Raw genomic sequence first — 56,970 nt, forward strand, 5'->3', positions numbered from 1 at the left:
CGTATAAATGGCAGTCCTGCTTGTTTTGCCACCTGTATGGATTCATCAAATGAATATAAAAAAATCAGCACCCTTATGCGCAAGGGCGAAAATGAAATTAACCAATGGGCTGACCGTCATTCTGTTGAGCGCGCTACCGTTCAGGCGATACAATGGCTGACCCGAGCACCCGATCGCTTTAGCGCCGCCCAGTTCAGCCCTTTACTCGAACACGAAAAATCATCAACGCAGATTATTAATCTGCTGGTATGGAGCGGGCTGTGTGGCTGGATAAATCGCTTAAAAATCGCGTTGGGTGAGACATATTAACCTTGCCGCGTCAGACAGATTCGCGTAAAACTGTCAGCCGCTCTAATGGCCACCAAAATAGACAATTATGTTTCAGGACAACCCGCTGCTAGCGCAGCTTAAACAGCAACTGCATTCCCAGACGCCACGCGCTGAAGGGGTGGTAAAAGCCACAGAAAAAGGCTTTGGCTTCCTGGAAGTCGACGCGCAAAAAAGTTATTTCATTCCGCCGCCGCAGATGAAAAAAGTCATGCATGGCGACCGAATTATCGCGGTGATCCACAGTGAAAAAGAACGTGAATCCGCAGAGCCAGAAGAACTGGTTGAACCGTTCCTGACTCGTTTCGTGGGTAAGGTTCAGGGCAAAAATGACCGTCTGGCCATCGTTCCTGATCATCCACTCTTAAAAGACGCCATTCCTTGCCGCGCAGCCCGTGGCCTGAACCACGAGTTTAAAGAAGGCGACTGGGCGGTTGCCGAAATGCGCCGTCATCCGCTGAAAGGCGATCGTTCTTTCTATGCAGAACTGACACAATACATCACTTTTGGTGACGATCACTTTGTACCGTGGTGGGTTACCCTTGCACGCCATAATCTGGAAAAAGAAGCACCAGACGGCGTCGCTACCGAAATGCTCGATGAAGGTCTGGTTCGTGAAGATCTGACCGCGCTGGATTTTGTCACCATCGACAGTGCCAGCACAGAAGATATGGATGACGCCCTTTTCGCTAAGGCGTTGCCGGATGACAAACTTCAGCTGATTGTGGCGATTGCCGATCCAACCGCGTGGATTGCTGAAGGCAGCAAGCTGGACAAAGCCGCGAAAATTCGCGCATTCACCAACTATCTGCCTGGCTTCAACATCCCTATGCTGCCTCGCGAGCTTTCTGACGATCTCTGCTCACTGCGCGCCAATGAAGTCCGCCCGGTACTGGCATGCCGCATGACGCTCTCCGCTGATGGCACCATTGAAGATAATATCGAATTCTTTGCCGCCACCATCGAATCCAAAGCAAAGCTGGTGTATGACCAGGTTTCTGACTGGCTGGAAAATACCGGTGACTGGCAGCCTGAAAGTGAAGCAATTGCCGAACAAGTCCGTTTGCTAGCGCAAATTTGCCAACGCCGCGGCGAGTGGCGTCATAACCACGCACTGGTGTTTAAAGATCGCCCGGATTACCGCTTTATTCTCGGTGAAAAAGGTGAAGTGCTGGATATCGTCGCCGAGCCTCGTCGCATTGCCAACCGTATCGTCGAAGAAGCGATGATTGCCGCTAACATTTGTGCGGCCCGCGTACTGCGCGATAAGCTCGGTTTTGGCATCTATAACGTGCATATGGGCTTTGATCCGGCGAATGCCGACGCGCTGGCAGCGTTGCTGAAAACGCACGGTCTGCATGTCGATGCCGAAGAAGTGCTCACGCTGGACGGTTTCTGCAAACTGCGTCGTGAACTGGACGCGCAACCAACTGGTTTCCTCGACAGCCGCATTCGTCGCTTCCAGTCATTTGCTGAAATTAGCACTGAACCCGGTCCTCACTTTGGCCTCGGTCTGGAAGCATACGCCACCTGGACTTCGCCGATCCGTAAATATGGCGACATGATCAACCACCGTCTGCTGAAAGCGGTTATCAAAGGCGAAACTGCGACGCGCCCACAGGATGAAATCACTGTCCAAATGGCCGAGCGTCGCCGTCTCAACCGGATGGCAGAACGTGATGTTGGTGACTGGTTATACGCACGCTTCCTGAAAGACAAAGCCGGGACCGACACCCGTTTCGCAGCGGAAATTGTCGATATCAGCCGTGGCGGCATGCGTGTTCGTTTGGTTGATAACGGCGCTATCGCCTTTATTCCGGCACCTTTCTTACACGCTGTGCGCGATGAACTGGTTTGCAGCCAGGAAAACGGCACTGTACAAATTAAAGGTGAAACGGTTTACAAAGTGACTGACGTTATTGACGTCACTATTGCCGAAGTCCGCATGGAAACCCGCAGCATTATTGCGCGCCCGGTCGCGTAATCTCCTTTCACGGCCCATTCCTCATGGATGGGCCGTTTATTTCCCCGCTCTACCTTCGTTATATCCAGGCAGATTTTTTAACTGACTTTCGTTTGAAAACTGGCGTTTTTCCAAAACTGGATTACAAATAAATATATAAAAAAAACAATGCGTTTAGCCGCCGTTAATTTCATGTAAGTCATGTTGTTCCTTTTATTTAACCGCGGACTCCGCTGTTAACCGGAGGATATGCATCATGAAAACCGTTAGGGAGTCCACAACGTTGTACAACTTTCTCGGATCGCACAATCCATACTGGCGGTTGACGGAAAGCAGCGATGTTTTGCGCTTTTCTACCACCGAAACCACAGAACCTGATCGTACATTGCAGTTATCTGCCGAACAGGCTGCTCGCATCAGGGAAATGACGGTCATCACCTCCAGCCTGATGATGAGTCTGACCGTCGATGAAAGCGATCTTTCTGTGCATCTGGTAGGACGAAAAATCAATAAACGGGAATGGGCTGGCAACGCGTCTGCATGGCATGACACACCGGCGGTTGCTCGTGATTTATCACACGGGCTTTCCTTTGCTGAGCAGGTAGTTTCTGAAGCACATTCCGCAATAGTGATTCTCGACAGCCGGGGGAATATCCAACGCTTCAATCGGTTATGTGAAGATTACACAGGGTTGAAAGAACACGACGTCATTGGGCAAAGCGTGTTTAAACTGTTTATGAGCCGTCGTGAAGCTGCGGCATCCAGGCGCAATAACCGTGTATTTTTTCGAAGCGGCAATGCATATGAAGTCGAACTGTGGATACCAACATGTAAAGGCCAGCGGCTGTTTCTGTTTCGCAATAAATTTGTCCACAGCGGCAGTGGCAAAAACGAGATTTTTTTAATCTGTTCCGGCACCGACATTACCGAAGAGCGCCGCGCTCAGGAGCGACTGCGTATTCTGGCAAATACCGACAGTATCACCGGACTGCCGAATCGTAACGCAATGCAGGATTTAATCGATCACGCTATTAATCATGCAGATAACAATAAAGTTGGGGTTGTGTATCTTGATTTGGATAATTTCAAAAAGGTCAACGACGCCTATGGGCATTTGTTTGGTGACCAGTTATTACGCGACGTGTCATTGGCTATTTTAAGCTGTCTCGAACATGACCAGGTGTTGGCGCGTCCAGGTGGGGATGAGTTTCTGGTACTGGCATCCAACACCTCACAAAGCGCGCTGGAAGCAATGGCATCACGAATTTTGACCCGCTTACGGCTCCCCTTTCGCATTGGTTTAATTGAAGTTTATACCAGCTGTTCAGTAGGTATTGCACTCTCTCCCGAACATGGTTCAGACAGCACGGCTATTATTCGTCACGCCGACACAGCAATGTACACAGCGAAGGAAGGCGGACGAGGACAATTTTGCGTTTTTACCCCAGAAATGAATCAACGGGTATTTGAATATCTCTGGCTGGATACCAACTTGCGTAAAGCACTGGAAAACGATCAGTTGGTTATTCACTATCAACCGAAAATCACCTGGCGTGGCGAAGTGCGCAGTCTGGAAGCACTAGTACGTTGGCAGTCACCTGAACGTGGGTTGATTCCACCGTTGGACTTCATTTCCTACGCCGAAGAGTCAGGGCTAATTGTGCCTTTAGGCCGTTGGGTGATTCTCGATGTCGTACGCCAGGTGGCAAAGTGGCGGGATAAAGGCATAAACCTGCGAGTGGCGGTAAATATTTCTGCACGTCAGCTCGCCGATCAAACCATTTTCACCGCCCTGAAACAGGTTCTCCAGGAACTCAATTTTGAATACTGCCCTATAGATGTTGAACTGACAGAGAGTTGTCTGATTGAGAATGATGAACTGGCACTGTCTGTTATTCAACAATTTAGCCAACTAGGTGCGCAAGTGCATCTGGATGATTTTGGTACCGGCTACTCTTCACTTTCGCAACTGGCGCGCTTTCCGATCGATGCCATCAAACTTGACCAGGTTTTTGTTCGAGATATTCACAAACAACCTGTCTCGCAGTCACTGGTCCGGGCGATCGTCGCTGTGGCCCAGGCATTGAATCTTCAGGTGATCGCCGAAGGTGTAGAGAGTGCAAAGGAAGATGCTTTTTTAACCAAGAACGGGATCAATGAGCGGCAAGGATTTTTGTTTGCCAAACCGATGCCCGCCGTCGCCTTCGAACGCTGGTATAAACGCTATCTGAAGCGCGCATAAGTAGATGAATATATATACTTAGCGCTATATCCCGTCATTATATATCGTATTCCTGGATGATAATTAGCCGTTGCTGTTAAACACTTCTCTTTTAGCGGCAATTTTTGCATTATTCATTTTCCCCCTTTTGCTATAAGGATGTCCTTGATGTCTGAATTTGATGCCCAGCGCGTTGCCGAACGTATTGATATTGTGTTAGATATCCTTGTGGCAGGCGATTACCACTCTGCGATCCATAATCTCGAGATACTTAAAGCAGAACTCTTGCGCCAGGTTGCTGAATCTACGCCAGACATCCCGAAGGCACCGTGGGAGATTTAACAATCGTGCCTTCAGGTTTTCCTATTTGAGGATGCCCGGCGCGTCAGTATTTTTTTATTAAGTATTATAACGTTATAAGAATTACAGCGATGAATTCCCGACAACAAACTATTCTACAGATGGTCATTGACCAGGGTCAGGTTAGCGTAACCGATCTGGCAAAAGCCACTGGAGTTTCTGAAGTTACCATTCGCCAGGATCTCAACACACTCGAAAAACTGAGTTACCTCCGCCGTGCACATGGCTTTGCTGTTTCGCTTGATAGTGATGACGTCGAAACCCGTATGATGAGCAACTATACGCTGAAGCGTGAACTCGCCGAGTTTGCCGCGTCGCTGGTTCAACCGGGCGAAACCATCTTTATCGAAAATGGCAGCAGCAATGCCCTACTCGCCCGGACTCTGGGCGAGCAGAAGAAAAATGTCACTATCATCACGGTCAGCAGCTACATCGCGCATTTGCTGAAAGACGCGCCTTGTGAAGTTATTTTGCTCGGTGGCGTGTATCAGAAAAAAAGCGAAAGTATGGTTGGCCCTTTGACACGCCAGTGCATCCAACAGGTGCATTTCAGCAAAGCATTTATTGGTATTGATGGCTGGCAACCTGAAACTGGATTTACCGGTCGCGATATGATGCGTACCGATGTGGTCAATGCCGTGCTGGAAAAAGAGTGCGAAGCGATAGTCCTGACTGACAGCTCGAAATTTGGTGCTGTACATTCATACTCCATCGGTCCCGTTGAGCGATTCAATCGCGTGATTACCGATTCGAAAATACGCGCCAGCGATCTGATGCATCTTGAGCACAGTAAACTCACCATTCACGTCGTTGACATTTAACCATTTCCCTTCTCTACGGATGATTTGCAGTTTGGCAAATCATCCGCTCTAAGATGATTCCTGGTTGATAATTAAGACTATTTACCTGTTATTAACACTCTCAAGATATAAAATTATTATCAGCGATATAACAGGAAGTCATTATCACCTGCGTGATATAACCCTGCGCGCGAGCAGATTTCACGGAATAATTTCACCAGACTTATTCTTAGCTATTATAGTTATAGAGAGCTTACTTCCGTGAATCATAAATTCAGGAGAGAGTATTATGTTTGTAACGAGCAAAAAAATGACCGCGGCTGTTCTGGCAATTACTTTGGCAATGTCTCTGAGTGCCTGTTCTAACTGGTCTAAACGGGACCGCAACACCGCAATCGGCGCGGGTGCAGGGGCATTAGGCGGTGCAGTACTGACCGATGGCAGTACGTTGGGTACATTAGGTGGTGCAGCTGTCGGAGGTGTTATTGGTCACCAGGTCGGTAAATAATCGTAAATAAATGTCGATTATCGACTCGCAATTATAATACGCTTGATTCTGTTCAGTACGAAATAACTGAATAATACGCACAGTAAAATATTCGAAAGCCACGGATATATCCGTGGCTTTTTATGTTAACCGCCTGCGAGTTTTACCTTCATCCCTTTCGCTTCAAGTAGTGATTTTAATAAATCACGCTTATCGCCCTGGATTTCAATAACTCCATCTTTAACTGCTCCGCCGCAGCCGCATTTTTTCTTCAGTTCCGCTGCAAGTTTTGTCAGTTCGGCATCATCGAGATCGACACCGGTAATCAGGCAAACGCCCTTACCTTTACGTCCACTGGTCTGACGCTGAATACGCACCACACCGTCGCCTTTAGGGCGTACAGGGGCCGCTTTGGGCTCATCAATACGTCCGGTTTCCGTTGAGTAGACCAGACGGCTGTTGGAATCACTCATCATGCACTCCGCTGTAAATAGGCGTTGATCGCTTTCAGCGTCTGCGCTGGATCTACCGATTGCGTTACCGGGCGACCAATCACCATATAATCAACACCAGCCGACAACGCCTGTTCTGGCGTCATAATGCGGCGCTGGTCACCAGCTTCACTCCCCTGCGGACGAATGCCCGGCGTAACCAGTTTGAACTCCTGACCGAATACCTGTTTAAAGCGCACAGCTTCCTGAGCAGAACACACCACACCATCAAGGCCACATTTTTGCGTCAGTGCCGCCAGACGTTCTGCATAATCTGCAGGTGACAGTGTCATGCCAAGATCGACCAGGTCGCTGGCTTCCATGCTGGTCAACACTGTCACAGCAATCAAAAGCGGTGCATCTTTGCCAAACGGAACCAGTGCCTCACGCGCTGCGGTCATCATACGCGCCCCACCAGAGGCATGAACATTCACCATCCACACGCCTAAGTCAGCTGCAGCAGCGACAGCGTGCGCTGCAGTGTTGGGGATATCGTGGAATTTCAGGTCAAGAAAGATATCAAAACCACGCTGTTGAAGTTCGCGCACAAACTGTGGCCCAAACAATGTAAACATCTCTTTGCCGACCTTCAGACGACAATCGCGTGGGTCGATCTTGTCGACAAAGGCCAGCGCGTCATCACGATTATGATAATCAAGGGCAACAACCACAGGAGAATTCGTAACAGCGCGGGAAGAAGATGAAGCAGTTAACGTCATGACCAGACCTTCTTGATGATGGGCACCGGAAGTGGCGCGAAACAGGTAAACGGCGAGCATTCTACCCGTGGAAATAAAAAATTAACAGTTGCGATTTCTCCCCTGGCAGGCTTTTTCTGCGCCGTCGTTGCCGGAGCACAATGGAACATTAATAATTAGTATGTTGTAACTAAAGTCGGATTTTTTTTAAAAATTACAGGCCATCAAGACCGCGAATCGGTTTAATGGTTGACCAGGCCCGACAAGACGGACAATGCCAGTAGAGGGTGTATGCGGTAAAACCACATTTCTGGCAACGATAACGAGGCTTACTACGTACCTTCTCGCCAACCATGTCACGCAGCACCATCAGGCTCTCTTTGGCACGCCCTTCTTCCGCTTCATTTAAGTGGTAATCCATTAACTTATGGAACACACGCATGGTCGGATGACGCTGAAGCTGGCGCGTAATATAGACCTGTGCGGCCTCACTACCGTCGCGCGCTTCGATGATATCAGCAAGCATCAATTCAGCATCGGCACCGGTGTTCTCTTCCACCGCACGCTGCAGGAATTCTGCCCATTCGGCAGTTTTACCCAACTGCTGATAGCAGGTTTGCAACATTTCCAGCGTTTCGCTGACCAGTTCTCTGTCCTGGGATATCACGCGTTGCAGACTTTCGACGGCTTTGGCGTATTCTCCTTTCGCCATAAACACGCGTCCCATCATTATGGATACGCGGGCGCTGTTTTTATCTGCCGCCGCCCCTTTTTTTAGCAAGGTCATGGCACGATCGAGATCGTCGCTGGCCATATGCTGCAGGGCTAACTCACAGTAGAAATGGGCAATTTCGACGCGCTGTTTATCTTTACCCAGCTTCACCAGGCGTTCGGCAACATCAATTGCTTTCTGCCACTCACTGGTAGCCTGGTAGATTTGTAGCAACTGTTGCAGCGCGCCAATGCGGAAGTCAGTTTCATCGGTCAGCTGATTGAACATGTCTTCCGCGCGGTCATATAACCCGGCGGCCATGTAATCACGCCCCAGTTGTTGAATCGCCAACAGACGCTGTTCATAGGTCAGCGAGGCGCTTTCCATTAGGGTCTGATGGATGCGAATAGCGCGATCAACTTCGCCACGCGAACGGAACAGGTTTCCGAGCGTAAGGTGGGCTTCAACGGTGCCTGTATCCTCTTTAAGCATATCGAGAAACAGGTCTACCGCTTTATCCTGTTGATTACTAAGCAGGAAGTTAACCCCCGCTACGTAATCACGCGACAAGCGGTTGGCTTCATCTTGCTTGTTTTGTTGCGCACTTCTGCGGCCCATATACCAGCCATAGGCAGCGGCTACAGGCAAAAGCAGAAACAACAACTCCAGCATAGAAAGTTATTCCTTCGCCGCTGACGAGTGCGGCACTACAGCCACGTCAGTCGCGGGTGAAAGCTGGTTTTCCAGTCGCTTTATTTTACGTTCAGCGCGCGCCAGGGAAACACGAACTCGCAGCCAGAACAGGCCACAAATCAACCAACCGATAGCAAACCCCGCAGCAAACAATACCGCCAGCAATGTGGAAATACGGTACTCCCCTTGCGCTAACAGATAATTAAACGTCACCTGTTGATCGTTCTGCGCACCCAACGTGACCGAAATCACGAAGATCGCTAACACCAGTAAGAAAATGAGTAAATATTTCACATTACTTCCCGTTATGTGGTTAGAGCGAATAAATTATGGTCAACTTACCGCAATAGCCCTTTAAAGTACCATTTTCGCGCCGTCTGCGAAATGGCATCCACACGCATTGTTGATGATTTAAGGGCTAAATTCGGAAAATCAACCAGCGTTAACTTTCTTGTTCTCGTTGCGCTATTTCGCGATTTTCTTCCGCAGGTGGTGTTAATGGCCCACAAATTCGTTGCGCAAGCCACGTTGCCACCGCCACCAGCGCCCACGAAATCAACGTAGCTACTACCAGATCGCGTGGCCAATGCATCCCGAGCAGCAGGCGGCTTCCCATGACTCCCGTTGCCCAGACCAGCAAGATAGCAATGGTTAACGTTCGCCGACGCGGCCACAGCAAACCAACGGCCAGCAGTGCCCAACTGGCAGCAAACATCGTGTGACCGGAAGGAAAGGCAAACCCCGTCTCTTTCTGCCAGTGTGAACGCAAATATTGTGGGATATTTTTCTCTTCAGCCAACTGTTCTTTCACTAGATTTCCGCGTTCTGCTCGCTTTAAAGTGTAGAACTCATCAACCGGAATATGATGTGTTTTTTCCAGCCAGATAACAAAAGGTCGTGGTTCCTGGACTTTGTCTTTGATCCAGGATTTAACGCCTTGTCCCACAAGGATTGCGGCCGCCAGAATGGCAAATAATACAAAGGCAGCCTTAATGCGAAAACGCAGACACCAGAGAAACCAGCCGAATAAAATCAAATGTGTAATGACGCCCCAGGGCTGGGTGACAGTTTCAGTAACCCAAAAAGCCGCTTTTAGTAGCCAACTTTGTTCTCCAGGTTGCCAACGCCAGCCAGAAATCCATACGGCTACTGGCATGACAAGCAATAGTGCAGCTCCCACTGCGGTACGTCTGGCAATCGAACGCATGGCCTCTCCTTTTTAATAAGTCCCACAATCATAACTGAAAACGCCAGTTCCAGGAAAAATTGACAGATTTGTGCCATTCCGTGAACGATCGACGCGTCGTGATTAGGTGAACCCCTTCTCGTTATGGCAAAATAAGCCAATACAGAACCAGCATTATCTGGAGAATTTCATGCAGCTTAAACGTGTGGCAGAAGCCAAACTGCCAACCCCATGGGGCGATTTCCTGATGGTGGGATTTGAAGAACTGGCAACCGGACACGATCATGTCGCGCTAGTCTATGGCGATATTTCCGGGCATACCCCGGTACTTGCGCGCGTCCATTCCGAATGTCTGACCGGTGACGCCCTGTTCAGCTTGCGCTGCGATTGTGGCTTCCAGCTCGAAGCGGCATTGACGCAAATTGCCGAGGAAGGCCGTGGTATTTTGCTGTATCACCGTCAGGAAGGTCGTAACATTGGTCTGCTGAATAAAATCCGCGCTTACGCACTGCAGGATCAAGGTTACGATACCGTAGAGGCTAACCACCAGTTAGGCTTCGCCGCTGATGAGCGCGACTTCACTCTTTGCGCTGATATGTTCAAACTCCTTGGCGTCAATGAAGTCCGCTTGTTAACCAATAACCCGAAAAAAGTCGAAATTCTGACCGAAGCAGGGATTAATATTGTTGAACGCGTACCATTGATTGTAGGTCGTAACCCCAATAACGAACATTATCTCGATACCAAAGCCGAGAAAATGGGCCATTTGCTGAACAAATAACCCTCTTGCATTGTGTAATTCATTTGCTTGCCGGAAGCAAAATAACCGGCAAGCAAATAGTTGTTACTTCAACATATTACGAATGACATAATGCAAAATGCCGTCGTTCTGGTAGTAGGTCAACTCCGTCGCGGTGTCGATACGACAACGGCAGGGTACGACTTCCTGGCTACCATCCGCGCGCGTAAGCGTCACCGGAACCGTCGCGCCGGGTTGTAGGTTTTGCAGATCGCCAATATCAATCTTCTCTTCCCCGGTTAGCCCTAACGTTTTACGCGTTACGCCTTGCGGAAATTCCAGCGGCAGGATGCCCATGCCAATTAAATTCGAACGGTGAATTCGTTCAAACGATTCGGCAATCACCACACGAATACCAAGCAGACGCGGACCTTTTGCCGCCCAGTCACGACTGGAGCCTGATCCATACTCTTTCCCGGCAATCACCGCCAGCGGCGTTTGCTCCTGCTTATAGCGCATCGCAGCATCATAAATAGAGACTACGTCGCTGTCAGGTAAATGCCGCGTCATCCCCCCTTCAACGCCAGGCACCATTTCATTACGGATGCGAATATTGGCGAAGGTGCCGCGCATCATCACTTCATGGTTACCACGCCGCGAACCGTAGGAGTTAAAGTCTTTTCGCTCAACACCCCGACCTTGTAGATATCGACCCGCTGGGCTGTCGGGCTTAATACTGCCCGCCGGAGAGATATGGTCAGTGGTGACTGAATCCCCCAGCATTGCGAGGATCCGCGCACCGTGAATATCTTCCACTGGTGCTGGTGTTGCCTGCATTTCATCAAAGAAAGGCGATAAGCGAATATAGGTTGAGTCCTCCTGCCAACCGTAGGTATCGGATCGTGTGACGTTAATTCCCTTCCACTCTGCTGTGCCTTCAAAAACTTCTGCGTACTCTTTGCGGAACATTTCTGTGGAGACTTGTTCTACCGCACGGGCAATTTCTTGTGCCGATGGCCAGATATCTTTCAGATAAACCGGATCGCCTTTGCGATCATGGCCGATAGGCTCAGAAGCCAGGTTGATATTCATATTTCCCGCCAGCGCATAGGCAACCACCAGCGGCGGCGAGGCCAGCCAGTTAGTTTTAACCAGCGGATGGATACGGCCTTCAAAGTTACGGTTGCCGGACAGCACCGCACCGACGGTTAAATCGCCTTTTTTGATTGCCGTTTCGATAGGATCGGGCAGCGGCCCAGAGTTACCAATACAGGTGGTACAACCGTATCCCACAAGGTTAAACCCCAGTTCGTCGAGATACGGTGTCAGTTTCGCTTTTGCCAGATAATCAGAAACGACTTTCGAACCCGGTGCCAGCGACGCTTTGACCCATGGTTGCCGCTTGAGGCCCAGAGTTACGGCTTTTTTCGCCAGCAAGCCTGCGGCCATCATCACACTTGGGTTAGAGGTGTTGGTGCACGAGGTTATCGCAGCAATGACCACAGCGCCATCAGGTAACTGATACTGATGTCCGTTCATAACATAATCGACCGGCTGGCGATCTTTATGCGTGGCATTCACTTCCAGTTCGTTACTGGCGGCAAATGCTTTTGGTACATCGGGCAGTGCAACGCGATCCTGTGGGCGTTTAGGCCCTGCCAGGCTCGCTTCAACGTCATTCATATCCAGTTCTAACGTACTGGTAAAAATTGGTTCATCGCCCGGGTTACGCCACATGCCCTGCGCTTTGGCATATTTTTCGACCAACTCGACCTGATCTTCGCTGCGCCCGCTTAAACGCATGTAATCGAGGGTTACAGCATCGATTGGGAAGAAGCCACAGGTGGCACCATATTCTGGCGACATATTGGCAATGGTGGCGCGATCCGCCAACGGTAGTGAATCCAGACCATCACCATAAAATTCGACGAATTTCCTCACCACGCCATGTTTGCGCAGCATTTGGGTAACAGTGAGAACCAGGTCTGTGGCGGTAATACCTTCACGTAATTTTCCGGTAAGTTTGAAGCCCACTACATCCGGGATAAGCATGGAAACCGGCTGGCCTAACATTGCGGCTTCTGCTTCGATCCCACCAACGCCCCACCCCAGCACGCCAAGGCCGTTGATCATGGTGGTGTGCGAGTCAGTACCAACGAGTGTATCCGGATAAGCAATCCATTCACCGTCCTGCAATTCACTCCACACTGCTTTGCCGAGATATTCGAGGTTAACCTGATGGCAAATGCCTGTGCCTGGCGGCACGACGCTAAACCGACTGAACGCTTGCTTTCCCCATTTCAGGAACACATAACGTTCGTGGTTGCGCTCCATTTCCAGGCGTACGTTTTCTTCAAATGCCTCATCATCACCAAAACGATCGACGGTCACCGAGTGGTCAATGACCAGGTCGACCGGTGAGAGCGGGTTAACCTTTGCAGTATCGCCGCCGAGGCGTTTAACCGCTTCGCGCATTGCCGCCAGATCAACAACGGCAGGTACGCCGGTAAAGTCCTGCATCAGCACCCTTGCCGGGCGGTAGGCAATTTCACGGTCAGCATGGGCATTTTTCAGCCATCCTGCCAGCGCGTGGATATCCTCTTCGGTAACCGAGTTACCATCCTGCCAGCGCAGCAGGTTTTCGAGCAAAACTTTGAGTGACTTGGGTAGACGGGTGATATCGCCCAGTGATTTAGCAGCAAGCGGCAGGCTGTAGTAGTGGTAAGTTTTATCTTTGGCCTGCAACGTGTCCTTACTGGCTTCTCGTAGGGTTGACGACATAGCTCCTCCTTAATGACAGGGTTGCGAAGCCCTGATTCTCTTCAGGGTGAATATTAAAGATAACACAAACATCGCGTAACGATTTGATAACAACCCAAATTGATAAAAGAGGAGAAACCTTGTGGCAAAGCAAATGACAACCCCGCCGCAGCGGGGTCAAGGATCAGTGAGTAATGATCCAGAGGAGTTCGGCCCAGAAGAGCATCGACAGAGAAAACGCGCCCATCCAGGACCAATATTTCATATTTGTGTTGATCATAGGCTACACCCTTAACGGTTATTATTTTGTGTTGAGATAACTCAAGCTGTTATTGCTGCGGTGTATTAAAAGCCCTTTAATTCATTAAAAATGGGTAATAAGAATGATGATAATTATTGTTTCGGCTGATCATCTTCAGCAAACAGTTCTATAAAGGCTTGCTGCTGCGATGTTAGTTGCCAGTCGTCTGGAATAACGACGGAACATTCCCGTTTCGTTTCTGTTTCATTGTCACTATGCTGGCATAATGGTGACGACTCCAGTTGCTCCTGACCGACCATAGTTATCCCCACACTTTCCAAATCAGCAGTGCGACAACCACCCAGAAAAGTGCAGAACCAAGAAAAACCGCCAGCCAGGCTTTACGTTTTAATTCAGGATCGCGGCGGGGTTCCTGATTTCCAGAAGGCATTGCTAACCTCATATAATCGCCATCACTTATCAGCAAGACGTTGAACGATTGGTGTAATTAATCATACGATGAGACAAATCCTAAAGAAACTTTAGTCAAAAATCCAGCGAATTTACGAATCGTCTCCAGTGAATAATTCAATCTTTTGACCTGAAATAGATATTTGAAAACTGGAGTTTGCGAGGCGGGTAATTAGACACTACTTTACAGGTAATTTACCCTATAAATATGAGGGATAAAAATATTGTGCACGGTATAGAAATAAGTAACAAAAGAGAATATATTCCGGCACCTTCGCTACATAAAAGGTGCCGAAAATAACGCAAGAAATTATTTTTCCGGCAGTTTTATATCTTTAAACATGACCTCAATTTCTTCATTAGAGCGCAATGCGACAGCCGCATCAACGACATCACGCGTTAAATGCGGTGCAAAACGCTGAATGAAATCATACATATAACTGCGCAAGAAAGTACTACGGCGAAAACCAATTTTGGTTGTACTGTGGCTGAAGATATCGTGAGCATCAACACGCACAAGGTCGGGATCGGCGACCGGATCCACCGCCATGCTGGCAATGACCCCTACCCCCAGCCCTAACCGGACGTAAGTTTTAATGACGTCAGCATCCGTTGCCGTGAAAACGATACGCGGCGTTAACCCTGCGCGATTAAAGGCAGTATCCAGTTCTGAACGTCCGGTAAAGCCGAAGGTATATGTCACCAACGGATATTGCGCCAGTTCTTCAATGGTAATGGCTTTTTTGCCTGCCAGCGGGTGATCCGGAGTGACTACAATAGCCCGATTCCAGTGGTAGCACGGTAACATCACTAAATCTTCATACAGATGCAGCGCTTCTGTGGCGATAGCGAAATCAGCATTGCCTTTAGAGACGGCATCAGCAATTTGTGTCGGCGAGCCCTGGTGCATATGCAAAGAAACGCGAGGATAACGCTCAATAAAGCCTTTGATGACGTTTGGTAATGCGTAGCGTGCCTGGGTATGCGTGGTGGCGATATACAGTGAACCTTTATCCGGCCAGGTGTGCTCTCCGGCAACCGATTTTATGGCATCGACTTTCGACAGGACTTCGCGAGCGATACGAATTATTTCTTGCCCTGCTGGCGTTACCTGCGTCAGGTGCTTGCCGCTTCGGGAAAAAATTTGAATGCCTAGCTCGTCTTCCAGCATTCTGACTTGTTTACTGATCCCGGGTTGTGATGTGTAAAGTCCTTCCGCTGTTGATGAGACATTCAGGTTATGATTGACCACCTCAACAATATAGCGAAGTTGTTGTAATTTCATGTTAAACCATCCACTTAGACGCCATCAGAACATCGTTTTTTCGTCACACCTGGCGGGTGACTAATACGATTTAATAATAAAAAAGGTGCTAACTATAACCACTATATCATTTATAGCCTTAGTGTATAGGTGTGAAGAAAAAATAATATGCAATAAAAAAGGGCCGCTTTCGCGACCCTTTGTTTATAAAAACCTGACAGAATTAAAGGTTATTTTTTTCCTTCAACCCATTTGCCATCAACATAAAATGCTGACCAGCCAGTCGCCTTTCCGTCTTTTTCCGAAGAGACATATTGCTGTTTGGTTTTACGGCTAAAGCGAACCATGGTCTTATTACCTTCCGGATCCTGCTGTGGCGCATCGGCCAGATAACGCAGTTTTTCCGGCAGACGGTCGCGGAAGCGATAAAGCTCTTCCACCAGTGGCGCACGCGTTTCACGCGATTTCGGGAAAGTGTTGGCAGCCAGGAACACACCGGCAGCACCGTCACGCAGCACGAAATAAGCATCTGATTTTTCGCACGGCAGCTCAGGTAATGGCACCGGATCTTCTTTCGGTGGTGCCACTTCGCCGTTACGTAAAATCTTACGTGTGTTTTTACACTCTTCGTTGGTGCAGGCCATGTATTTACCGAAACGCCCCATTTTCAGGTGCATTTCAGAGCCACATTTTTCACACTCAACGATCGGGCCGTCATAACCTTTAATGCGGAATTCGCCCTCTTCGATCTCGTAACCGTCGCAGGTTGGGTTATTACCACAGACATGCAACTTACGTTTCGGATCGATGAGATAGCTGTCCATCGCCGTGCCGCATTTCGGGCAACGACGTTTTGCGCGCAGCGCGTTGGTTTCAGCATCTTCGCCTTCCAGCACGTTCAGCACTTCGTTTTCCGGCACCAGGTTAATGGTGGTTTTGCAACGCTCTTTCGGCGGCAGCGCATAGCCAGAACAGCCAAGGAATACCCCGGTGCTCGCTGTGCGAATCCCCATTTTGCGACCACAAGTCGGGCAGTCAATGCTGGTCAGAACCATCTGGTTCGGGCGCATACCACCCTCTTCCGGATCTTTTTCAGCTTTATCTAACTGCTGGGTGAAATCCGAGAAGAAGTGATCCAGTACAGCTTTCCACTCTGCTTCGTGATTTGCCACCTGGTCGAGGCTGTTTTCCATCTGCGCGGTAAAGTCGTAGTTCATTAACTCGCGGAAATTTTCTTCAAGGCGATCGGTGACGATTTCGCCCATTTTTTCCGCATAGAAACGACGATTTTCTACTCGCACGTAGCCACGATCCTGAATGGTCGAAATGATCGACGCATAGGTAGACGGACGACCGATACCGCGTTTTTCCAGCTCTTTAACCAGCGATGCTTCACTGAAACGGGCTGGCGGCTTGGTAAAGTGCTGGGCTGGTGTAAGTTCAACGAGCGTCAGAGCATCGCCTTTATTAACTGCTGGTAAGATGCGATCTTCATCGCCTTTACGCAACGCAGGCATCACTTTTGTCCAGCCATCAAAACGCAAAATACGACCGCGTGCTTTCAGGCGGAAATCGCCCGCACCAACGGTCAGCGTCGTGGAGTCATATTTCGCTGGGGTCATCTGGCAGGCAACGAACTGACGCCAGATTAACTGGTACAGTTTCTGCGCATCTGCTTCCATATCCTTCAGCGATTCCGCCATCACATTGACGTCAGAAGGACGAATCGCTTCGTGCGCTTCCTGTGAGTTTTCTTTGCTGGCGTACTGATTCGGACTTTCCGGCAGATATTTCTTACCAAAATTATCGCTGATATAACCGCGAACCATATTTACCGCGTCCTGACTCAGGTTAGTGGAGTCGGTACGCATGTAAGTGATATAGCCTGCTTCATACAAACGCTGCGCCATCATCATGGTTTTTTTCACGCCAAATCCAAGACGGGTGCTGGCAGCTTGTTGCAGCGTAGAGGTAATAAAAGGAGCGCCAGGTTTACTGGTTGTCGGTTTGTCTTCACGTTCCAGCACGCTGTAGCGCGCTTTTTCCAGCAGACTTACCGCAGCCTGAGTTTGTTCTTTGTTGACCGGACGGAACGGTTTGTCGTTCTGATGAGTCACCTGTAACGCCAACGCTTCACCAGATGGCGTGGTCGTGCTGGCATCGACTTCCCAGAACTCTTCCGGCACGAACGCTTTAATTTCACGCTCACGCTCGACCACCAGGCGAACCGCCACCGACTGCACACGACCGGCAGACAGGCCACGAGCGATCTTTTTCCATAGCAGCGGCGAAACCATATACCCCACCACGCGGTCCATAAAGCGACGCGCCTGCTGGGCATTAACACGATCAATATTCAGCTCACCCGGTTTGTTAAATGCCTGGCGGATCGCGTTTTTAGTAATTTCGTTAAACACCACTCGGCTATAGCGCGCATCATCACCCCCAATCACTTCCCGCAGGTGCCATGCAATGGCTTCCCCTTCGCGGTCAAGGTCGGTTGCGAGATAGATGTGGTCGGCTTTTTCAGCCAGTTGTTTCAGTTCAGAGACGACCTTCTCTTTACCAGGCAACACTTCATAGTGCGCCTCCCAATTGTGCCACGGGTCAACCCCCATACGGTTGACGAGAGCGCCACGTTCATCCTTTTTAGGCTTTTTAGCCGTCTTGGTGGAGGTAGAGTCGGCACTCTTTTTGGCAGCTGAGCCACTGGTCGGCAAATCGCGGATGTGACCGACGCTGGATTTCACCACGTAGTCACTACCCAGATACTTGTTGATCGTTTTGGCTTTTGCCGGGGACTCAACGATGACAAGAGCTTTACCCATATTCACCTTACCTAATTTGATTCTTCCAGGAATGCGTCGCACGTTGATAAACCTTCCACTGGCAACGAGTTACCGATATGGACTCGCTCTCTGCGGATATCAACCCCTTGTCGTGACTCTGTTCACGAAAATTCAGGTGACTGAGTTAACAGGTCTTGGCCTACAGGCGCTATAGCACGACGGAATTTTGGTCGAATGTCAAGCAAATCTATTGCCAGATTGACGAAAGCGTCACACTGTACCTGATAAAATCCGATACGCAACTTTATTAGCATGCAAAATCCAAAGTTGCCAGTAAGGCGCTCTTGCCACCAGCGTGGTATATTTGTCTGCAAGCCATGCCTGGCGTAGACTAATGTCCTTGTTTAAGGAGTAAATAATGAACAAAGAGACACAACCCATCGACCGCGAAACGCTGTTGAAAGAGGCCAACAAAATCATTCGTGAGCATGAGGATACGCTCGCAGGGATTGAAGCCACCGGCGTCACGCAGCGTAATGGCGTGCTGGTATTTACCGGCGACTACTTTTTAGATGAACAAGGATTGCCAACAGCCAAAAGCACCGCGGTGTTTAATATGTTCAAACACCTGGCCCATGTGCTTTCAGAAAAATATCATCTGGTTGATTAAAGCAAAACGCGAGGTCTTAGCCTCGCGTTTGTCTTTTACATCAATGGCTTTTGACCCCGCTGCCACCAGCGTAGCAACAATCGATCGGCGCTCTCTGCCGCGCTGCCGGTGAATCGGTCAATGAGTCGTTTACGCTGCATATAGCGTACATTGACCACTTCACGGCCTTCCATCAGGCTAAGAATAACTTCATCACTGGTGTTGATTTCATCAACCAGGCCTTTCTCTACCGCCTGTTGTCCGTACCAGTGTTCACCCGTTGCCACCTGTTCAATATCCAGAGAAGGACGCATACGCTTCACAAAATCTTTAAACAACTGATGCGTTTCGTTCAACTCTTCGCGGAATTTCTCCCGCCCTTCTTCGGTATTTTCACCCAGCAACGTCAGCGTGCGCTTATACTGCCCGGCAGTGTGCAGTTCGATATCAATATCTTTGCTTTTCAGGAAGCGGTTAAAGTTGGGCATTTGCGCCACCACGCCAATGGAACCCACAATAGCAAACGGTGCGGAAACAATTTTGTCCGCCACACAGGCCATCATGTAACCGCCGCTGGCAGCGACTTTGTCTACCGTAACAGTTAAAGGAATGTTTTTATCGCGCAGACGCTGCAGTTGCGAAGCCGCCAGCCCGTAACCATGCACCATGCCACCAGGGCTTTCCAGACGGAGCACAACCTGATCCTGCGGTTTGAATGCTGCGAGTACAGCCGTTATCTCTTCACGTAGCGAGTTCACTTCATGGGCGTCCATGCTGCCTTTAAAATCCAGCACCCAGACGCGGGGTTTACTGTCAGTTGCCACCTCGCCCAGTTTGGCTTTCGCTTTTGCTGCTTTCGCTTCTTGCTTATGCTTTTTCTTCTGCGCTTTGTGCCACTGTTTTTGCTGATGTGAGTCCATCAGCGCCGCGGCCAGTTCTTCTTTCATCTCCTTATACTGTTCGCTGAGATTGTTGACCCGTAACTCGCCACGCTGGCGTTTATTACGTTGAGCAACATTGACAATAATGGCGGCAATCGCCGCAATCGCTAGCACAACGGTAACGATTTTCGCCAAAAACAAACCATATTCAGACAACAATTCCACGAGTCCCCACCTTGGTTAAACAACGCTTTGGCTCACAGTTTACAACAGGCATGTTAAGCCGTCTCGCAGAGATGTTATTGCAGCGAAAGTATGACAAAGTATCCATTTTGCGGTGTTATCGCCCCAGGCTGATTGAAATGCCCTTCTGTTTCAGGCATAAAGCCCCAAAGTCATAAAGTACACTGGCAGCGCGACAGACAACGTCGTTGAGGAGTAGCCATGCATTACCAGCCAAAACAAGATTTACTCAATGATCGCATTATCCTGGTGACGGGAGCCAGCGATGGTATTGGTCGTGAAGCCGCGATGACGTATGCACGCTATGGTGCGACAGTGATTCTGTTGGGCCGTAATGAAGAAAAATTACGTCAGGTAGCCAGCCACATAAACGAAGAAACTGGGCGTCAGCCACAGTGGTTTATTCTCGATTTGCTGACCTGCACGTCCGAAAATTGCCAACAACTGGCACAGCGCATTGCCGTTAATTATCCGCGTCTGGATGGTGTTTTGCATAATGCCGGATTGCTCGGCGATGTTTGCCCAATGAGCGAACAAAATCCGCAGGTCTGGCAGGACGTCATGCAGGTCAACGTTAATGCCACCTTTATGCTCACCCAGGCACTGCTTCCTTTATTACTCAAATCGGACGCCGGTTCACTGGTCTTTACTTCATCAAGCGTTGGACGTCAGGGACGAGCCAACTGGGGTGCATATGCAGCGTCGAAATTTGCCACCGAAGGGATGATGCAGGTACTGGCCGATGAATATCAGCAGCGCCTGCGTGTCAACTGCATTAACCCAGGCGGTACGCGCACCGCAATGCGTGCCAGCGCCTTCCCGACCGAAGATCCACAGAAACTTAAAACACCCGCTGATATCATGCCGCTCTACCTCTGGCTGATGGGCGATGACAGCCGCCGTAAAACCGGCATGACCTTTGACGCCCAACCGGGCCGTAAACCAGGAATTTCCCAATGAGTGATGAACGCTACCAACAGCGTCAGCAGCGAGTGAAAGAAAAAGTAGATGCTCGTGTGGCCCAGGCCCAGGATGAACGCGGTATTATCATCGTCTTTACCGGCAATGGAAAAGGCAAAACCACCGCGGCATTTGGTACGGCAACACGCGCAGTTGGTCACGGAAAAAAAGTAGGCGTCGTGCAGTTTATTAAAGGCACCTGGCCTAATGGCGAACGCAATCTGCTGGAGCCACATGGCGTTGAGTTTCAGGTGATGGCAACGGGCTTTACCTGGGATACACAAAACCGCGAGTCTGATACCGCCGCCTGCCGCGAAGTCTGGCAACATGCAAAGCGGATGCTTGCTGATTCCTCACTGGATATGGTTTTGCTTGATGAACTGACGTATATGGTGGCGTATGACTATTTGCCACTGGAAGAAGTGGTGCAGGCGTTAAATGAACGTCCACATCAACAGACGGTGATTATCACGGGTCGTGGTTGTCATCGGGATATTCTTGAACTGGCAGATACGGTAAGTGAATTACGCCCCGTCAAACATGCGTTTGATGCCGGTGTAAAAGCGCAGATAGGGATCGATTATTAATCTGTAAAAATGCCGGATATGACGTCCGGCATACTTTGATTAACCGTTATTATTACGTCCGCCAGAACGACGACCGCCGCTCACCTGACTGTGACGTTTCACCGCACGACGAATCTGATTCGCCTTCATGCGACGACGGTCTTTTTCTACAGCGACTTTAGAGCTGGTTTCTGGCGGTAGCTCCACCAGTTCGCGCAGATAGTTAGTCTGGGCGAGGTCCAGCTCCGTCCAGCCACCGCGTGGCAGACCTTTTGGCAGTGGGATATCACCGTAACGAACACGGATCAGGCGGCTCACCTGCACACCAACCGCTTCCCACAGACGACGAACTTCACGGTTACGGCCTTCGGTCAGAGTCACGTTGTACCACTGGTTGATCCCTTCGCCGCCGCTGAACTTGATGGTTTTAAAAGCTGCCGGACCATCTTCCAACTGCACGCCACGACTCAAATCACGCAGTTTCGCGTCGTCAACCTGACCAAATACACGCACGGCATATTCACGTTCAACTTCACGGCTTGGGTGCATTAAACGGTTTGCCAGTTCACCATCGGTGGTGAACAGCAGCAGACCACAGGTATTAACGTCCAAGCGACCCACGGCAATCCAGCGTGCGCCACGCAGTTTTGGCAGACGGTCAAACACCGTTGGACGTCCTTCCGGATCGTTACGGGTACACAACTCACCTTCCGGTTTGTAATAGGCCAGAACGCGACAAATTTGTTCAGCGGACTCACGTACCGAAATCAGGTGACCATCGATACGGATTTTCAATCCAGGGGTAACTTCAACACGATCGCCGAGTTTAGCAATTTTGCCATCAACACTCACACGACCGGCTTCAATAATAGATTCGATTTCACGGCGAGAACCGTGGCCGGCACGCGCCAGCACTTTCTGTAGCTTTTCGCTCATAGAGCTTCCTTTTGGTGTCGCCTTCCCAGGCGTCTGATATGCTTTTGTGCAACAGTGAGTCAGAACTTACATCTGACTCACTGATAGTAAAGTCTGTTTGAACTCTTCAGGCCTTAAGTAAACGACTCGACGTTTATCGGCCTGGCTTTGAGGCGCAACATACTACACTATCTTTATGGTTAAAGCTTGTTTCGATTAACATCAGCTTAATTACCAGCCACCACCGCCTCCGCCACCCGCGCCGCCGCCAGCACCACCACCGGAATAACTTCGCCCCAACAAACTGGTATTGGCCCCGCAACTTAGGTGCGTCTGTAATGAGAATAAAACGCCGTTACGGGCAATCTCTGGAGCGCGAATCGCCGAAGAAAGCGAAGGGGCAATGCGTAACGCCCATTCCCTCCCCAAATTTGCCGATATAGCCCAACCTAGCAACGCGTAATCCAGTTTCCGTGTTTCCCCTTTCCGCCGACGTCCACTGTGTGTTGCTGCCTCTTTACGCGCAAGATAGTTAACGATAGCTTCACCGTGGGCATAACGTTGCTGTCCAGTTTGGGTAAACTTTGGCAGAAAAATATACCCCATGCCAGTGAGATAACCGGTCAGGCAAACAGCGGTAAAATAACCCGCTGGCATATACCAGTAAAAGAATACATCTCCGACATTGATGTAGAGAGAATAGAAGGCCACGCCTGAACAAATCAGTGGTAAAAACAAAGTGATGATTACACGATTAACGCAAGGCTTGTCATCATCGCGGGCAAACAAAAGCTCAAGGGAACAAAATAAAAAAGGAATAATCCAGCAGATCATAATAAACATATCGCCCACCAGACTCATTCCTGCCCAGCCTACAGGACTCAAGTTACCGTAAAGAATGACCGCCAATATTGCCAGTCCACCCCATTGCAAAAAAGTATCAGACCGGTAAAACGAAGACTTTTTACGCGGCAGATAAAATTTCTGCATCCGTAAAAATGCCCTGCGTAAGACTCTGTTGCGTCTCCCCGTAAGAACGACCTTATCGCCTTTACGAAATAACGCTTCCAGTAATAACTGCTCTGCGGGCAGTAATACCGCATTATTTCTGGTCGCGCCTTCATTAACACGAATCAGGATTTGCTGGTTCTTGTCAGACTGATCTTCCAGATGAATTTTTCCTTTCACAATCAGATTTACGATATCGGCACAAAAACCTTTATCGTCGTAAACTAGCTTCGCATCGAGACGTAACATGCCGGGCGTGTAATCTGGCGGAATGACATCGGTTTCAATCACATCTACCGGCGTAAATTGCGGCCTGCGCTTCCAGAGATATAACCATCCACAAACCAGGAACAGACACGGAAACCAAATTAACAACGATGACGTGGAGGGTAAAAGAAGATGGCTGAAAATATTCGTCGTTTGCGGAGCCGAGGCATTGCTAAGTAAAGCGTGAGGCCAGCGGTAGAGGACCGTGAAATCTTCACGATAAAACGGATCGCGGGATTCAATTCTTCCGTCCTCAAGGATGCGGCCATTACGATATGTGTCGCCCTCTTCTCCGGTAAAAAGATCGATTTCGCTAAATGGATTACCCGCAATATTAGAGAACTGGAGAGAAAAACGGGTCTTATAAATTTCAAACGGCCAGTGGTTACCGGTCACGTTCCAGATTAGCAGATCAGAATCCCCCTCACGCAGGAAAGCATTTTTAACCTGATAATGAATTTGATAATGATAGTCGCCTTGAGGCAAGAAACGTTGTTTATCGCCCACGACAATACTCATTAACCCGATATGCCAGTCAAGATGCCAGGGTTCAGGAATACCATCACGGGTGACGCCAACAATATGATAGTTCAGCAGTGCAGCGTCCCCATCAGGCTGCATCCATAGTCGTGGTAAATCACGATAAAAGCCGTGCTTAATCTGCTGATTTCGCGCCTGAAAATGAATATTTTCTTTGATGTCGAGCACCCCATCTGGTTGCAGAGTGGCTTCAACATCAAAGAGCGAGATCCCTTCTTCATAAGAAGGGATCTCCGTGTTTTCTGCATAACTTAGAGATGATACAAACAGCCCTGCTATCAACAGCAAAATGCAGCGAAACTTCCCTGCCATAGTCTTCCATCCGTGGAACGCAATTTGTTATAAGAAAGGCTTCACATCACCTACGCCTTCACGCACCACGACCGGCGTATCATCGGTAAGATCAATAACCGTTGTCGGTTTCTGCCCGAGATAGCCGCCGTGAATAATCAAATCTACCTGTTTTTCCAGACGATCTTTAATTTCTTCCGGGTCCGATTCGGTAAATTCGCTGCCTGGCAGCATTAGCGAAGTGGAAAGCATCGGTTCGCCCAATGCTTCAAGTAACGCCTGAGCGATAGGGTTAGAAGGCACACGCATACCGATGGTTTTGCGTTTTTCCTGCAACAGACGGCGTGGCACTTCCTTCGTCCCCTTCAGGATGAAGGTATAGTTGCCCGGCGTGTTGTTTTTCATTAAACGAAACGCAACGTTATCAACAAATGAATAGGTCGAGAGTTCAGAAAGATCGCGACACATCAGGGTAAAGTTGTGACCGTCCGGCAGCTGGCGAATACGACAAATACGCTCCATCGCGTTTTTATCTTCAATTTTACAGCCGAGCGCATAGCCGGAATCAGTTGGATAAACAATCACCCCGCCTTTACGCACGATCTCCACCGCCTGGTTGATCAGACGTTGCTGTGGGTTATCAGGATGAATATAAAAAAACTGGCTCATAATTCCCTCTCTGTGGTGTTCTGCGGCTGTTCCCATAGCTGCCAGACGCCTTCAACGCCTGCGGGCAGCCAGAGTTTACGACCCAGTTCGATCCACGGGCATGGCTGATGAAAATCAGATCCTTGTGATGCCCATAAATGATGCTGACGCGCAAGGGCCGCCAGCTGGGTACGTTCATTGGGCGATTGCTGGCACTGCGCGACTTCCATCGCGTCACCGTGGTGTTCGGCAAAATGCGCAACCAATCTTTTCAGCCATTTAGCACTAAGATTGTACCGCCCAGGATGAGCTAGCACCGCCTTACCGCCAGAATGATGAATGACATCAATAGCTTGTTCTATTGTACACCACTGTGGCGGAACGTATCCGGTTTTCCCGCGCGCCAGATACTTTTTAAAGACATCCGCCATTGAACTGGCTTTGCCGCACTCAACAAGGAAACGCGCAAAATGACCGCGCGTCACTGCGCCGCCCTGCGCCAGTCGTTGTGCGCCTTCCAGCGCCCCAGGTATTTGCGCTTTTTCAAGTCTTTCGGCAATCAGCTGCGCCCGCTGATTGCGCCGTTCTGTCTGCTGCGCGAGGAACTCACACATTAGCGGATGAGTAATATCAATATTCAGCCCGACAATATGAATTTCATGATTTTCCCAGACCGTGGAAATTTCCACGCCGGGAATAAGATTCAACGCCAGTCCCGAACGTGAAATTTCCTCTCTTGCTGGCGCGATTGCAGCTGTGGTGTCATGGTCGGTGATCGCCAGGGTGCCGACGCGCATCTCGACTGCACGGTGCACCAATGCTTCTGGCGTCAGGCAGCCATCGGAAGCTGTGGTATGGCTGTGCAGGTCGTAAATCACTGCATAATTCGTGTCGCTCAAGGCGCACTCCCGTTCTGGATAATGTTTTTTGCGCCGACATCATAACGGTTCTGGCAAATATTCTGAAATGAGCTGTTGACAATTAATCATCGAACTAGTTAACTAGTACGCAAGTTCACGTAAAAAGGGTATCGACAATGAAAGCAATTTTCGTACTGAAAGGTTGGTGGCGCACTTCCTGAAACGGGCAGTGTATTCACCATGCGTAAAGCAATCAGATACCCAGCCCGCCTAATGAGCGGGCTTTTTTTTGAACAAAATTAGAGAATAACAATGCAAACACAAAAACCGACTCTCGAACTGCTAACCTGCGAAGGCGCTTATCGCGACAATCCCACCGCGCTTTTTCACCAGTTGTGTGGGGATCGTCCGGCAACGCTGCTGCTGGAATCCGCAGATATCGACAGCAAAGATGATTTAAAAAGCCTGCTGCTGGTAGACAGTGCGCTGCGCATTACAGCTTTAGGTGACACTGTCACAATCCAGGCACTTTCCGGCAACGGCGAAGCCCTCCTGGCACTACTGGATAACGCCCTGCCTGCGGGTGTGGAAAGTGAACAATCACCAAACTGCCGTGTGCTGCGCTTCCCCCCTGTCAGTCCACTGCTGGATGAAGACGCCCGCTTATGCTCCCTTTCGGTTTTTGACGCTTTCCGTTTATTGCAGAATCTGTTGAATGTACCGAAGGAAGAACGAGAAGCCATGTTCTTCGGCGGCCTGTTCTCTTATGACCTTGTGGCGGGATTTGAAGATTTACCGCAACTGTCAGCGGAAAATAACTGCCCTGATTTCTGTTTTTATCTCGCTGAAACGCTGATGGTGATTGACCATCAGAAAAAAAGCACCCGTATTCAGGCCAGCCTGTTTGCTCCGAATGAAGAAGAAAAACAACGTCTCACTGCTCGCCTGAACGAACTACGTCAGCAACTGACCGAAGCCGCGCCGCCGCTGCCAGTGGTTTCCGTGCCGCATATGCGTTGTGAATGTAATCAGAGCGATGAAGAGTTCGGTGGCGTAGTGCGTTTGTTGCAAAAAGCGATTCGCGCTGGAGAAATTTTCCAGGTGGTGCCATCTCGCCGTTTCTCTCTGCCCTGCCCGTCACCGCTGGCGGCCTATTACGTGCTGAAAAAGAGTAATCCCAGCCCGTACATGTTTTTTATGCAGGATAATGATTTCACCCTATTTGGCGCGTCGCCGGAAAGCTCGCTCAAGTATGATGCCACCAGCCGCCAGATTGAGATCTACCCGATTGCCGGAACACGCCCACGCGGTCGTCGCGCCGATGGTTCACTGGACAGAGATCTCGACAGCCGTATTGAACTGGAAATGCGTACCGATCATAAAGAGCTGTCTGAACATCTGATGCTGGTTGATCTCGCCCGTAATGATCTGGCACGCATTTGCACCCCCGGCAGCCGCTACGTCGCCGATCTCACCAAAGTTGACCGTTATTCCTATGTGATGCACCTCGTCTCTCGCGTAGTCGGCGAACTGCGTCACGATCTTGACGCCCTGCACGCTTATCGCGCCTGTATGAATATGGGGACGTTAAGCGGTGCGCCGAAAGTACGCGCTATGCAGTTAATTGCCGAGGCGGAAGGTCGTCGCCGCGGCAGCTACGGCGGCGCGGTAGGTTATTTCACCGCGCATGGCGATCTCGACACCTGCATTGTGATCCGCTCGGCGCTGGTGGAAAACGGTATCGCCACCGTGCAAGCGGGTGCTGGTGTAGTCCTTGATTCTGTTCCGCAGTCGGAAGCCGACGAAACCCGTAACAAAGCCCGCGCTGTACTGCGCGCTATTGCCACCGCGCATCATGCACAGGAGACTTTCTGATGGCTGACATTCTGCTGCTCGATAATATCGACTCTTTTACGTACAACCTGGCAGATCAGTTGCGCAGCAATGGGCATAACGTGGTGATTTACCGCAACCATATTCCGGCGCAAACCTTAATTGAACGCCTGGCGACCATGAGCAATCCGGTGCTGATGCTTTCTCCTGGCCCCGGTGTGCCGAGCGAAGCCGGTTGTATGCCGGAACTCCTCACCCGCTTGCGTGGCAAGCTGCCCATTATTGGCATTTGCCTCGGACATCAGGCGATTGTCGAAGCTTACGGGGGCTATGTCGGTCAGGCGGGCGAAATTCTCCACGGTAAAGCCTCCAGCATTGAACATGACGGTCAGGCGATGTTTGCCGGATTAACAAACCCGCTGCCGGTGGCGCGTTATCACTCGCTGGTTGGCAGTAACATTCCGGCCGGTTTAACCATCAACGCCCATTTTAATGGCATGGTGATGGCAGTACGTCACGATGCGGATCGCGTTTGTGGATTCCAGTTCCATCCGGAATCCATTCTCACCACCCAGGGCGCTCGCCTGCTGGAACAAACGCTGGCCTGGGCGCAGCAGAAACTAGAGCCAGCCAACACGCTGCAACCGATTCTGGAAAAACTGTATCAGGCGCAGACGCTTAGCCAACAAGAAAGCCACCAGCTGTTTTCAGCGGTGGTGCGTGGCGAGCTGAAGCCGGAACAACTGGCGGCGGCGCTGGTGAGCATGAAAATTCGCGGTGAGCACCCGAACGAGATCGCCGGGGCAGCAACCGCGCTACTGGAAAACGCAGCGCCGTTCCCGCGCCCGGATTATCTGTTTGCTGATATCGTCGGTACTGGCGGTGACGGCAGCAACAGTATCAATATTTCTACCGCCAGTGCGTTTGTCGCCGCGGCCTGTGGGCTGAAAGTGGCGAAACACGGCAACCGTAGCGTCTCCAGTAAATCTGGTTCGTCCGATCTGCTGGCGGCGTTCGGTATTAATCTTGATATGAACGCCGATAAATCGCGCCAGGCGCTGGATGAGTTAGGTGTATGTTTCCTCTTTGCGCCGAAGTATCACACCGGATTCCGCCACGCGATGCCGGTTCGCCAGCAACTGAAAACCCGCACCCTGTTCAATGTGCTGGGGCCATTGATTAACCCGGCGCATCCGCCGCTGGCGTTAATTGGTGTTTATAGTCCGGAACTGGTGCTGCCGATTGCCGAAACCTTGCGCGTGCTGGGGTATCAACGCGCGGCGGTGGTGCACAGCGGCGGGATGGATGAAGTTTCATTACACGCGCCGACAATCGTTGCCGAACTGCATGACGGCGAAATTAAAAGCTATCAGCTCACCGCAGAAGACTTTGGCCTGACACCCTACCACCAGGAGCAACTGGCAGGCGGAACACCGGAAGAAAACCGTGACATTTTAACACGTTTGTTACAAGGTAAAGGCGACGCCGCCCATGAAGCAGCCGTCGCTGCGAACGTCGCCATGTTAATGCGCCTGCATGGCCATGAAGATCTGCAAGCCAATGCGCAAACCGTTCTTGAGGTACTGCGCAGTGGTTCCGCTTACGACAGAGTCACCGCACTGGCGGCACGAGGGTAAATGATGCAAACCGTTTTAGCGAAAATCGTCGCAGACAAGGCGATTTGGGTAGAAGCCCGCAAACAGCAGCAACCGCTGGCCAGTTTTCAGAATGAGGTTCAGCCGAGCACGCGACATTTTTATGATGCGCTACAGGGTGCGCGCACGGCGTTTATTCTGGAGTGCAAGAAAGCGTCGCCGTCAAAAGGCGTGATCCGTGATGATTTCGATCCAGCACGCATTGCCGCCATTTATAAACATTACGCTTCGGCAATTTCGGTGCTGACTGATGAGAAATATTTTCAGGGGAGCTTTAATTTCCTCCCCATCGTCAGCCAAATCGCCCCGCAGCCGATTTTATGTAAAGACTTCATTATCGACCCTTACCAGATCTATCTGGCGCGCTATTACCAGGCCGATGCCTGCTTATTAATGCTTTCAGTACTGGATGACGACCAATATCGCCAGCTTGCCGCCGTCGCTCACAGTCTGGAGATGGGGGTGCTGACCGAAGTCAGTAATGAAGAGGAACAGGAGCGCGCCATTGCATTGGGAGCAAAGGTCGTTGGCATCAACAACCGCGATCTGCGTGATTTGTCGATTGATCTCAACCGTACCCGCGAGCTTGCGCCGAAACTGGGGCACAACGTGACGGTAATCAGCGAATCCGGCATCAATACTTACGCTCAGGTGCGCGAGTTAAGCCACTTCGCTAACGGTTTTCTGATTGGTTCGGCGTTGATGGCCCATGACGATTTGCACGCCGCCGTGCGCCGGGTGTTGCTGGGTGAGAATAAAGTATGTGGCCTGACGCGTGGGCAAGATGCTAAAGCAGCTTATGACGCGGGCGCGATTTACGGTGGGTTGATTTTTGTTGCGACATCACCGCGTTGCGTCAACGTTGAACAGGCGCAGGAAGTGATGGCTGCGGCACCGTTGCAGTATGTTGGCGTGTTCCGCAATCACGATATTGCCGATGTGGTGGACAAAGCTAAGGTGTTATCGCTGGCGGCAGTGCAACTGCATGGTAATGAAGAACAGCTGTATATCGATACGCTGCGTGAAGCTCTGCCAGCACATGTTGCCATCTGGAAAGCATTAAGCGTCGGTGAAACCCTGCCCGCCCGCGAGTTTCAGCACGTTGATAAATATGTTTTAGACAACGGCCAGGGTGGAAGCGGGCAACGTTTTGACTGGTCACTATTAAATGGTCAATCGCTTGGCAACGTTCTGCTGGCGGGGGGCTTAGGCGCAGATAACTGCGTGGAAGCGGCACAAACCGGCTGCGCCGGACTTGATTTTAATTCTGCTGTAGAGTCGCAACCGGGCATCAAAGACGCACGTCTTTTGGCCTCGGTTTTCCAGACGCTGCGCGCATATTAAGGAAAGGAACAATGACAACATTACTTAACCCCTATTTTGGTGAGTTTGGCGGCATGTACGTGCCACAAATCCTGATGCCTGCTCTGCGCCAGCTGGAAGAAGCTTTTGTCAGTGCGCAAAAAGATCCTGAATTTCAGGCTCAGTTCAACGACCTGCTGAAAAACTATGCCGGGCGTCCAACCGCGCTGACCAAATGCCAGAACATTACAGCCGGGACGAACACCACGCTGTATCTCAAGCGTGAAGATTTGCTGCACGGCGGCGCGCATAAAACTAACCAGGTGCTGGGGCAGGCGTTGCTGGCGAAGCGGATGGGTAAAACCGAAATCATCGCCGAAACCGGTGCCGGTCAGCATGGCGTGGCGTCGGCCCTTGCCAGCGCCCTGCTCGGCCTGAAATGCCGTATTTATATGGGTGCCAAAGACGTTGAACGCCAGTCGCCTAACGTTTTTCGTATGCGCTTAATGGGTGCGGAAGTGATCCCGGTGCATAGCGGTTCCGCGACGCTGAAAGATGCCTGTAACGAGGCGCTGCGCGACTGGTCCGGTAGTTACGAAACCGCGCACTATATGCTGGGCACCGCAGCTGGCCCGCATCCTTATCCGACCATTGTGCGTGAGTTTCAGCGGATGATTGGCGAAGAAACCAAAGCGCAGATTCTGGAAAGAGAAGGTCGCCTGCCGGATGCCGTTATCGCCTGTGTTGGCGGCGGTTCGAATGCCATCGGCATGTTTGCTGATTTCATCAATGAAACCAACGTCGGCCTGATTGGTGTGGAGCCAGGTGGTCACGGTATCGAAACTGGCGAGCACGGCGCACCGCTAAAACATGGTCGCGTGGGTATCTATTTCGGTATGAAAGCGCCGATGATGCAAACCGAAGACGGGCAGATTGAAGAATCTTACTCCATCTCCGCCGGACTGGATTTCCCGTCTGTCGGCCCACAACACGCGTATCTTAACAGCACTGGACGCGCTGATTACGTGTCTATTACCGATGATGAAGCCCTTGAAGCCTTCAAAACGCTGTGCCTGCACGAAGGGATCATCCCGGCGCTGGAATCCTCCCACGCCCTGGCCCATGCGTTGAAAATGATGCGCGAAAACCCGGATAAAGAGCAGCTACTGGTGGTTAACCTTTCCGGTCGCGGCGATAAAGACATCTTCACCGTTCACGATATTTTGAAAGCACGAGGGGAAATCTGATGGAACGCTACGAATCTCTGTTTGCCCAGTTGAAGGAGCGCAAAGAAGGCGCATTCGTTCCTTTCGTCACGCTCGGTGATCCGGGCATTGAGCAGTCATTGAAAATTATCGATACGCTAATTGAAGCCGGTGCTGACGCGCTGGAGTTAGGTATCCCCTTCTCCGACCCACTGGCGGATGGCCCGACGATTCAAAACGCCACTCTGCGCGCCTTTGCGGCAGGTGTGACTCCGGCACAATGTTTTGAAATGCTGGCACTGATTCGCCAGAAACACCCGACCATTCCCATTGGCCTGTTGATGTATGCCAATCTGGTGTTTAACAAAGGCATTGATGAGTTTTATGCCCAGTGCGAAAAAGTCGGCGTCGATTCGGTGCTGGTTGCCGATGTGCCAGTTGAAGAGTCCGCGCCCTTCCGCCAGGCCGCGTTGCGTCATAATGTCGCACCTATCTTCATCTGCCCGCCAAATGCCGATGACGACCTGCTGCGCCAGATAGCCTCTTACGGTCGTGGTTACACCTATTTGCTGTCACGAGCAGGCGTGACCGGCGCAGAAAACCGCGCCGCGTTACCCCTCAATCATCTGGTTGCGAAGCTGAAAGAGTACAACGCTGCACCTCCATTGCAGGGATTTGGTATTTCCGCCCCGGATCAGGTAAAAGCAGCGATTGATGCAGGAGCTGCGGGCGCGATTTCTGGTTCGGCCATTGTTAAAATCATCGAGCAACATATTAATGAGCCAGAGAAAATGCTGGCGGCACTGAAAGTTTTTGTACAACCGATGAAAGCGGCGACGCGCAGTTAATCCCACAGCCGCCAGTTCCGCTGGCGGCATTTTAACTTTCTTTAATGAAGCCGGAAAAATCCTAAATTCATTTAATATTTATCTTTTTACCGTTTCGCTTACCCCGGTCGAACGTCAACTTACGTCATTTTTCCGCCCAACAGTAATATAATCAAACAAATTAATCCCGCAACATAACACCAGTAAAATCAATAATTTTCTCTAAGTCACTTATTCCTCAGGTAATTGTTAATATATCCAGAATGTTCCTCAAAATATATTTTCCCTCTATCTTCTCGTTGCGCTTAATTTGACTAATTCTCATTAGCGACTAATTTTAATGAGTGTCGACACACAACACTCATATTAATGAAACAATGCAACGCAACGGGAGAAATAACATGGCCGAACATCGTGGTGGTTCAGGAAATTTCGCCGAAGACCGTGAGAAGGCATCCGACGCAGGCCGTAAAGGCGGTCAGCATAGCGGCGGTAATTTTAAAAATGATCCGCAACGCGCATCTGAAGCGGGTAAAAAAGGCGGTCAACAAAGCGGTGGTAATAAATCAGGCAAATCCTGATTCACCGTTAATTATTAATATCAGCTGATAAAGATAATTGCATCTGCGGGCCGTATGGCTCGCAGTGATTTCACTGGAGAAAAATATGAATATGAAGACCATTGAAGATGTATTTATTCACCTGCTTTCAGATACCTACAGCGCAGAAAAACAATTAACCCGGGCACTGGCAAAACTCGCAAGAGCAACATCAAATGAAAAATTAAGTCAGGCTTTTCATGCGCACCTCGAGGAAACTCATGGACAGATTGAACGTATTGATCAAGTTGTGGAGTCCGAATCGAACCTGAAAATTAAGCGCATGAAATGTGTGGCAATGGAAGGTCTTATTGAAGAAGCTAATGAGGTCATCGAAAGTACCGAGAAAAACGAAGTGCGTGATGCCGCACTGATTGCCGCAGCACAGAAAGTCGAGCATTATGAGATTGCCAGTTACGGGACATTAGCGACGCTGGCTGAACAATTAGGTTACCGTAAAGCAGCGAAGCTTCTGAAAGAAACCCTGGAAGAAGAAAAGGCCACCGACATCAAACTGACTGATCTGGCCATTAATAACGTAAATAAGAAAGCCGAAAATAAAGCCTGAAATATGAATTTTAACTTTTAGTCATTTTATAAAGAGGACATTTTCATGAATCGTATTGAACATTATCATGACTGGTTACGTGACGCCCACGCAATGGAAAAGCAAGCCGAATCTATGCTTGAATCCATGGCCAGCCGTATAGATAATTATCCTGAACTACGCGCTCGTATTGAACAACATCTTAGTGAAACCAAAAACCAGATTGTTCAACTGGAAACTATTCTTGATCGTAATGACATTTCACGTTCAGTCATTAAAGATTCCATGAGTAAAATGGCTGCGCTTGGGCAGTCAATCGGTGGTATATTCCCTTCTGATGAAATAGTCAAAGGCTCTATTAGCGGATATGTCTTCGAGCAATTTGAAATCGCCTGTTACACCTCACTATTAGCAGCAGCAAAAAATGCCGGTGATACAGCTTCAATTCCAACCATCGAAGCGATTTTAAATGAGGAAAAGCAAATGGCCGACTGGCTGATTCAGAATATTCCGCAAACAACTGAGAAATTTTTAATTCGCTCTGAAACTGATGGCGTAGAAGCGAAGAAATAATACCCTTTATACCATGTCCTTATTGACCCCGTATATTACGGGGTCGTTTTTGTGCGGAATTAAAAACGATATCCTGCTGAGAACATAAACACCCACGGATCGAGGCGTACGCTATCGTGTTGCTGTGCACCGCCCAGCTTATAATTGGCGGTGGTATCGATATCCATGTACCACACTGACATGTTAACCAACCAGTCACGGTTAATCAGATAATCAACCCCCACCTGCCCGGCAGCTCCCCAGGAATCTTTCAGACTGAGATCGGAAAGCCCTGCCTCTTTGCCATGATCGTTAAATCCATTATCAAAGAAGGTGGTGTAGTTAATACCTGCCCCAACGTAAGGACGGAATTTGCTGCTGGCATCACCAAAATACCACTGCGCCATCAGTGTTGGTGGCAGATGATGAACGGTTGCAATATCGCCGGTCGCCCGGGTGCCGATTTTATGGCGGAACGGCGTCGCTGCCAGTAATTCCACACCAATGTTGTCGGTCGCCATATAAGTAAACGTAAGGCCCAGTTGCGTGTTATTGGTCACGCTGAATCCACCCAGACTTCCTAACGTACCACCAGCACCTTCTGTTGGACGTACGGTTGCAGAACCTGCACGCATAAAAAATTCGCCTGCTTCATGCGCAAAGGCACTGCCAGAGAGAAGAGTTGTTACTGCCAAAGCCGCCACTGTTAACTTTTTCATATCCGCTCCGTCGTTATGGTTATAAAAACGTGACGAATATACCTACATTGGAGTAACAAATGATCCTACATAGATCACATTACATATGATAATTCACCCTTTATTGATCTGGATTAATTTAGAAGTTGCATTGAGAATCCTGGTTAATGTGATTTAAATCAATTTTTAAATATTTTCGCTACGCAAATATTAACTCGGTCGCCACTTGCCGCGATTTGCCCATGCCTGAAGGCCAGCAATTACCTCCGCTTTACAAAGATATGCTTTTCCATACAAGACCTGATGCTGCCACCCGAGGCTTAACCAGGGTACAATTGCCCGCTAATTAACACCTGCATAAAACTCAAGGAGAGTGCATGTCTATCACGGCGCAGTCCGTATACCGTGACACCGGAAATTTCTTCCGTAATCAATTTATGACCATTCTGTTGGTATCGTTGCTATGTGCGTTTATCACAGTGGTGTTAGGGCATGTTTTCTCACCCAGTGATGCACAGCTTGCGCAGCTCAATGACGGCGTGCCCGTTAGCGGCAGTAGTGGGTTGTTCGACCTGGTTCAGAATATGTCACCGGAACAGCAACAAATTTTGCTGCAGGCTTCAGCGGCGTCCACTTTTTCAGGATTAATCGGTAACGCCATTCTCGCCGGAGGCGTAATATTAATTATCCAGCTGGTGTCTGCGGGTCAGAGAGTCAGTGCGCTGCGAGCTATTGGTGCCAGTGCGCCGATATTGCCAAAGTTATTTATTCTGATTTTTCTGACTACCCTTTTAGTACAGATTGGCATCATGCTGGTGGTCGTTCCGGGAATTATCATGGCCATTTTACTGGCCCTGGCACCGGTGATGTTGGTACAGGACAAAATGGGCGTTTTTGCCTCGATGCGTAGCAGTATGCGGCTGACTTGGGCGAATATGCGTCTGGTGGCACCCGCAGTACTGAGCTGGTTGCTGGCAAAAACACTGTTGCTGCTTTTTGCCTCTTCTTTTGCCGCATTAACCCCGGAAATTGGTGCCGTACTGGCGAACACCTTGAGCAACCTGATTTCAGCCATATTGCTCATCTATCTGTTCCGCCTGTATATGTTGATTCGCCAATAACCTTAAGCATTTGATTACGGAATCGTAAAATGAAGCAGTTTCTTGATTTTTTACCGCTGGTTGTCTTTTTCGCGTTTTACAAGATTTATGACATCTATGCGGCTACTGCGGCGCTGATCGTCGCCACGGCGATTGTGCTTATCTATAGCTGGGTTCGCTTTCGTAAGGTTGAGAAGATGGCCCTGATCACTTTTGTTCTGGTGGTCGTCTTCGGTGGCTTGACGCTGTTCTTCCACAATGATGAGTTTATTAAATGGAAGGTTACTGTCATTTATGCTCTATTTGCGGGAGCCCTGTTAGTCAGCCAATGGGTGATGAAAAAGCCGCTAATTCAGCGGATGCTGGGTAAAGAACTCACGCTGCCGCAACCGGTATGGTCGAAGCTGAATCTGGCCTGGGCTGTTTTCTTTATCCTTTGCGGTCTGGCAAACATCTACATCGCATTCTGGCTGCCGCAAAATATTTGGGTCAACTTTAAAGTCTTTGGCCTGACCGCCCTTACCTTAATCTTCACATTGTTAAGCGGTATCTATATCTACCGCCACATGCCGCAGGAAGATAAATCCTAACCAGACTGCCAGTCCTTCGGGGCTGGCGCTGTATCTCCTCTGTTCTCCTCAGGAAAATCATAGTAGCATCGCGCCTGTGATTTTCCTTTTAAGTCGGTTTTACCATGTCTACAACACATAACGTCCCTCAGGGCGATCTTGTTTTACGTACTTTAGCCATGCCCGCCGATACCAATGCCAATGGTGACATCTTTGGTGGTTGGTTAATGTCACAAATGGATATTGGCGGCGCTATTCTGGCAAAAGAAATTGCCCACGGTCGCGTAGTGACTGTGCGGGTTGAAGGAATGACTTTCTTACGGCCGGTTGCGGTCGGCGATGTGGTGTGCTGCTATGCACGCTGTGTCCAGAAAGGGACGACATCGGTCAGCATTAATATTGAAGTGTGGGTGAAAAAAGTAGCGTCTGAACCAATTGGGCAACGCTATAAAGCGACAGAAGCATTATTTAAGTATGTCGCGGTTGATCCTGAAGGAAAACCTCGCGCCTTACCTGTTGAGTAATAGTCAAAAGCCTCCGGTCGGAGGCTTTTGACTTTCTGCTTACTGAATTTCGGTGGTGCCGTTAATTTTAAACAGGATATTCACCACAATCCCACTGCCTGGCTTACCCGGCTCATAACGCCATCTGCGCATCGCATTTTTCACCTCACGCTCAAACATGTTCGCAGGCTTGGCTGAGAGGATTTGTACGTTATCCACGCGACCATCCGGCGTAACGTCAAATTTAACTTTAACCTGCCCTTCAATGCGCAATGCCTGTGCTCGTGCCGGATACTGCGGCTGATTACGGCTTAATGCGCGTGGTCCTGAAGCCACACTGGTAACCGGCTTGCTGGTTGCAGCCGTTGCTGTACTTGATGTCAGGCGTGCCGGTGCCGTATTTTCAAACGGTGATGCCGGACGCGACTCTACGGGTTTGACATCGCGTTTTGGCTGCTCCTGTACCTTTTTCACCGGCTTCGGTTTTGGCTTAGGTTTCGGCTTCGGCTTTTCAATGACCACCGGTGCTTCTTTTGGCGGTTCGGGGATCGGCTCAGGTTCCGGTTCTGGCTCTACCACCGGCTCCGGTGGCGGCTGAACGGCTTGTGGCGGTTCGAGATCAGCAGGCGTAACCATCGTGACAGAAATCGGCTGCGCAGGCGCAGGTAGTTCAATAACCTGATGTACCGAGGTATAGAGCAGACCCGCCACAACAGCACCATGAATGCAGACCGAAAGTAACGTCGGCCAGGGGAAGCGGCGAGGTAAATCAAGGGTCATTGAAGTCATAATCATTTCAGTAGAAAAACCAGGTCTCGATTTTAAATGCAAATAGCAATCATATTCAATAAGGCAAGACGATCAGGATCAGTGAAAATGTCATTTTTGGCGTAATTACCCTTACTTTATGCATGGCCTTAACAAAGACATCATCTTTCCGTTGCAGATCTTCGCCCTTTCAAATAACGTACTTTACAACTTTCCCGAACAAGGAGTTGTGCCCGTGTTGTATGTTATTTACGCTCAAGACAAAGCTGATAGCCTCGAAAAACGCCTTTCCGTTCGTCCGGCACATTTAGCACGTTTACAGTTACTGCATGATGAAGGTCGTTTGTTGACAGCTGGTCCAATGCCAGCGGTAGACAGTAACGATCCAGGGGCTGCGGGATTTACTGGCTCAACCGTTATTGCTGAATTTGAATCGCTGGAAGCAGCTCAGGCCTGGGCCGATGCTGACCCGTACGTAGCGGCAGGAGTCTATGAACACGTTTCAGTGAAACCATTTAAGAAAGTGTTCTGAATAGAGATTCAATATTTAAGGGCACGGTTTTTGCAACCGTGTTCTTGTTTGGCCTTTCCTTATAGCCGGTCAGTGCATTCACCACCACAAGCAGATAATAACTTTATCTGTATTTCTTTATATGATGTGAGCATATTCAGGAAAAATGACCTTTCCTGAGGTACAGTTGCTCGCTCAAATCCTTTGATTACTGCGGATAAAGTCATCTACTATTGTTTAACACATTCACGCGCTGCATGTATGTTCAGAAAATGTGCACGCTAAGATAATTAAACAAAATTGTGGTTACAGAGGTATCAGTGAGTCACTGGGCTACATTCAAACAAACAGCAACAAATTTATGGGTGACCCTTCGGCACGACATTCTCGCGCTGGCCGTCTTTTTAAATGGATTGCTTATTTTTAAAACAATCTATGGTATGTCGGTCAATTTGCTTGATATTTTCCATATCAAAGCATTTTCAGAGTTGGATCTCTCCTTGCTGGCAAACGCCCCACTCTTTATGCTCGGCGTCTTTCTTGTCCTGAACTCCATTGGCTTACTGTTCCGGGCAAAGCTCGCATGGGCAATCAGTATCATTTTGTTGTTGATAGCGCTAATTTACACCCTGCATTTTTATCCCTGGCTGAAATTTAGTATTGGATTTTGCATTTTTACGCTGGTGTTTTTGCTGATACTGCGCAAAGACTTCTCCCACAGTAGCGCCGCAGCCGGGACAATTTTTGCATTTATTAGTTTCACGACATTACTGTTTTACTCAACCTACGGTGCGCTTTATTTAAGCGAAGGTTTTAATCCGCGAATAGAAAGTTTGATGACCGCGTTCTATTTTTCGATAGAAACCATGTCAACCGTCGGCTATGGCGATATTGTCCCTGTTTCTGAATCAGCACGATTGTTCACTATTTCGGTCATTATTTCCGGCATTACCGTTTTTGCCACATCTATGACCTCAATTTTTGGTCCGCTTATCCGCGGGGGATTCAACAAACTTGTAAAAGGAAACAATCATACAATGCATCGTAAAGATCATTTTATTGTTTGCGGACATTCGATTCTCGCCATCAATACGATCCTGCAACTGAATCAACGCGGACAAAACGTAACGGTTATCAGCAACTTGCCTGAAGATGATATCAAGCAACTTGAGCAACGCTTAGGCGATAATGCTGATGTTATCCCCGGTGACAGTAATGACAGTTCTGTATTAAAGAAAGCGGGAATCGATCGTTGCCGGGCCATTCTGGCGCTGAGTGATAACGATGCAGATAACGCGTTTGTTGTACTCTCGGCAAAAGATATGAGCAGTGATGTCAAAACAGTTCTCGCCGTCAGTGATAGCAAAAACCTGAATAAGATTAAGATGGTACATCCGGATATCATTCTCTCACCGCAACTGTTTGGCAGCGAAATTCTGGCGCGAGTTTTAAATGGTGAAGAGATTAATAATGATATGCTCGTTTCAATGTTGTTGAACTCAGGTCATGGTATTTTCAGCGATAACGATGAACTAGAAACGAAAGCTGACAGTAAAGAATCGGCGCAAAAATAGAGTTTAAAGACGGAAGAGTAAACTTATTGGGCACCGCAATGGTGCCCAGTACATTTAGATATTGTAGATCGCAAACAATAACGAGTTACGCTGTTTGTTTAGAATGCACTTCCTGATGCTGTGGATACGCATATTTCGGCGCGATTGCCCCTCAAGCCAACGCGATTTACGTCGGCTAGCCTGACGCTGCATGCGCCAGCGCCCCACTTCCGTTCTACTCCGCTTCATGTTAACTACTCTATGCAATAACAGAATGGTCATTATACCCCCACCCCCGACGCTGACCAGTGCTTTTCCCGCGTTTTTATTTGCCAGATGAATCCATATGCGTAAACTCATAACAATGCGCTTTCAAAAGGATTTCTAATCTATGACAACCGTTTATACGTTGGTGAGTTGGTTGGCCATTCTGGGATACTGGTTGCTCATTGCAGGCGTAACTTTACGCATTCTAATGAAACGACGCGCAGTTCCCTCCGCGATGGCCTGGCTGTTGATTATTTACATTCTGCCGTTAGTCGGAATTATTGCCTATCTTGCCGTTGGCGAGCTCCATTTAGGCAAACGCCGCGCTGAGCGCGCCAGAGCGATGTGGCCTTCCACCGCAAAATGGCTTAACGACCTTAAAGCCTGTAAGCATATCTTCGCCGAAGAAAATAGCAGTGTCGCTGCGCCATTATTCAAGCTTTGCGAGCGTCGTCAGGGGATCGCTGGGGTCAAAGGGAATCAGCTACAACTGATGACCGAGTCAGATGATGTGATGCAGGCGTTAATCCGCGACATCCAGCTCGCGCGCCATAATATTGAGATGGTGTTTTATATCTGGCAGCCCGGCGGCATGGCGGACCAGGTGGCTGAATCATTAATGGCGGCTGCGCGACGCGGCATTCATTGCCGATTGATGCTCGACTCCGCCGGGAGTGTGGCTTTTTTCCGCAGCCCGTGGCCCGAGCTAATGCGTAATGCCGGTATTGAAGTGGTCGAAGCCTTAAAGGTCAATCTGATGCGTGTGTTTTTACGCCGTATGGACCTGCGCCAACATCGCAAGATGATCATGATCGATAATTACATCGCGTACACCGGCAGCATGAATATGGTCGATCCTCGCTACTTCAAACAAGATGCGGGCGTAGGGCAATGGATTGATCTGATGGCGCGTATGGAAGGCCCTATCGCCACCGCGATGGGGATTATTTATTCCTGCGACTGGGAGATTGAAACCGGAAAACGTATTCTGCCGCCACCACCAGATGTCAATATTATGCCGTTTGAACAGGCCAGCGGTCACACCATTCACACAATTGCTTCTGGCCCCGGCTTTCCGGAAGATCTCATTCACCAGGCATTATTGACTGCGGCTTATTCGGCGCGTGAATATTTGATCATGACCACGCCCTACTTTGTGCCAAGCGATGATTTACTTCATGCGATTTGCACGGCGGCGCAGCGCGGGGTGGATGTCAGTATTATCCTTCCGCGAAAAAATGACTCGATGCTGGTCGGCTGGGCCAGTCGCGCATTCTTTACGGAACTGCTGGCTGCTGGGGTTAAAATTTATCAGTTTGAAGGCGGGTTACTGCATACCAAGAGCGTGCTGGTCGATGGCGAACTAAGTCTGGTTGGCACAGTTAACCTTGATATGCGTAGTCTGTGGCTAAATTTCGAGATTACCCTGGCAATCGACGATAAAGGTTTTGGTGCTGACCTCGCCGCCGTTCAGGACGATTATATTTCGCGTTCACGTCTGCTCGATGCCCGTTTATGGCTAAAACGTCCATTATGGCAACGTGTCGCCGAGCGACTGTTTTACTTCTTCAGTCCGTTGCTGTAAAACGTCGCCAACAGAGGTTAAACAGGTAGTAACTATGGATATGGATCTAAACAATCGCCTGACTGAAGATGAAACGCTTGAACAGGCCTACGATATTTTTCTCGAACTGGCTGCCGACAATCTCGATCCAGCTGATGTTCTGCTGTTCAATCTTCAGTTTGAAGAGCGCGGCGGCGCGGAGTTATTCGATCCGGCGGAAGACTGGCAGGAACATGTTGATTTCGATTTGAACCCGGACTTTTTTGCCGAAGTGGTGATTGGTCTGGCGGACAGTGAAGATGGTGAAATCAACGATGTTTTTGCCCGCATTCTGTTATGCCGCGAAAAAGATCACAAACTTTGCCATATCATCTGGCGGGAATAAATAATCGCTTTTAGCGTGAAAAAGGGCTGACAACTGTCAGCCCTTATTGTTTTTAAAGCGGATCGACTTTCAGGCAAGAAACGGCGTGTCTGAAACTCCCCTCCAGAACAGGACGTGTTTTGGCGCACTCTGGACCGGCAATCGGGCAACGGGTACGGAAAACACAACCGGAAGGCGGGTTGATCGGCGACGGTAATTCCCCTTCCAGTAACTGGATGGTTTTGTTCTTCTCCAGATCCGGATCAGGTATGGGGACTGCCGACATCAATGCCCTGGTGTAAGGATGTAGTGGATTGTGGTAGACCTCATCATAGGTCCCCAGTTCTACCGCATGGCCGAGATACATCACCAACACACGATCGGAAATGTGTTTTACCACGGCCAGGTCATGAGCGATAAAAATTAATGACAATCCCATCTCACGTTGCAATTGCTGGAGCAGGTTGACCACCTGTGCCTGAATTGACACGTCCAGCGCCGACACCGGCTCATCACAGATAATCAGCTTCGGTTCAAGAATAAGAGCACGCGCAATCCCGATACGCTGGCACTGCCCACCAGAGAACTCATGCGGATAGCGGTTAATCAGGTTAGGCAATAACCCGACTTTCAGCATCATCGCCTTCACGCGCTCGCGAACTTCCTGGCGTGACATTTTCGGATGATAAGTACGCAGTGGTTCAGCGATGATCTCGCCGATGGTCATACGCGGGTTTAGCGATGCCAACGGATCCTGGAAAATCATCTGAATATCACTGCGAACGGCACGCCATTCATCGGGTTTCATGCCCAGCAACTCTTTACCTAACCAGGCAACATGACCGTCGGTCGCCTTGACCAAACCGATGATGGCGCGAGCAAAGGTGGACTTACCGCATCCCGATTCCCCTACCACACCTAATGTTTCCCCTTCATACAGGCGAAGAGTGACACCATCGACGGCTTTGAGCGTTTTCGGCGGTTGCCAGAACCACTGTTTGCCATCTTTGATTTCAAAGTGCACTTTAAGATCGGCGATTTCAAGGAGGACTTTTCTTCCTTCAGTTACAGCATTCATAACAGTTCCTCCACCGGTTTAAAGCAAGCACGCAGACGGCCAGGCGTAAACTCTTCCAGCGGCGGTGCGCTACTACAAATTTCCATCGCATGCGGACAACGTGGCTGGAACGGGCAACCTTTCGGTAATCGCAGCAGGTTTGGCGGATTACCCGGGATGGTCAACATTGTTTCACCTTCCGCATCGAGACGCGGCACCGCGTTGAGCAAACCGATAGAATAAGGATGAACGGGTTGATAAAAGACATCGCGCGCGTTGCCATATTCCATCGTGCGCCCGGCGTACATTACCAGCACTTTGTCGCAGATCCCCGCCACCACGACAAGATCGTGGGTGATCATAATGATGGCGGTATTAAATTCCCGCTTCAGTTCATTTAATAGCGTCATGATCTGCGCCTGTACGGTGACGTCCAGCGCAGTTGTTGGTTCATCCGCAATCAGCAGCTTAGGTCGACATAACAAGGCCATCGCAATCATGACTCGCTGACGCATGCCGCCAGAAAATTCGTGCGGGTACATTTTCATGCGTTTACGCGCTTCCGGCATTTTTACCGCATCGAGCATCCGCACCGACTCTTCAAACGCCTCAGCTTTGCTCATGTTCTTATGCAGCATCAGCACTTCCATCAACTGCTCACCGACGCGCATATAGGGATTCAACGAAGTCATTGGGTCCTGAAAAATCATTGAGATTTGTTCAGCGCGCAGTTTATTGAGTTCATGCTCTGGCAAATTGAGGATTTCACGCCCATTGAAGGTTGCCGATCCGCCAATACGTCCGTTGGCAGCCAACAGGCCCATCAACGCAAATGCAGTTTGCGATTTACCCGAACCAGACTCACCTACAATACCCAGCGTTTCTCCGGCACGTAGGGAAAAATTCAAATCATTGACCGCCGTGACGTCGCCGTCCGGGGTACTAAAGGTGACACGCAAATCTTTCACGTTCAGCAGTGCGTCAGCCTGTTGTTGTGCGAGCGGCACAGTTGCAGTTTCAATTACGCTCATGGCTGCACTCCTTAACGATCTTTCGGGTCGAGGGCATCACGCAAGCCATCGCCGATAAAGTTGAAACAAAACAGCGTCACCACGAGGAATCCCGCTGGGAACAACAATAACCATGGAGAGACTTCCATCGAGTTCGCGCCATCACTCAGCAATGCACCCCAGCTGCTTAACGGCTCTTGCGTACCCAACCCCAGGAAGCTAAGGAAAGATTCAAAGAGGATCATGCTGGGCACCAGAAGTGATGCGTAGACCACCACCACACCGAGTACATTCGGCACAATGTGGCGAATAACAATGCCCGATGTCGATACACCGCCAACTTGTGCCGCCTCAATAAACTCTTTGCGCTTCAGACTCAGGGTTTGCCCACGCACAATACGAGCCATATCCAGCCAGGAAACCATGCCTATCGCCACGAAAATCAGCAGGATGTTTTGACCGAAAAAGGTCACCAGCAAAATGACGAAGAACATGAATGGGAAGGAGTTGAGGATTTCCAGCAGACGCATCATTACCGAATCCACTTTACCGCCCAGATAACCGGAAAGCGAACCATAAAGTGTCCCGACGACCACAGCCACCAGTGCCGCAGCAACACCGACCATGAGTGAGATACGCCCGCCAATCGCAACGCGCACAAGCAGGTCGCGACCGGATGAGTCAGTACCAAAGTAGTGACCGGACTCCATATCCGGGGCGCTGGACATCATCGCCCAGTCAGTATCGTCATAGGCAAACTGGGAAAGCATCGGTGCCAGGATTACAAATAACGCGATCAGCACCAGCACTATCAGACTGGCAACCGCCGCACGGTTATGCATAAAACGTCGACGTGCGTCCTGCCACAAGCTGCGCCCTTCGACCTCCAGCTTTTCACTGAAATTTTCCAGCGTCTCGCTGTTTTTCTTACTTAACATCATCGCGAGCTCCAGTATCAGTAACGGATTTTCGGGTCGATAACCGCATATAGCACATCGACAATGGCATTAAACAAAATGGTTAAAGCACCAACCAGGATGGTCAGGCTTAACACTAAGGAATAGTCACGGTTCAATGCGCCATTAACGAACAGTTGTCCAATCCCCGGCAAACCATAAATGGTTTCGATAACCATAGAACCGGTAATAATGCCGACAAATGCGGGGCCCATATAAGAGAGCACGGGTAACAGAGCAGGTTTTAATGCGTGACGTAAAATGATCCGCCGCATAGGTAACCCTTTCGCCCGGGCAGTACGAATAAAATTGGAGTGTAATACTTCAATCATAGAGCCACGGGTAATACGCGCAATACTGGCGATATAAGCGAGTGACAACGCCACCATCGGCAATATCATGAATTTAAGCGCCCCACCATTCCAGCCACCGCCCGGCAGCCAATGCAAAATGATCGCAAATATCATGACTAATAATGGTGCAACCACAAAACTGGGGATAACAACCCCGGTCATTGCCAGCCCCATCACGGTATAGTCCCATTTGGTGTTTTGTTTTAATGCGGCAATAACGCCAGCACTAACACCCAGTATTACCGCAAGGAAAAATGCTGCGGCTCCCAGTTTGGCAGAAACGGGAAAACTGGATGCAACCAAGTCATTGACCGAATAATCTTTATATTTAAACGATGGACCGAAATCACCGTGCGCCAGTTGTTTCAGGTAGCTGAAATACTGTGTCATGATCGGATCATTAAGATGATATTTCGCTTCGATATTGGCCATCACTTCTGGCGGTAAAGTACGTTCGCCGGTAAAAGGGCTTCCCGGCGCGAGGCGCATCATAAAGAACGAAATAGTAATAAGAATAAATAGCGTCGGAATCGCTTCCAGACAGCGACGTAGAATAAATTTTAACATTGCCCTACCTTCTGGCCTGTGCCTTCTGTAATGCGATAAAAATCAGACACCGTGGAGCAGGACACTCCTGCCCCACGTATTGCCATTAGTGCTTCACAATGTACATATTCCGGGTATAGGTATTATCCAGCGGATCTTTGCCGGTATAGCCACCAACCCACGGTTTCACCAGACGCGCATTCACGTAGTAATAAACAGGAACAATGGCCGAATCCTTATCCAGCTGTTGTTCTGCTTTAGTGTACAGAGCTGTGCGCTGCGCCTCGTCAGTCACTTTCAGCGTTTCCGCCATAATGCTGTCAAAGGCCGGGCTCTTATAATGCGCGGTATTCATCGAGCTGTTCGAAAGCATGGTGTTCAGGAAGGAAGTTGGTTCGTTGTAGTCAGCACACCAGCCTGCACGGGCCACATCAAAAGTACCCTGGTGACGGGTGTCGAGGAACGTTTTCCACTCCTGGTTAACCAGTTTGACGTTTACACCAATGTTTTTCTTCCACAATGAAGAGGCAGCAATCGCCAGCTTTTTATGCAGATCGGAGGTGTTATACAACAGGTTGATGGTCAACGGTTTGTCTGCGGTATAACCCGCTTCAGCCAGCAGTTTTTTCGCTTCTTCGTTACGTTTTTCCTGGCTCCAGCCAAACCATTCTGGCTGAGTCAATTTTGCGCCATCAGTATACGGTGGAGTGTAACCATAGGCGGGCATGTTGCCCTGCGCTTTCACTTTATTAACAATGATATCGCGGTCCATACCTAGTTTCAGTGCGGTACGCACACGCACATCGTTGAATGGCGGTTTCTGGTTGTTAATTTCGTAATAGTAAGTGCACAGGTATGGATCAACGTGAACTTCGTCCGGGATCTCTTTTTTCAGCTTCTGGAACAATTCGATCGGCATGCTGTTATACGTCATGTCGATTTCACCACTACGGTAGCGGTTGACATCGGTAACTTCAGAAGCAATAGGCAAATAGGTTACCTGGTTAATAACGGTTTTCGCGTTGTTCCAGTAGGTCGGGCTGCGTTCAAGAACGATTCGTTCGTTTACGACCCAATCTTTTAAGGTATAGGCACCGTTGGTGACGATATTACCAGGCTGGGTCCATTTTTCGCCGAATTTCTCGATAGCGGCTTTTGGCACCGGTGAAGTTGATGGGTGAACAAGTAATTTATAGAAGTACGGAACGGGTTCACTTAAGGTGACTTCTAATGTGTGATCATCAATAGCTTTCACGCCGAGATCGGTAATCGGTTTTTTCCCTTCAAGAATTTCATCAATACCGGCGATATGCCCATATTGCAGATAACTGGCATACGGAGAAGCAGTGTTCGGATCAACAGAACGTTGCCAGCTATACACAAAGTCTTGTGCTGTGACTGGCGTGCCATCAGACCATTTCGCATCTTTACGCAAATGGAAGGTCCAGACTTTCGCGTCTTTATTATCCCAGGATTCAGCGACGCCAGGTGCTGGATGACCGTCAAGATCGCTGACCAGTAAGCCTTCAAACAGGTCTCGGCTGATATTAGACTCCGGAACACCTTCAATTTTGTGCGGATCTAATGACTGAACTTCTGAACCATTGTTACGTACCAGTGTTTGTTTTTCCGCCAGTGTGACGCCTGCGGGTACATCAGCTGCCAGCGCGACATTCCCTGCCATTAGCGCAGCCAGAACGCCAGCTGCTACTAAACTTCTCTTGGTGATGTTGGTAATTGTTTTTTGGACTCCCTCATTATAATTACTGGTATTAACCAGCATGTGTAATCCCGGATTGGGACCCTGCACAGGCTCGGAGACTTTCTGCTGTCAGGTTACTTTATCGTTACGTATTACTATCACCGACTTTATTTATTCTGGTGATTCAGACGATCACCTTATGTCGATTCGTACTGTGTCTCCCCTGTCGAGACACATTATTCTTTCGCGACGCTCTTTAATTGTTAATTATTCTCATTACCAATAAAGAATCGTCTGGCGGTTGCCCGGAAAGTACCAAATGCGGTTCTTACTCGCCAATACATTTTGCAAAATTGTTAAGCAATTCTCTTTTATTGACCGTATCAGAATCTATAGCTTGCATCCATGCCTTAACAAACATCTTTCAATTCAATCAAATAGAGATTGGCTAAGCATGTCTATCTTTTCTGATTACAGTTCCAGTAGTGAAATGCACAATAATTTAACAATTGATTATTATTTAGCACTTTCCTCTACCAAAGGCAGTGGAATTAATAATATCATTTCAATTATTCTTCAGCAAGCCCAGGATTATGATGTGGCGAAAATAACATGATGGTGAGGAGAAGCAGTTAAGGAAATCCTTATAACTAACTGTAATTTGAGAAGAATATTTTTACCTATTCCTTTTGCTTTTGATAACTGCGCGGGAACAAAGTAAAAATAATGACGAAGTAAACGGAGCATGGCAGCTCCGTTTCATTTGAAAGGAATTAATTAAGCAGGCCGGGGAAAATCCCCTTAATACCAGTAACGATAAATTCAATCCCCAATGCCATCAGCAATAGCCCCATAATACGCGTAATCACGTTGATGCCGGTCTGGCGTAAAACCCGTACCAGCCACGGTGCCATGCGGAACAATCCCCAACAACATAAAGCGAACAATGCAATAGCCACAAAGAAACCAAACAGATAGCTAATGCTGTGATAACGCGTACCCCAGACGATGGTAGAACTGATCGCCCCTGGCCCCGCCATCAACGGCAACGCCAGTGGCACCACACCAATGCTTTCACGTACCGCGGTTTCTGATTTTTCTTGCTTGTTCTGTTTATCCTCGCCAAGCTTGCCGCTGATCATCGACATCGCTATTGTCACCACCAGGATACCCCCGGCGATACGGAACGAATCAATTGATATACCAAAAAGTTGTAGAATCGTGTCGCCGAGAAAAAGCGAGATCCACAAGATAATGGCCACAGACAGGTTGGCTGTAAGGTTAGTTTTGTTTCGCGCTGCCGCTGTCTGATAACTGGTCATGCTGATAAAGACGGGAATAATCCCTACCGGGTTGACCAGCGCAAATAACCCGATGAAAAATTTGAAGTAAACGGGAAAATCAAAAAAGGTCTGAATCACGGTTAGCTCCGAAGCAAAAGCCGGATAATGTTAGCCATAAATAAGGTTGAAAAGACGCGCTGACAATACGCCTTTTGACAGCATTTTTCACCTCCTAACTACTTAAAATTGCTATCATTCGTTATTGTTATCTAGTTGTGCAAAACATGCTAATGTAGCCACCAAATCATACTACAATTTATTAACTGTTAGCTATAATGGCGAAAAGCGATGCTGAAAGGTGTCAGCTTTGCAAAAATTTGATTTGGATCACGTAATCAGTACCCAGAAGTGAGTAATCTTGCTTACGCCACCTGGAAGTGACGCATTAGAGATAATAACTCTAATGTTTAAACTCTTTTAGTAAATCACAGTGAGTGTGAGCGCGAGTAAGCTTTTGATTTTCATAGGTTAAGCAAATCATCACCGCACTGACTATACTCTCGTATTCGAGCAGATGATTTACTAAAAAAGTTTAACATTATCAGGAGAGCATTATGGCTGTTACTAATGTCGCTGAACTTAACGCACTCGTAGAGCGTGTAAAAAAAGCCCAGCGTGAATATGCCAGTTTCACTCAAGAGCAAGTAGACAAAATCTTCCGCGCCGCCGCTCTGGCTGCTGCAGATGCTCGAATCCCACTCGCGAAAATGGCCGTTGCCGAATCCGGCATGGGTATCGTCGAAGATAAAGTGATCAAAAACCACTTTGCTTCTGAATATATCTACAACGCCTATAAAGATGAAAAAACCTGTGGTGTTCTGTCTGAAGACGACACTTTTGGTACCATCACTATCGCTGAACCAATCGGTATTATTTGCGGTATCGTTCCGACCACTAACCCGACTTCAACTGCTATCTTCAAATCGCTGATCAGTCTGAAGACCCGTAACGCCATTATCTTCTCCCCGCACCCGCGTGCAAAAGATGCCACCAACAAAGCGGCTGATATCGTTCTGCAGGCTGCTATCGCTGCCGGTGCTCCGAAAGATCTGATCGGCTGGATCGATCAACCTTCTGTTGAACTGTCTAACGCACTGATGCACCACCCAGACATCAACCTGATCCTCGCGACTGGTGGTCCGGGCATGGTTAAAGCCGCATACAGCTCCGGTAAACCAGCTATCGGTGTAGGCGCGGGCAACACTCCAGTTGTTATCGATGAAACTGCTGATATCAAACGTGCAGTTGCATCTGTACTGATGTCCAAAACCTTCGACAACGGCGTAATCTGTGCTTCTGAACAGTCTGTTGTTGTTGTTGACTCTGTTTATGACGCTGTACGTGAACGTTTTGCAACCCACGGCGGCTATCTGTTGCAGGGTAAAGAGCTGAAAGCTGTTCAGGATGTTATCCTGAAAAACGGTGCGCTGAACGCGGCTATCGTTGGTCAGCCAGCCTATAAAATTGCTGAACTGGCAGGCTTCTCTGTACCAGAAAACACCAAGATTCTGATCGGTGAAGTGACCGTTGTTGATGAAAGCGAACCGTTCGCACATGAAAAACTGTCCCCGACTCTGGCAATGTACCGCGCTAAAGATTTCGAAGACGCGGTAGAAAAAGCAGAGAAACTGGTTGCTATGGGCGGTATCGGTCATACCTCTTGCCTGTACACTGACCAGGATAACCAACCGGCTCGCGTTTCTTACTTCGGTCAGAAAATGAAAACGGCGCGTATCCTGATTAACACCCCAGCGTCTCAGGGTGGTATCGGTGACCTGTATAACTTCAAACTCGCACCTTCCCTGACTCTGGGTTGTGGTTCTTGGGGTGGTAACTCCATCTCTGAAAACGTTGGTCCGAAACACCTGATCAACAAGAAAACCGTTGCTAAGCGAGCTGAAAACATGTTGTGGCACAAACTTCCGAAATCTATCTACTTCCGCCGTGGCTCCCTGCCAATCGCGCTGGATGAAGTGATTACTGATGGCCACAAACGTGCGCTCATCGTGACTGACCGCTTCCTGTTCAACAATGGTTATGCTGATCAGATCACTTCCGTACTGAAAGCAGCAGGCGTTGAAACTGAAGTCTTCTTCGAAGTAGAAGCGGACCCGACCCTGAGCATCGTTCGTAAAGGTGCAGAACTGGCAAACTCCTTCAAACCAGACGTGATTATCGCGCTGGGTGGTGGTTCCCCGATGGACGCCGCGAAGATCATGTGGGTTATGTACGAACATCCGGAAACTCACTTCGAAGAGCTGGCGCTGCGCTTTATGGATATCCGTAAACGTATCTACAAGTTCCCGAAAATGGGCGTGAAAGCGAAAATGATCGCTGTCACCACCACTTCTGGTACAGGTTCTGAAGTCACTCCGTTTGCGGTTGTAACTGACGACGCTACTGGTCAGAAATATCCGCTGGCAGACTATGCGCTGACTCCGGATATGGCGATTGTCGACGCCAACCTGGTTATGGACATGCCGAAGTCCCTGTGTGCTTTCGGTGGTCTGGACGCAGTAACTCACGCCATGGAAGCTTATGTTTCTGTACTGGCATCTGAGTTCTCTGATGGTCAGGCTCTGCAGGCACTGAAACTGCTGAAAGAATATCTGCCAGCGTCCTACCACGAAGGGTCTAAAAATCCGGTAGCGCGTGAACGTGTTCACAGTGCAGCGACTATCGCGGGTATCGCGTTTGCGAACGCCTTCCTGGGTGTATGTCACTCAATGGCGCACAAACTGGGTTCCCAGTTCCATATTCCGCACGGTCTGGCAAACGCCCTGCTGATTTGTAACGTTATTCGCTACAATGCGAACGACAACCCGACCAAGCAGACTGCATTCAGCCAGTATGACCGTCCGCAGGCTCGCCGTCGTTATGCTGAAATTGCCGACCACTTGGGTCTGAGCGCACCGGGCGACCGTACTGCTGCTAAGATCGAGAAACTGCTGGCATGGCTGGAAACGCTGAAAGCTGAACTGGGTATTCCGAAATCTATCCGTGAAGCTGGCGTTCAGGAAGCAGACTTCCTGGCGAACGTGGATAAACTGTCTGAAGATGCATTCGATGACCAGTGCACCGGCGCTAACCCGCGTTACCCGCTGATCTCCGAGCTGAAACAGATTCTGCTGGATACCTACTACGGTCGTGATTATGTAGAAGGTGAAACTGCAGCGAAGAAAGAAGCTGCTCCGGCTAAAGCTGAGAAAAAAGCGAAAAAATCCGCTTAATCAGTAGCGCTGTCTGGCAACATAAACGGCCCCTTCTGGGCAATGCCGATCAGTTAAGGATTAGTTGACCGATCCTTAAACTGAGGCACTATAACGGCTTCCACAACAGGGAGCCGTTTTCTTATGCCACTTCTCAATGATCTGCTCGATTTCAGTGACCATCCGCTTATGCCTCCGCCCTCTGCACAACTATTTGCAGAACACCTTCCCACCGAGTGGATACAACACTGCCTGACGCTTTCTGCTCATGCGACCGTTCGCCGCCGTCGTTTACCGGGGGACATGGTTATCTGGATGGTGGTGCAATGAGCCAATTACCGATGTTGTTCGCCGTCTGAACCTGAGCGCGGATGGCGAAGCGGGGATGAACCTGCTGGCCCGCAGCGCTGTCACCCAGGCGCGTCAGCGCGTGGGGGCCGCCCCAGTGGAATGGCTCTTCCGCCAGACCGCACAGACAGGGGCGCGGAACGTTACCTGAAGGATGACTGGCACGGCCTGCAACTTTTTGCCATTGATGGCGCACAGTTCAGGACACCTGATAAACCCGAGCTGCGTGAATATTATGGGTCTGCCAACACATCCACTAAGCGGCAGAACGCCTACCCGGTTATGCGTCTGGTGGCCTTAATGAACCTGGGAAGTCACATTCTGCTGAATGCCGTGACCGCACCTTACCGGCAGAGCGAAACTGTGCTGGCCCACTCCATGCTCGCCACCATCCCGGATAACTCTATTACGTTGTTTGATAAACTTTTTTACAGCGAAGACCTGCTGCTGACGCTGAACCAGAAGGGTTGTAACCGCCACTGGCTACTGCCTGCGTGGAAGAATATCGCATCAGAAATGATAGAGCTGGGAAACACGGCGTCACCAGGGACCATCCCGAAACGACTGGAGCATCTTCGGGGTGCTCTGGAAGTGGTGTTCATAACAAAACGCCCCCGACCATCAAGGCCGAGGTCGGTTAAGATATCAAAAACCCGTTATCCTGTGAAACATAGTGCCGCTCCTCTTAAGTGAACGGCATTGCCCTTCTGGGGCCGTATTTTTTGTTTACCCAAAGCAACTTTTCCATAAACCGACAGCATTAGCCTTCATCATATTTGCGACGATGTATAACGCCTAAACACAGGGATATTGTACTTTACAGGTCACAAGTCAACGTCGGTGCTTAAGAGCCCTGTGAGGCGTATAGCGGCGTTAAAAAACTGCCGAGAAGGGTATATAGCCCGGAAGAAGTGCGTAAAACGAACTGACAGGATAAAAGTGCCCTGCTCACCCTGTCAGTAAAGAAATTCTTATTAATCGTGGCGATGCCTTTCCTGAATAGCCGTTAATGAGTCGACTTGTAACGCCTCTTTATAGTGTTTACGGCATACAGAAACGTATCGTTCATTACCACCAATTACCACCTGCTCACCTTCGTTATAAGGTCTGCCTGCTTGATCAAGACGCAGCACCATGCTTGCTTTACGGCCACAAAAACAGATGGTTTTTAATTCAACCAGTTTGTCGGACCATGCCAGTAAGTATTGGCTGCCAATAAATAATTCACCTCGAAAATCGGTACGTAAACCATAACAAAGTACGGGTATATCGAGTTGATCGACAACCTCCGATAATTCATATACTTGTTGTCTGGTTAAAAACTGGCATTCATCAACCAGTACGCAATGAATTGCCTGCTGTTCATGTTCCGCACGAATCTCATCAAATAATGATGAATTTTGGTTAAATAATTTTGCAGGCGATGACAAACCTATACGCGAACTGACTTTCCCGGCACCAAAGCGATCATCAATTTCTGCCGTATATACGACAGTGCGCATGCCGCGTTCCTGGTAATTGTATGAAGATTGCAACAATGCTGTAGACTTACCCGCATTCATTGCGGAATAGTAGAAATATAGCTGTGCCATCAGCCACAGGCCCTCAATGATATGAAATAAAGTTGGCTGGAGTTTATCATAATTCGTCAGTTTTTCAGCTCAACAGTATGCACAGAAGTGGGTATATGCGTTCTCCCTTACGAAGCCTTGCATAATCCTTCTGAGCTATCATTACAACTGCCTCGCTTGTTATAAGCGGGTAAATGACTGCTGGTAACTATTCACAATCTTTAACCTGTTGCGCAAGTAATAGCCCTCTGTTGACCTCCAGGAGATAGTGCAATACTAAGTCCATGCTCTTATTGCGACTGTTCTACTTTTCATCATTCGCTTAATAGGGAATTCTCGTAAACACAACTAATACAGAAGACTGAAAGGTCGTCAGCCTACGATAATCTCCCCATAAAATGTGACATGAATCAGGAAGTTTTAACCTCACGTGCTGCGAAATCATCGGTGTAAATAGGGCTATATGCCGCGTCTTTTCTGGCTAATTTTATGAAAAGATATTTATTGGCGGCACAAAATAAAGAACAATTTTGAATTCCTTACATTCCTGGCTATTGCACAACTGAATTTAAGGCTCTATTATTACCTCAACAAACCACCCCAATATAAGTTTGAGATTACTACAATGAGCGAAGCACTTAAAATTCTGAACAACATCCGTACTCTTCGTGCGCAGGCAAGAGAATGTACACTTGAAACGCTGGAAGAAATGCTGGAAAAATTAGAAGTTGTTGTTAACGAACGTCGCGAAGAAGAAAGCGCGGCTGCTGCTGAAGTTGAAGAGCGCACTCGTAAACTGCAGCAATATCGCGAAATGCTGATCGCTGACGGTATTGACCCGAACGAACTGCTGAATAGCCTTGCTGCCGTTAAATCTGGCACCAAAGCTAAACGTGCTCAGCGTCCGGCAAAATATAGCTACGTTGACGAAAACGGCGAAACTAAAACCTGGACTGGCCAAGGCCGTACTCCAGCTGTAATCAAAAAAGCAATGGATGAGCAAGGTAAATCCCTCGACGATTTCCTGATCAAGCAATAATCTTTTGTAGATTGCACTTGCTTAAAATCCCGCCAGCGGCGGGATTTTTTATTGTCCGGTTTAAGACAATTTAATAAGAATAAGCTATAAAAAAACGGCGTCGATTGCTCAACGCCGTTTCGTGGATAACACCGATACGGATGTTACTTCTTAATGCCCATCTCTTCTTCAAGCCAGGCTTTAAATTCCGTGCCAAGGGTGTTATGACGAATACCGTATTCAACGAAGGCCTGCATGTAACCTAATTTATTACCGCAGTCATGGCTCTTCCCTTTCATATGATAGGCTTCCACCGTTTCTTTTTCGATCAGCATATCAATTGCGTCGGTGAGCTGAATTTCATCACCAGCTCCCGGAGGGGTTTTTGCCAGCAACGGCCAAATATCCGCGCTAAGTACGTAACGACCCACAATAGCGAGATTAGACGGCGCAACATCCGCTTTCGGTTTTTCTACCACACCAACCATCGGTACGCTTTCACCCGGCGCTAATTCAACGCCTTTGCAATCCACAACGCCATATGCGGTCACATCAGCAACCGGTTCAACCATGATCTGGCTATGACCCGTTTCATCAAAGCGGCGGATCATCTCTGCCAGGTTATCCTGTGACAAATCGGATTCATATTCATCCAGAATAACATCAGGCAAAATAACAGCTACCGGTTCATCACCCACTACCGGGTGAGCACACAATACCGCGTGTCCCAGGCCTTTCGCCAGACCCTGACGAACTTGCATAATAGTCACGTGCGGTGGACAAATAGACTGCACTTCATCAAGCAGTTGACGTTTTACACGTTTTTCCAGCATTGCTTCCAGTTCAAAACTGGTATCAAAGTGGTTTTCAATAGAGTTTTTAGATGAGTGTGTAACCAGCACAATTTCAGTAATGCCAGCCGCAATACATTCATTCACGACGTATTGAATTAATGGCTTATCGACAAGTGGCAGCATCTCTTTCGGGATGGCTTTCGTCGCCGGCAACATCCTGGTTCCTAATCCCGCAACGGGGATAACGGCTTTTTTGACTTTCGTATTAATGGCAGCCATTTAAATTCTCCTGGACTGTTCGTGTTTTGAACGTGTTCATATTTCTGTATCGCATCCCAGTATATCAGCACCCCGAAGGGGCTAAGTTCTGAAAAGGAGGCGAGTTAGCATAATTAAGACAATTACTTATACGAATGGCGACGATAGTACCACCAGCCGACATTAGCAGGTAATGCAAATTTAGCCCGCGTTATCGTTTGCTCATTCTGCAGACAACATCAAGCGCAGTCGACCACCGGTTCCCCATATTTGGCATTGCCAGGCATCGCATCGCTGGCTCAATTGATTCAAATAAGCGTTACCTAAAGTGCCTAACGGAACACCATTACTGATTTGC

General features: G+C 49.1%; 59 protein-coding genes, 3 pseudogenes and 1 other annotated feature (2 of these 63 running past the window's edge). Of the genes and pseudogenes, 31 read left to right on the plus strand and 31 right to left on the minus strand.

Annotation, left to right across the window (positions count from 1 at the left end):
- Positions 1-309 carry the 3' end of a CMD domain-containing protein gene (locus KXD89_RS12225; protein ID WP_001335988.1) on the plus strand. The gene continues 819 nt to the left of window position 1, outside the view, so 309 of the gene's 1,128 nt are visible here — the last part of the coding sequence; the start codon falls outside the window, past its left edge; its stop codon occupies positions 307-309.
- A 67-nt stretch (positions 310-376) separates the two neighbouring features.
- Entirely contained in the window at positions 377-2,311 is a 1,935-nt protein-coding gene (gene rnb / locus KXD89_RS12230; RefSeq protein WP_000484984.1) for an exoribonuclease II, read from the plus strand.
- Positions 2,312-2,388: 77 nt separating this feature from the next.
- On the opposite strand, the gene KXD89_RS12235 is transcribed toward rnb, so the two are convergent.
- Positions 2,389-2,493: a hypothetical protein gene (locus KXD89_RS12235; protein ID WP_000221855.1), complete on the minus strand. Its 105-nt coding sequence runs from the start codon at positions 2,491-2,493 to the stop codon at positions 2,389-2,391.
- Positions 2,494-2,546: 53 nt separating this feature from the next.
- Between KXD89_RS12235 and pdeR the strand changes: the two genes are divergently transcribed.
- Positions 2,547-4,532, plus strand: coding sequence for a cyclic di-GMP phosphodiesterase (pdeR, locus tag KXD89_RS12240; RefSeq protein ID WP_000859945.1), 1,986 nt, complete (start codon positions 2,547-2,549; stop codon positions 4,530-4,532).
- Here the strand turns inward: pdeR and ymiD are convergent.
- On the minus strand, positions 4,514-4,642 hold the full coding sequence (ymiD, locus tag KXD89_RS12245; protein ID WP_211180493.1) for a protein YmiD: 129 nt from the start codon (positions 4,640-4,642) through the stop codon (positions 4,514-4,516). The two genes, pdeR and ymiD, sit on opposite strands and share 19 nt — an antisense overlap.
- Positions 4,643-4,679: 37 nt before the next feature.
- Between ymiD and yciZ the strand changes: the two genes are divergently transcribed.
- From yciZ to osmB, 3 genes are all read left to right on the plus strand, one after another.
- A complete protein-coding gene (gene yciZ / locus KXD89_RS12250) occupies positions 4,680-4,853 on the plus strand; it encodes a protein YciZ (RefSeq protein WP_001288368.1) in 174 nt (57 codons plus the stop codon).
- An 89-nt stretch (positions 4,854-4,942) separates the two neighbouring features.
- Positions 4,943-5,692 (plus strand): DNA-binding transcriptional regulator YciT, encoded by a 750-nt coding sequence (locus tag KXD89_RS12255; RefSeq protein ID WP_001088620.1) that lies wholly within the window; start codon positions 4,943-4,945, stop codon positions 5,690-5,692.
- Positions 5,693-5,960: 268 nt separating this feature from the next.
- Positions 5,961-6,179 carry an osmotically-inducible lipoprotein OsmB gene (osmB, locus tag KXD89_RS12260; RefSeq protein WP_000498253.1) on the plus strand — a complete coding sequence of 73 codons (219 nt, stop codon included), beginning with the start codon at positions 5,961-5,963 and terminating at the stop codon, positions 6,177-6,179.
- A 125-nt stretch (positions 6,180-6,304) separates the two neighbouring features.
- Here the strand turns inward: osmB and yciH are convergent, their stop codons facing one another.
- The 5 genes from yciH to pgpB form a co-directional block, all read right to left on the minus strand.
- Positions 6,305-6,631 carry a stress response translation initiation inhibitor YciH gene (gene yciH, locus KXD89_RS12265; RefSeq protein WP_001295580.1) on the minus strand — a complete coding sequence of 109 codons (327 nt, stop codon included), beginning with the start codon at positions 6,629-6,631 and terminating at the stop codon, positions 6,305-6,307.
- Complete coding sequence (pyrF, locus tag KXD89_RS12270; RefSeq protein ID WP_072647345.1) at positions 6,631-7,368, minus strand: orotidine-5'-phosphate decarboxylase; 738 nt, start codon at positions 7,366-7,368, stop codon at positions 6,631-6,633. Before pyrF ends, yciH begins: the two co-directional genes overlap by 1 nt.
- A gap of 193 nt (positions 7,369-7,561) precedes the next feature.
- Positions 7,562-8,731 carry a lipopolysaccharide assembly protein LapB gene (gene lapB / locus KXD89_RS12275; protein WP_000891353.1) on the minus strand — a complete coding sequence of 390 codons (1,170 nt, stop codon included), beginning with the start codon at positions 8,729-8,731 and terminating at the stop codon, positions 7,562-7,564.
- 6 nt (positions 8,732-8,737) lie between these two features.
- Positions 8,738-9,046, minus strand: a complete 309-nt coding sequence (gene lapA, locus KXD89_RS12280) for a lipopolysaccharide assembly protein LapA (RefSeq protein WP_000876286.1) — start codon at positions 9,044-9,046, stop codon at positions 8,738-8,740.
- Positions 9,047-9,194: 148 nt separating this feature from the next.
- The gene (gene pgpB / locus KXD89_RS12285) at positions 9,195-9,959 is read right to left on the minus strand and encodes a phosphatidylglycerophosphatase B (protein WP_001256538.1); all 765 of its coding nucleotides are present in this window, start codon (positions 9,957-9,959) and stop codon (positions 9,195-9,197) included.
- Between the two features lie 169 nt (positions 9,960-10,128).
- Between pgpB and ribA the strand changes: the two genes are divergently transcribed.
- Entirely contained in the window at positions 10,129-10,719 is a 591-nt protein-coding gene (gene ribA / locus KXD89_RS12290) for a GTP cyclohydrolase II (RefSeq protein ID WP_001176295.1), read from the plus strand.
- Positions 10,720-10,782: 63 nt separating this feature from the next.
- Here ribA and acnA read toward each other — a convergent pair whose 3' ends face one another.
- From acnA to topA, 6 genes are all read right to left on the minus strand, one after another.
- Positions 10,783-13,458, minus strand: coding sequence for an aconitate hydratase AcnA (gene acnA / locus KXD89_RS12295; RefSeq protein ID WP_072647346.1), 2,676 nt, complete (start codon positions 13,456-13,458; stop codon positions 10,783-10,785).
- 163 nt (positions 13,459-13,621) lie between these two features.
- Entirely contained in the window at positions 13,622-13,717 is a 96-nt protein-coding gene (gene ymiC / locus KXD89_RS12300) for a small membrane protein YmiC (RefSeq protein WP_001310756.1), read from the minus strand.
- A 113-nt stretch (positions 13,718-13,830) separates the two neighbouring features.
- A complete protein-coding gene (yciX, locus tag KXD89_RS12305; protein WP_001297116.1) occupies positions 13,831-13,998 on the minus strand; it encodes a protein YciX in 168 nt (55 codons plus the stop codon).
- A gap of 2 nt (positions 13,999-14,000) precedes the next feature.
- Positions 14,001-14,141 carry a YmiA family putative membrane protein gene (locus KXD89_RS12310; protein ID WP_001300896.1) on the minus strand — a complete coding sequence of 47 codons (141 nt, stop codon included), beginning with the start codon at positions 14,139-14,141 and terminating at the stop codon, positions 14,001-14,003.
- 318 nt (positions 14,142-14,459) lie between these two features.
- Positions 14,460-15,434, minus strand: coding sequence for an HTH-type transcriptional regulator CysB (cysB, locus tag KXD89_RS12315; RefSeq protein WP_000776253.1), 975 nt, complete (start codon positions 15,432-15,434; stop codon positions 14,460-14,462).
- Positions 15,435-15,643: 209 nt separating this feature from the next.
- Positions 15,644-18,241 (minus strand): type I DNA topoisomerase, encoded by a 2,598-nt coding sequence (topA, locus tag KXD89_RS12320; protein WP_001297122.1) that lies wholly within the window; start codon positions 18,239-18,241, stop codon positions 15,644-15,646.
- A gap of 379 nt (positions 18,242-18,620) precedes the next feature.
- Between topA and KXD89_RS12325 the strand changes: the two genes are divergently transcribed.
- Positions 18,621-18,872 carry a YciN family protein gene (locus KXD89_RS12325; protein WP_001031530.1) on the plus strand — a complete coding sequence of 84 codons (252 nt, stop codon included), beginning with the start codon at positions 18,621-18,623 and terminating at the stop codon, positions 18,870-18,872.
- 35 nt (positions 18,873-18,907) lie between these two features.
- Here the strand turns inward: KXD89_RS12325 and sohB are convergent, their stop codons facing one another.
- Positions 18,908-19,957, minus strand: a complete 1,050-nt coding sequence (sohB, locus tag KXD89_RS12330) for a protease SohB (protein ID WP_000422045.1) — start codon at positions 19,955-19,957, stop codon at positions 18,908-18,910.
- Between the two features lie 219 nt (positions 19,958-20,176).
- On the opposite strand from sohB, the gene KXD89_RS12335 reads away from it, so the two are divergent.
- Positions 20,177-20,935, plus strand: a complete 759-nt coding sequence (locus tag KXD89_RS12335) for a YciK family oxidoreductase (RefSeq protein ID WP_000559286.1) — start codon at positions 20,177-20,179, stop codon at positions 20,933-20,935.
- Positions 20,932-21,522, plus strand: coding sequence for a cob(I)yrinic acid a,c-diamide adenosyltransferase (cobO, locus tag KXD89_RS12340; RefSeq protein WP_001278906.1), 591 nt, complete (start codon positions 20,932-20,934; stop codon positions 21,520-21,522). The genes KXD89_RS12335 and cobO overlap by 4 nt, the downstream gene beginning before the upstream one ends.
- A gap of 39 nt (positions 21,523-21,561) precedes the next feature.
- Here cobO and rluB read toward each other — a convergent pair whose 3' ends face one another.
- The 4 genes from rluB to rnm all read right to left on the minus strand — a co-directional run bounded on the left by rluB (position 21,562) and on the right by rnm (position 26,069).
- On the minus strand, positions 21,562-22,437 hold the full coding sequence (gene rluB, locus KXD89_RS12345; RefSeq protein WP_001291217.1) for a 23S rRNA pseudouridine(2605) synthase RluB: 876 nt from the start codon (positions 22,435-22,437) through the stop codon (positions 21,562-21,564).
- 210 nt (positions 22,438-22,647) lie between these two features.
- The gene (locus KXD89_RS12350) at positions 22,648-24,543 is read right to left on the minus strand and encodes a DUF2207 domain-containing protein (protein ID WP_001326916.1); all 1,896 of its coding nucleotides are present in this window, start codon (positions 24,541-24,543) and stop codon (positions 22,648-22,650) included.
- A 27-nt stretch (positions 24,544-24,570) separates the two neighbouring features.
- On the minus strand, positions 24,571-25,191 hold the full coding sequence (locus KXD89_RS12355; RefSeq protein WP_001295575.1) for an L-threonylcarbamoyladenylate synthase: 621 nt from the start codon (positions 25,189-25,191) through the stop codon (positions 24,571-24,573).
- Positions 25,188-26,069, minus strand: coding sequence for an RNase AM (gene rnm / locus KXD89_RS12360; protein ID WP_001285661.1), 882 nt, complete (start codon positions 26,067-26,069; stop codon positions 25,188-25,190). The genes KXD89_RS12355 and rnm overlap by 4 nt, the downstream gene beginning before the upstream one ends.
- A 137-nt stretch (positions 26,070-26,206) precedes the next feature.
- On the opposite strand from rnm, the gene trpL reads away from it, so the two are divergent.
- The 9 genes from trpL to KXD89_RS12405 all read left to right on the plus strand — a co-directional run bounded on the left by trpL (position 26,207) and on the right by KXD89_RS12405 (position 34,571).
- Complete coding sequence (gene trpL, locus KXD89_RS12365) at positions 26,207-26,251, plus strand: trp operon leader peptide (RefSeq protein WP_001700591.1); 45 nt, start codon at positions 26,207-26,209, stop codon at positions 26,249-26,251.
- Positions 26,228-26,321: a sequence feature (Trp leader region), on the plus strand. Its footprint overlaps the gene before it by 24 nt.
- A 21-nt stretch (positions 26,322-26,342) precedes the next feature.
- Positions 26,343-27,905: an anthranilate synthase component I gene (gene trpE, locus KXD89_RS12370; RefSeq protein WP_001194582.1), complete on the plus strand. Its 1,563-nt coding sequence runs from the start codon at positions 26,343-26,345 to the stop codon at positions 27,903-27,905.
- Entirely contained in the window at positions 27,905-29,500 is a 1,596-nt protein-coding gene (gene trpD, locus KXD89_RS12375) for a bifunctional anthranilate synthase glutamate amidotransferase component TrpG/anthranilate phosphoribosyltransferase TrpD (RefSeq protein ID WP_000763511.1), read from the plus strand. Before trpE ends, trpD begins: the two co-directional genes overlap by 1 nt.
- Positions 29,501-30,862: a bifunctional indole-3-glycerol-phosphate synthase TrpC/phosphoribosylanthranilate isomerase TrpF gene (trpCF, locus tag KXD89_RS12380; RefSeq protein ID WP_000983871.1), complete on the plus strand. Its 1,362-nt coding sequence runs from the start codon at positions 29,501-29,503 to the stop codon at positions 30,860-30,862.
- Between the two features lie 11 nt (positions 30,863-30,873).
- A complete protein-coding gene (gene trpB / locus KXD89_RS12385) occupies positions 30,874-32,067 on the plus strand; it encodes a tryptophan synthase subunit beta (RefSeq protein WP_000209520.1) in 1,194 nt (397 codons plus the stop codon).
- Entirely contained in the window at positions 32,067-32,873 is an 807-nt protein-coding gene (gene trpA, locus KXD89_RS12390; protein WP_000443067.1) for a tryptophan synthase subunit alpha, read from the plus strand. Before trpB ends, trpA begins: the two co-directional genes overlap by 1 nt.
- A gap of 380 nt (positions 32,874-33,253) precedes the next feature.
- Positions 33,254-33,433 carry a general stress protein gene (locus KXD89_RS12395; protein WP_000807651.1) on the plus strand — a complete coding sequence of 60 codons (180 nt, stop codon included), beginning with the start codon at positions 33,254-33,256 and terminating at the stop codon, positions 33,431-33,433.
- Between the two features lie 85 nt (positions 33,434-33,518).
- Positions 33,519-34,019 carry a ferritin-like domain-containing protein gene (locus KXD89_RS12400; RefSeq protein ID WP_001056490.1) on the plus strand — a complete coding sequence of 167 codons (501 nt, stop codon included), beginning with the start codon at positions 33,519-33,521 and terminating at the stop codon, positions 34,017-34,019.
- Positions 34,020-34,064: 45 nt separating this feature from the next.
- Positions 34,065-34,571, plus strand: a complete 507-nt coding sequence (locus tag KXD89_RS12405) for a ferritin-like domain-containing protein (RefSeq protein ID WP_001079505.1) — start codon at positions 34,065-34,067, stop codon at positions 34,569-34,571.
- A 59-nt stretch (positions 34,572-34,630) separates the two neighbouring features.
- On the opposite strand, the gene ompW is transcribed toward KXD89_RS12405, so the two are convergent.
- Positions 34,631-35,269, minus strand: coding sequence for an outer membrane protein OmpW (gene ompW, locus KXD89_RS12410; protein ID WP_000737226.1), 639 nt, complete (start codon positions 35,267-35,269; stop codon positions 34,631-34,633).
- Between the two features lie 239 nt (positions 35,270-35,508).
- On the opposite strand from ompW, the pseudogene KXD89_RS12415 reads away from it, so the two are divergent.
- The 4 genes and pseudogenes from KXD89_RS12415 to yciA all read left to right on the plus strand — a co-directional run.
- Positions 35,509-35,598, plus strand: a pseudogene (locus tag KXD89_RS12415) (YkgJ family cysteine cluster protein); the annotation flags it as partial.
- A 27-nt stretch (positions 35,599-35,625) separates the two neighbouring features.
- Complete coding sequence (locus KXD89_RS12420) at positions 35,626-36,369, plus strand: YciC family protein (RefSeq protein WP_000028545.1); 744 nt, start codon at positions 35,626-35,628, stop codon at positions 36,367-36,369.
- A gap of 29 nt (positions 36,370-36,398) precedes the next feature.
- Complete coding sequence (locus KXD89_RS12425) at positions 36,399-36,938, plus strand: septation protein A (protein ID WP_000808667.1); 540 nt, start codon at positions 36,399-36,401, stop codon at positions 36,936-36,938.
- Positions 36,939-37,042: 104 nt separating this feature from the next.
- Positions 37,043-37,441 carry an acyl-CoA thioester hydrolase YciA gene (gene yciA / locus KXD89_RS12430; RefSeq protein WP_000108160.1) on the plus strand — a complete coding sequence of 133 codons (399 nt, stop codon included), beginning with the start codon at positions 37,043-37,045 and terminating at the stop codon, positions 37,439-37,441.
- A 39-nt stretch (positions 37,442-37,480) separates the two neighbouring features.
- Here the strand turns inward: yciA and tonB are convergent, their stop codons facing one another.
- Entirely contained in the window at positions 37,481-38,200 is a 720-nt protein-coding gene (gene tonB / locus KXD89_RS12435; protein WP_001360141.1) for a TonB system transport protein TonB, read from the minus strand.
- A 223-nt stretch (positions 38,201-38,423) separates the two neighbouring features.
- Between tonB and KXD89_RS12440 the strand changes: the two genes are divergently transcribed.
- Together KXD89_RS12440 and kch are read left to right on the plus strand one after the other, a co-directional pair.
- On the plus strand, positions 38,424-38,720 hold the full coding sequence (locus KXD89_RS12440; RefSeq protein WP_000967595.1) for a YciI family protein: 297 nt from the start codon (positions 38,424-38,426) through the stop codon (positions 38,718-38,720).
- Between the two features lie 299 nt (positions 38,721-39,019).
- Positions 39,020-40,273, plus strand: a complete 1,254-nt coding sequence (kch, locus tag KXD89_RS12445; protein ID WP_001295624.1) for a voltage-gated potassium channel protein — start codon at positions 39,020-39,022, stop codon at positions 40,271-40,273.
- 54 nt (positions 40,274-40,327) lie between these two features.
- On the opposite strand, the gene KXD89_RS12450 is transcribed toward kch, so the two are convergent.
- Positions 40,328-40,501: a YciY family protein gene (locus tag KXD89_RS12450; protein WP_001309467.1), complete on the minus strand. Its 174-nt coding sequence runs from the start codon at positions 40,499-40,501 to the stop codon at positions 40,328-40,330.
- Positions 40,502-40,643: 142 nt separating this feature from the next.
- Between KXD89_RS12450 and cls the strand changes: the two genes are divergently transcribed.
- On the plus strand, positions 40,644-42,104 hold the full coding sequence (cls, locus tag KXD89_RS12455; RefSeq protein WP_000214516.1) for a cardiolipin synthase: 1,461 nt from the start codon (positions 40,644-40,646) through the stop codon (positions 42,102-42,104).
- 34 nt (positions 42,105-42,138) lie between these two features.
- A complete protein-coding gene (locus KXD89_RS12460; protein WP_000366959.1) occupies positions 42,139-42,468 on the plus strand; it encodes an HI1450 family dsDNA-mimic protein in 330 nt (109 codons plus the stop codon).
- 52 nt (positions 42,469-42,520) lie between these two features.
- Here KXD89_RS12460 and oppF read toward each other — a convergent pair whose 3' ends face one another.
- The 5 genes from oppF to oppA form a co-directional block, all read right to left on the minus strand.
- A complete protein-coding gene (oppF, locus tag KXD89_RS12465) occupies positions 42,521-43,525 on the minus strand; it encodes a murein tripeptide/oligopeptide ABC transporter ATP-binding protein OppF (RefSeq protein WP_000994905.1) in 1,005 nt (334 codons plus the stop codon).
- Complete coding sequence (gene oppD / locus KXD89_RS12470; RefSeq protein WP_000110948.1) at positions 43,522-44,535, minus strand: murein tripeptide/oligopeptide ABC transporter ATP-binding protein OppD; 1,014 nt, start codon at positions 44,533-44,535, stop codon at positions 43,522-43,524. The genes oppF and oppD overlap by 4 nt, the downstream gene beginning before the upstream one ends.
- A gap of 11 nt (positions 44,536-44,546) precedes the next feature.
- Entirely contained in the window at positions 44,547-45,455 is a 909-nt protein-coding gene (gene oppC / locus KXD89_RS12475; protein WP_000979661.1) for an oligopeptide ABC transporter permease OppC, read from the minus strand.
- Positions 45,456-45,469: 14 nt separating this feature from the next.
- On the minus strand, positions 45,470-46,390 hold the full coding sequence (gene oppB / locus KXD89_RS12480; RefSeq protein WP_000911112.1) for an oligopeptide ABC transporter permease OppB: 921 nt from the start codon (positions 46,388-46,390) through the stop codon (positions 45,470-45,472).
- A gap of 85 nt (positions 46,391-46,475) precedes the next feature.
- On the minus strand, positions 46,476-48,107 hold the full coding sequence (oppA, locus tag KXD89_RS12485) for an oligopeptide ABC transporter substrate-binding protein OppA (protein WP_001407612.1): 1,632 nt from the start codon (positions 48,105-48,107) through the stop codon (positions 46,476-46,478).
- A 283-nt stretch (positions 48,108-48,390) separates the two neighbouring features.
- On the opposite strand from oppA, the gene KXD89_RS12490 reads away from it, so the two are divergent.
- Positions 48,391-48,687, plus strand: a complete 297-nt coding sequence (locus KXD89_RS12490) for a hypothetical protein (RefSeq protein WP_001211520.1) — start codon at positions 48,391-48,393, stop codon at positions 48,685-48,687.
- A gap of 157 nt (positions 48,688-48,844) precedes the next feature.
- Here KXD89_RS12490 and ychE (KXD89_RS12495) read toward each other — a convergent pair whose 3' ends face one another.
- Together ychE (KXD89_RS12495) and ychE (KXD89_RS12500) are read right to left on the minus strand one after the other, a co-directional pair.
- Positions 48,845-49,492, minus strand: coding sequence for an NAAT family transporter YchE (gene ychE, locus KXD89_RS12495; RefSeq protein WP_000616554.1), 648 nt, complete (start codon positions 49,490-49,492; stop codon positions 48,845-48,847).
- Positions 49,493-49,522: 30 nt separating this feature from the next.
- Complete coding sequence (gene ychE, locus KXD89_RS12500; RefSeq protein WP_211180492.1) at positions 49,523-49,576, minus strand: protein YchT; 54 nt, start codon at positions 49,574-49,576, stop codon at positions 49,523-49,525.
- A gap of 392 nt (positions 49,577-49,968) precedes the next feature.
- Between ychE (KXD89_RS12500) and adhE the strand changes: the two genes are divergently transcribed.
- A complete protein-coding gene (gene adhE, locus KXD89_RS12505; RefSeq protein WP_000301651.1) occupies positions 49,969-52,644 on the plus strand; it encodes a bifunctional acetaldehyde-CoA/alcohol dehydrogenase in 2,676 nt (891 codons plus the stop codon).
- A gap of 123 nt (positions 52,645-52,767) precedes the next feature.
- Positions 52,768-53,664 (plus strand): annotated as a pseudogene (locus KXD89_RS12510) (IS4 family transposase).
- A 281-nt stretch (positions 53,665-53,945) separates the two neighbouring features.
- Here the strand turns inward: KXD89_RS12510 and tdk are convergent.
- Complete coding sequence (gene tdk / locus KXD89_RS12515; RefSeq protein ID WP_000068077.1) at positions 53,946-54,563, minus strand: thymidine kinase; 618 nt, start codon at positions 54,561-54,563, stop codon at positions 53,946-53,948.
- A gap of 604 nt (positions 54,564-55,167) precedes the next feature.
- Between tdk and hns the strand changes: the two genes are divergently transcribed.
- On the plus strand, positions 55,168-55,581 hold the full coding sequence (gene hns, locus KXD89_RS12520; RefSeq protein WP_001287378.1) for a histone-like nucleoid-structuring protein H-NS: 414 nt from the start codon (positions 55,168-55,170) through the stop codon (positions 55,579-55,581).
- A 143-nt stretch (positions 55,582-55,724) separates the two neighbouring features.
- On the opposite strand, the gene galU is transcribed toward hns, so the two are convergent.
- On the minus strand, positions 55,725-56,633 hold the full coding sequence (gene galU, locus KXD89_RS12525; RefSeq protein ID WP_000718995.1) for a UTP--glucose-1-phosphate uridylyltransferase GalU: 909 nt from the start codon (positions 56,631-56,633) through the stop codon (positions 55,725-55,727).
- A 201-nt stretch (positions 56,634-56,834) separates the two neighbouring features.
- Positions 56,835-56,970 (minus strand): annotated as a pseudogene (locus tag KXD89_RS12530) (two-component system response regulator RssB); its annotated part runs 221 nt beyond the window's last position; the annotation flags it as partial.

The sequence above is a fragment of the Escherichia sp. TC-EC600-tetX4 genome (assembly GCF_019356055.1).
GTDB lineage: Bacteria > Pseudomonadota > Gammaproteobacteria > Enterobacterales > Enterobacteriaceae.

What these genes read in the sequence shown, in the direction of transcription:
- galU (WP_000718995.1), bottom strand. Translation starts at nt 56,633, where the DNA reads ATGGCTGCCATTAATACGAAAGTCAAAAAAGCCGTTATCCCCGTTGCG.
- oppC (WP_000979661.1), bottom strand. Translation starts at nt 45,455, where the DNA reads ATGATGTTAAGTAAGAAAAACAGCGAGACGCTGGAAAATTTCAGTGAA.
- KXD89_RS12420 (WP_000028545.1), top strand. Translation starts at nt 35,626, where the DNA reads ATGTCTATCACGGCGCAGTCCGTATACCGTGACACCGGAAATTTCTTC.
- ymiC (WP_001310756.1), bottom strand. Translation starts at nt 13,717, where the DNA reads ATGATCAACACAAATATGAAATATTGGTCCTGGATGGGCGCGTTTTCT.
- ribA (WP_001176295.1), top strand. Translation starts at nt 10,129, where the DNA reads ATGCAGCTTAAACGTGTGGCAGAAGCCAAACTGCCAACCCCATGGGGC.
- KXD89_RS12400 (WP_001056490.1), top strand. Translation starts at nt 33,519, where the DNA reads ATGAATATGAAGACCATTGAAGATGTATTTATTCACCTGCTTTCAGAT.
- pyrF (WP_072647345.1), bottom strand. Translation starts at nt 7,368, where the DNA reads ATGACGTTAACTGCTTCATCTTCTTCCCGCGCTGTTACGAATTCTCCT.
- KXD89_RS12405 (WP_001079505.1), top strand. Translation starts at nt 34,065, where the DNA reads ATGAATCGTATTGAACATTATCATGACTGGTTACGTGACGCCCACGCA.
- cls (WP_000214516.1), top strand. Translation starts at nt 40,644, where the DNA reads ATGACAACCGTTTATACGTTGGTGAGTTGGTTGGCCATTCTGGGATAC.
- trpB (WP_000209520.1), top strand. Translation starts at nt 30,874, where the DNA reads ATGACAACATTACTTAACCCCTATTTTGGTGAGTTTGGCGGCATGTAC.
- KXD89_RS12425 (WP_000808667.1), top strand. Translation starts at nt 36,399, where the DNA reads ATGAAGCAGTTTCTTGATTTTTTACCGCTGGTTGTCTTTTTCGCGTTT.
- tdk (WP_000068077.1), bottom strand. Translation starts at nt 54,563, where the DNA reads ATGGCACAGCTATATTTCTACTATTCCGCAATGAATGCGGGTAAGTCT.
- oppF (WP_000994905.1), bottom strand. Translation starts at nt 43,525, where the DNA reads ATGAATGCTGTAACTGAAGGAAGAAAAGTCCTCCTTGAAATCGCCGAT.
- topA (WP_001297122.1), bottom strand. Translation starts at nt 18,241, where the DNA reads ATGGGTAAAGCTCTTGTCATCGTTGAGTCCCCGGCAAAAGCCAAAACG.
- trpD (WP_000763511.1), top strand. Translation starts at nt 27,905, where the DNA reads ATGGCTGACATTCTGCTGCTCGATAATATCGACTCTTTTACGTACAAC.
- KXD89_RS12235 (WP_000221855.1), bottom strand. Translation starts at nt 2,493, where the DNA reads ATGACTTACATGAAATTAACGGCGGCTAAACGCATTGTTTTTTTTATA.
- acnA (WP_072647346.1), bottom strand. Translation starts at nt 13,458, where the DNA reads ATGTCGTCAACCCTACGAGAAGCCAGTAAGGACACGTTGCAGGCCAAA.
- KXD89_RS12450 (WP_001309467.1), bottom strand. Translation starts at nt 40,501, where the DNA reads ATGAAGCGGAGTAGAACGGAAGTGGGGCGCTGGCGCATGCAGCGTCAG.
- cysB (WP_000776253.1), bottom strand. Translation starts at nt 15,434, where the DNA reads ATGAAATTACAACAACTTCGCTATATTGTTGAGGTGGTCAATCATAAC.
- trpA (WP_000443067.1), top strand. Translation starts at nt 32,067, where the DNA reads ATGGAACGCTACGAATCTCTGTTTGCCCAGTTGAAGGAGCGCAAAGAA.
- ymiD (WP_211180493.1), bottom strand. Translation starts at nt 4,642, where the DNA reads ATGCAAAAATTGCCGCTAAAAGAGAAGTGTTTAACAGCAACGGCTAAT.
- trpE (WP_001194582.1), top strand. Translation starts at nt 26,343, where the DNA reads ATGCAAACACAAAAACCGACTCTCGAACTGCTAACCTGCGAAGGCGCT.
- KXD89_RS12335 (WP_000559286.1), top strand. Translation starts at nt 20,177, where the DNA reads ATGCATTACCAGCCAAAACAAGATTTACTCAATGATCGCATTATCCTG.
- trpCF (WP_000983871.1), top strand. Translation starts at nt 29,501, where the DNA reads ATGATGCAAACCGTTTTAGCGAAAATCGTCGCAGACAAGGCGATTTGG.
- KXD89_RS12395 (WP_000807651.1), top strand. Translation starts at nt 33,254, where the DNA reads ATGGCCGAACATCGTGGTGGTTCAGGAAATTTCGCCGAAGACCGTGAG.
- KXD89_RS12350 (WP_001326916.1), bottom strand. Translation starts at nt 24,543, where the DNA reads ATGGCAGGGAAGTTTCGCTGCATTTTGCTGTTGATAGCAGGGCTGTTT.
- ompW (WP_000737226.1), bottom strand. Translation starts at nt 35,269, where the DNA reads ATGAAAAAGTTAACAGTGGCGGCTTTGGCAGTAACAACTCTTCTCTCT.
- pdeR (WP_000859945.1), top strand. Translation starts at nt 2,547, where the DNA reads ATGAAAACCGTTAGGGAGTCCACAACGTTGTACAACTTTCTCGGATCG.
- oppD (WP_000110948.1), bottom strand. Translation starts at nt 44,535, where the DNA reads ATGAGCGTAATTGAAACTGCAACTGTGCCGCTCGCACAACAACAGGCT.
- KXD89_RS12490 (WP_001211520.1), top strand. Translation starts at nt 48,391, where the DNA reads ATGCGGTTCTTACTCGCCAATACATTTTGCAAAATTGTTAAGCAATTC.
- pgpB (WP_001256538.1), bottom strand. Translation starts at nt 9,959, where the DNA reads ATGCGTTCGATTGCCAGACGTACCGCAGTGGGAGCTGCACTATTGCTT.
- KXD89_RS12460 (WP_000366959.1), top strand. Translation starts at nt 42,139, where the DNA reads ATGGATATGGATCTAAACAATCGCCTGACTGAAGATGAAACGCTTGAA.
- hns (WP_001287378.1), top strand. Translation starts at nt 55,168, where the DNA reads ATGAGCGAAGCACTTAAAATTCTGAACAACATCCGTACTCTTCGTGCG.
- yciA (WP_000108160.1), top strand. Translation starts at nt 37,043, where the DNA reads ATGTCTACAACACATAACGTCCCTCAGGGCGATCTTGTTTTACGTACT.
- KXD89_RS12310 (WP_001300896.1), bottom strand. Translation starts at nt 14,141, where the DNA reads ATGAGGTTAGCAATGCCTTCTGGAAATCAGGAACCCCGCCGCGATCCT.
- yciH (WP_001295580.1), bottom strand. Translation starts at nt 6,631, where the DNA reads ATGAGTGATTCCAACAGCCGTCTGGTCTACTCAACGGAAACCGGACGT.
- KXD89_RS12325 (WP_001031530.1), top strand. Translation starts at nt 18,621, where the DNA reads ATGAACAAAGAGACACAACCCATCGACCGCGAAACGCTGTTGAAAGAG.
- tonB (WP_001360141.1), bottom strand. Translation starts at nt 38,200, where the DNA reads ATGACCCTTGATTTACCTCGCCGCTTCCCCTGGCCGACGTTACTTTCG.
- yciZ (WP_001288368.1), top strand. Translation starts at nt 4,680, where the DNA reads ATGTCTGAATTTGATGCCCAGCGCGTTGCCGAACGTATTGATATTGTG.
- osmB (WP_000498253.1), top strand. Translation starts at nt 5,961, where the DNA reads ATGTTTGTAACGAGCAAAAAAATGACCGCGGCTGTTCTGGCAATTACT.
- adhE (WP_000301651.1), top strand. Translation starts at nt 49,969, where the DNA reads ATGGCTGTTACTAATGTCGCTGAACTTAACGCACTCGTAGAGCGTGTA.
- lapB (WP_000891353.1), bottom strand. Translation starts at nt 8,731, where the DNA reads ATGCTGGAGTTGTTGTTTCTGCTTTTGCCTGTAGCCGCTGCCTATGGC.
- KXD89_RS12355 (WP_001295575.1), bottom strand. Translation starts at nt 25,191, where the DNA reads ATGAGCCAGTTTTTTTATATTCATCCTGATAACCCACAGCAACGTCTG.
- rnb (WP_000484984.1), top strand. Translation starts at nt 377, where the DNA reads ATGTTTCAGGACAACCCGCTGCTAGCGCAGCTTAAACAGCAACTGCAT.
- rluB (WP_001291217.1), bottom strand. Translation starts at nt 22,437, where the DNA reads ATGAGCGAAAAGCTACAGAAAGTGCTGGCGCGTGCCGGCCACGGTTCT.
- cobO (WP_001278906.1), top strand. Translation starts at nt 20,932, where the DNA reads ATGAGTGATGAACGCTACCAACAGCGTCAGCAGCGAGTGAAAGAAAAA.
- oppB (WP_000911112.1), bottom strand. Translation starts at nt 46,390, where the DNA reads ATGTTAAAATTTATTCTACGTCGCTGTCTGGAAGCGATTCCGACGCTA.
- KXD89_RS12255 (WP_001088620.1), top strand. Translation starts at nt 4,943, where the DNA reads ATGAATTCCCGACAACAAACTATTCTACAGATGGTCATTGACCAGGGT.
- yciX (WP_001297116.1), bottom strand. Translation starts at nt 13,998, where the DNA reads ATGGTCGGTCAGGAGCAACTGGAGTCGTCACCATTATGCCAGCATAGT.